This window comes from Pseudoalteromonas sp. MBR-15 (genome assembly GCF_053628915.1).
The window spans coordinates 1-57,167 of the sequence record NZ_JBRJHH010000016.1 but is presented as its reverse complement, the minus strand read 5'-3'; the positions used below and the strand labels follow the sequence as shown (position 1 = coordinate 57,167).

Annotated in this window: 56 protein-coding genes (1 of these 56 running past the window's edge); 23 read left to right on the top strand and 33 right to left on the bottom strand. The window is 42.0% G+C overall.

Annotation, left to right across the window (positions count from 1 at the left end):
• The 5 genes from ACSSVW_RS18090 to ACSSVW_RS18070 form a co-directional block, all read right to left on the bottom strand.
• Positions 1-237: the 5' portion of an ATP-binding protein gene (locus ACSSVW_RS18090; RefSeq protein ID WP_454179864.1), read on the bottom strand. It extends 1,215 nt beyond the left edge of the window; the window shows 237 of its 1,452 coding nt (coding positions 1-237); the start codon lies at positions 235-237; the stop codon falls past the left edge of the window.
• Positions 238-245: 8 nt separating this feature from the next.
• Entirely contained in the window at positions 246-974 is a 729-nt protein-coding gene (locus tag ACSSVW_RS18085) for a response regulator transcription factor (RefSeq protein WP_421419146.1), read from the bottom strand.
• 59 nt (positions 975-1,033) lie between these two features.
• A complete protein-coding gene (locus tag ACSSVW_RS18080) occupies positions 1,034-1,741 on the bottom strand; it encodes a spondin domain-containing protein (RefSeq protein ID WP_421419147.1) in 708 nt (235 codons plus the stop codon).
• Positions 1,742-1,750: 9 nt separating this feature from the next.
• Entirely contained in the window at positions 1,751-2,452 is a 702-nt protein-coding gene (locus ACSSVW_RS18075) for a spondin domain-containing protein (protein WP_421419148.1), read from the bottom strand.
• Between the two features lie 81 nt (positions 2,453-2,533).
• Positions 2,534-3,049, bottom strand: coding sequence for a TlpA family protein disulfide reductase (locus ACSSVW_RS18070; RefSeq protein WP_421419149.1), 516 nt, complete (start codon positions 3,047-3,049; stop codon positions 2,534-2,536).
• Between the two features lie 82 nt (positions 3,050-3,131).
• On the opposite strand from ACSSVW_RS18070, the gene ACSSVW_RS18065 reads away from it, so the two are divergent.
• Together ACSSVW_RS18065 and ACSSVW_RS18060 are read left to right on the top strand one after the other, a co-directional pair.
• Complete coding sequence (locus tag ACSSVW_RS18065; RefSeq protein WP_036974384.1) at positions 3,132-3,503, top strand: DUF4870 domain-containing protein; 372 nt, start codon at positions 3,132-3,134, stop codon at positions 3,501-3,503.
• A 62-nt stretch (positions 3,504-3,565) separates the two neighbouring features.
• A complete protein-coding gene (locus ACSSVW_RS18060; protein WP_421419150.1) occupies positions 3,566-4,000 on the top strand; it encodes a YqaA family protein in 435 nt (144 codons plus the stop codon).
• Here the strand turns inward: ACSSVW_RS18060 and folX are convergent.
• Genes folX through folM form a run of 3 tightly spaced genes read right to left on the bottom strand, consistent with a single transcriptional unit; the run spans position 3,997 to position 5,651 of the window.
• On the bottom strand, positions 3,997-4,356 hold the full coding sequence (gene folX, locus ACSSVW_RS18055) for a dihydroneopterin triphosphate 2'-epimerase (protein ID WP_036974387.1): 360 nt from the start codon (positions 4,354-4,356) through the stop codon (positions 3,997-3,999). The two genes, ACSSVW_RS18060 and folX, sit on opposite strands and share 4 nt — an antisense overlap.
• Positions 4,357-4,358: 2 nt before the next feature.
• The gene (gene folE, locus ACSSVW_RS18050; RefSeq protein WP_036974389.1) at positions 4,359-4,913 is read right to left on the bottom strand and encodes a GTP cyclohydrolase I FolE; all 555 of its coding nucleotides are present in this window, start codon (positions 4,911-4,913) and stop codon (positions 4,359-4,361) included.
• A gap of 18 nt (positions 4,914-4,931) precedes the next feature.
• Positions 4,932-5,651: a dihydromonapterin reductase gene (gene folM / locus ACSSVW_RS18045; RefSeq protein ID WP_036974391.1), complete on the bottom strand. Its 720-nt coding sequence runs from the start codon at positions 5,649-5,651 to the stop codon at positions 4,932-4,934.
• 315 nt (positions 5,652-5,966) lie between these two features.
• Between folM and ACSSVW_RS18040 the strand changes: the two genes are divergently transcribed.
• The gene (locus tag ACSSVW_RS18040) at positions 5,967-6,761 is read left to right on the top strand and encodes a TSUP family transporter (protein ID WP_421419151.1); all 795 of its coding nucleotides are present in this window, start codon (positions 5,967-5,969) and stop codon (positions 6,759-6,761) included.
• On the opposite strand, the gene nadE is transcribed toward ACSSVW_RS18040, so the two are convergent.
• The 3 genes from nadE to ACSSVW_RS18025 all read right to left on the bottom strand — a co-directional run bounded on the left by nadE (position 6,758) and on the right by ACSSVW_RS18025 (position 11,669).
• Positions 6,758-7,594, bottom strand: a complete 837-nt coding sequence (nadE, locus tag ACSSVW_RS18035) for an ammonia-dependent NAD(+) synthetase (RefSeq protein ID WP_036974395.1) — start codon at positions 7,592-7,594, stop codon at positions 6,758-6,760. The two genes, ACSSVW_RS18040 and nadE, sit on opposite strands and share 4 nt — an antisense overlap.
• A gap of 69 nt (positions 7,595-7,663) precedes the next feature.
• On the bottom strand, positions 7,664-8,290 hold the full coding sequence (locus tag ACSSVW_RS18030; RefSeq protein WP_065978876.1) for a YceH family protein: 627 nt from the start codon (positions 8,288-8,290) through the stop codon (positions 7,664-7,666).
• Between the two features lie 4 nt (positions 8,291-8,294).
• The gene (locus ACSSVW_RS18025) at positions 8,295-11,669 is read right to left on the bottom strand and encodes a response regulator (RefSeq protein ID WP_454179863.1); all 3,375 of its coding nucleotides are present in this window, start codon (positions 11,667-11,669) and stop codon (positions 8,295-8,297) included.
• A 175-nt stretch (positions 11,670-11,844) separates the two neighbouring features.
• Here ACSSVW_RS18025 and ACSSVW_RS18020 point away from each other — a divergent pair, with 175 nt between their 5' ends.
• Entirely contained in the window at positions 11,845-14,127 is a 2,283-nt protein-coding gene (locus ACSSVW_RS18020) for a penicillin acylase family protein (protein ID WP_454179861.1), read from the top strand.
• Here ACSSVW_RS18020 and ACSSVW_RS18015 read toward each other — a convergent pair.
• Entirely contained in the window at positions 14,120-15,220 is a 1,101-nt protein-coding gene (locus tag ACSSVW_RS18015) for a GGDEF domain-containing protein (RefSeq protein WP_454179860.1), read from the bottom strand. The two genes, ACSSVW_RS18020 and ACSSVW_RS18015, sit on opposite strands and share 8 nt — an antisense overlap.
• Positions 15,221-15,480: 260 nt before the next feature.
• Between ACSSVW_RS18015 and ACSSVW_RS18010 the strand changes: the two genes are divergently transcribed.
• Together ACSSVW_RS18010 and ACSSVW_RS18005 are read left to right on the top strand one after the other, a co-directional pair.
• Positions 15,481-17,013, top strand: a complete 1,533-nt coding sequence (locus ACSSVW_RS18010; protein WP_036974402.1) for a carbon-nitrogen hydrolase family protein — start codon at positions 15,481-15,483, stop codon at positions 17,011-17,013.
• Positions 17,013-17,330: a DMT family transporter gene (locus tag ACSSVW_RS18005; RefSeq protein ID WP_036974404.1), complete on the top strand. Its 318-nt coding sequence runs from the start codon at positions 17,013-17,015 to the stop codon at positions 17,328-17,330. The genes ACSSVW_RS18010 and ACSSVW_RS18005 overlap by 1 nt, the downstream gene beginning before the upstream one ends.
• A gap of 22 nt (positions 17,331-17,352) precedes the next feature.
• Here ACSSVW_RS18005 and ACSSVW_RS18000 read toward each other — a convergent pair whose 3' ends face one another.
• On the bottom strand, positions 17,353-18,228 hold the full coding sequence (locus tag ACSSVW_RS18000; RefSeq protein WP_454179858.1) for a multidrug transporter: 876 nt from the start codon (positions 18,226-18,228) through the stop codon (positions 17,353-17,355).
• 174 nt (positions 18,229-18,402) lie between these two features.
• On the opposite strand from ACSSVW_RS18000, the gene ACSSVW_RS17995 reads away from it, so the two are divergent.
• Complete coding sequence (locus ACSSVW_RS17995) at positions 18,403-18,786, top strand: MAPEG family protein (RefSeq protein WP_454179857.1); 384 nt, start codon at positions 18,403-18,405, stop codon at positions 18,784-18,786.
• A 60-nt stretch (positions 18,787-18,846) separates the two neighbouring features.
• Here the strand turns inward: ACSSVW_RS17995 and ACSSVW_RS17990 are convergent, their stop codons facing one another.
• The 3 genes from ACSSVW_RS17990 to ACSSVW_RS17980 form a co-directional block, all read right to left on the bottom strand.
• On the bottom strand, positions 18,847-20,052 hold the full coding sequence (locus tag ACSSVW_RS17990) for a M56 family metallopeptidase (RefSeq protein WP_036974406.1): 1,206 nt from the start codon (positions 20,050-20,052) through the stop codon (positions 18,847-18,849).
• Between the two features lie 9 nt (positions 20,053-20,061).
• Positions 20,062-20,436, bottom strand: a complete 375-nt coding sequence (locus tag ACSSVW_RS17985; RefSeq protein ID WP_036974407.1) for a BlaI/MecI/CopY family transcriptional regulator — start codon at positions 20,434-20,436, stop codon at positions 20,062-20,064.
• A 69-nt stretch (positions 20,437-20,505) separates the two neighbouring features.
• Entirely contained in the window at positions 20,506-21,192 is a 687-nt protein-coding gene (locus ACSSVW_RS17980) for a pseudouridine synthase (RefSeq protein WP_421419785.1), read from the bottom strand.
• A gap of 80 nt (positions 21,193-21,272) precedes the next feature.
• Between ACSSVW_RS17980 and ACSSVW_RS17975 the strand changes: the two genes are divergently transcribed.
• Positions 21,273-21,578: a DUF6482 family protein gene (locus ACSSVW_RS17975; RefSeq protein WP_036974408.1), complete on the top strand. Its 306-nt coding sequence runs from the start codon at positions 21,273-21,275 to the stop codon at positions 21,576-21,578.
• A gap of 45 nt (positions 21,579-21,623) precedes the next feature.
• Positions 21,624-22,031, top strand: a complete 408-nt coding sequence (locus ACSSVW_RS17970; protein WP_065978881.1) for a GNAT family N-acetyltransferase — start codon at positions 21,624-21,626, stop codon at positions 22,029-22,031.
• A gap of 163 nt (positions 22,032-22,194) precedes the next feature.
• Here ACSSVW_RS17970 and ACSSVW_RS17965 read toward each other — a convergent pair whose 3' ends face one another.
• The 8 genes from ACSSVW_RS17965 to lptM all read right to left on the bottom strand — a co-directional run bounded on the left by ACSSVW_RS17965 (position 22,195) and on the right by lptM (position 28,355).
• Positions 22,195-22,554: a HopJ type III effector protein gene (locus ACSSVW_RS17965; protein ID WP_074989623.1), complete on the bottom strand. Its 360-nt coding sequence runs from the start codon at positions 22,552-22,554 to the stop codon at positions 22,195-22,197.
• Positions 22,555-22,563: 9 nt separating this feature from the next.
• Positions 22,564-23,676, bottom strand: coding sequence for a retropepsin-like aspartic protease family protein (locus ACSSVW_RS17960; protein ID WP_454179856.1), 1,113 nt, complete (start codon positions 23,674-23,676; stop codon positions 22,564-22,566).
• A gap of 68 nt (positions 23,677-23,744) precedes the next feature.
• A complete protein-coding gene (locus ACSSVW_RS17955) occupies positions 23,745-24,455 on the bottom strand; it encodes an HAD-IA family hydrolase (RefSeq protein WP_036974411.1) in 711 nt (236 codons plus the stop codon).
• 10 nt (positions 24,456-24,465) lie between these two features.
• On the bottom strand, positions 24,466-25,419 hold the full coding sequence (locus ACSSVW_RS17950) for a tyrosine recombinase XerC (RefSeq protein ID WP_065978885.1): 954 nt from the start codon (positions 25,417-25,419) through the stop codon (positions 24,466-24,468).
• The gene (locus tag ACSSVW_RS17945; RefSeq protein WP_036974415.1) at positions 25,416-26,027 is read right to left on the bottom strand and encodes a DUF484 family protein; all 612 of its coding nucleotides are present in this window, start codon (positions 26,025-26,027) and stop codon (positions 25,416-25,418) included. The genes ACSSVW_RS17950 and ACSSVW_RS17945 overlap by 4 nt, the downstream gene beginning before the upstream one ends.
• Complete coding sequence (gene dapF, locus ACSSVW_RS17940; protein WP_036974416.1) at positions 26,024-26,854, bottom strand: diaminopimelate epimerase; 831 nt, start codon at positions 26,852-26,854, stop codon at positions 26,024-26,026. The genes ACSSVW_RS17945 and dapF overlap by 4 nt, the downstream gene beginning before the upstream one ends.
• Positions 26,855-26,918: 64 nt before the next feature.
• Positions 26,919-28,172 (bottom strand): diaminopimelate decarboxylase, encoded by a 1,254-nt coding sequence (lysA, locus tag ACSSVW_RS17935; RefSeq protein WP_065978886.1) that lies wholly within the window; start codon positions 28,170-28,172, stop codon positions 26,919-26,921.
• Positions 28,173-28,355 (bottom strand): LPS translocon maturation chaperone LptM, encoded by a 183-nt coding sequence (gene lptM / locus ACSSVW_RS17930; protein ID WP_036974419.1) that lies wholly within the window; start codon positions 28,353-28,355, stop codon positions 28,173-28,175.
• Positions 28,356-28,503: 148 nt separating this feature from the next.
• On the opposite strand from lptM, the gene cyaY reads away from it, so the two are divergent.
• From cyaY to add, 8 genes are all read left to right on the top strand, one after another.
• A complete protein-coding gene (gene cyaY / locus ACSSVW_RS17925; protein ID WP_036974421.1) occupies positions 28,504-28,827 on the top strand; it encodes an iron donor protein CyaY in 324 nt (107 codons plus the stop codon).
• Positions 28,824-29,480 carry an alpha/beta hydrolase gene (locus ACSSVW_RS17920; RefSeq protein WP_075594389.1) on the top strand — a complete coding sequence of 219 codons (657 nt, stop codon included), beginning with the start codon at positions 28,824-28,826 and terminating at the stop codon, positions 29,478-29,480. Before cyaY ends, ACSSVW_RS17920 begins: the two co-directional genes overlap by 4 nt.
• Positions 29,481-29,503: 23 nt before the next feature.
• The gene (locus ACSSVW_RS17915; protein ID WP_036974464.1) at positions 29,504-30,388 is read left to right on the top strand and encodes a DUF2914 domain-containing protein; all 885 of its coding nucleotides are present in this window, start codon (positions 29,504-29,506) and stop codon (positions 30,386-30,388) included.
• A 29-nt stretch (positions 30,389-30,417) separates the two neighbouring features.
• Positions 30,418-31,356 (top strand): hydroxymethylbilane synthase, encoded by a 939-nt coding sequence (hemC, locus tag ACSSVW_RS17910; RefSeq protein ID WP_036974425.1) that lies wholly within the window; start codon positions 30,418-30,420, stop codon positions 31,354-31,356.
• Between the two features lies 1 nt (position 31,357).
• Positions 31,358-33,178: a uroporphyrinogen-III synthase gene (locus ACSSVW_RS17905; protein ID WP_074989626.1), complete on the top strand. Its 1,821-nt coding sequence runs from the start codon at positions 31,358-31,360 to the stop codon at positions 33,176-33,178.
• Entirely contained in the window at positions 33,175-34,284 is a 1,110-nt protein-coding gene (locus tag ACSSVW_RS17900; protein ID WP_065978890.1) for a heme biosynthesis HemY N-terminal domain-containing protein, read from the top strand. Before ACSSVW_RS17905 ends, ACSSVW_RS17900 begins: the two co-directional genes overlap by 4 nt.
• Positions 34,285-34,314: 30 nt before the next feature.
• The gene (locus tag ACSSVW_RS17895; RefSeq protein WP_036974432.1) at positions 34,315-37,011 is read left to right on the top strand and encodes a CHASE domain-containing protein; all 2,697 of its coding nucleotides are present in this window, start codon (positions 34,315-34,317) and stop codon (positions 37,009-37,011) included.
• A gap of 102 nt (positions 37,012-37,113) precedes the next feature.
• Positions 37,114-38,115: an adenosine deaminase gene (gene add, locus ACSSVW_RS17890; RefSeq protein WP_065978891.1), complete on the top strand. Its 1,002-nt coding sequence runs from the start codon at positions 37,114-37,116 to the stop codon at positions 38,113-38,115.
• Between the two features lie 23 nt (positions 38,116-38,138).
• Here the strand turns inward: add and ACSSVW_RS17885 are convergent, their stop codons facing one another.
• The 4 genes from ACSSVW_RS17885 to ACSSVW_RS17870 all read right to left on the bottom strand — a co-directional run bounded on the left by ACSSVW_RS17885 (position 38,139) and on the right by ACSSVW_RS17870 (position 41,338).
• Positions 38,139-38,555 carry a CBS domain-containing protein gene (locus ACSSVW_RS17885; protein WP_036974436.1) on the bottom strand — a complete coding sequence of 139 codons (417 nt, stop codon included), beginning with the start codon at positions 38,553-38,555 and terminating at the stop codon, positions 38,139-38,141.
• 145 nt (positions 38,556-38,700) lie between these two features.
• Positions 38,701-39,414, bottom strand: coding sequence for an NAD(P)H-flavin reductase (fre, locus tag ACSSVW_RS17880; protein WP_075594385.1), 714 nt, complete (start codon positions 39,412-39,414; stop codon positions 38,701-38,703).
• Between the two features lie 87 nt (positions 39,415-39,501).
• Complete coding sequence (gene ubiD, locus ACSSVW_RS17875) at positions 39,502-40,968, bottom strand: 4-hydroxy-3-polyprenylbenzoate decarboxylase (RefSeq protein WP_036974440.1); 1,467 nt, start codon at positions 40,966-40,968, stop codon at positions 39,502-39,504.
• A gap of 85 nt (positions 40,969-41,053) precedes the next feature.
• A complete protein-coding gene (locus ACSSVW_RS17870; RefSeq protein WP_227006855.1) occupies positions 41,054-41,338 on the bottom strand; it encodes an MliC family protein in 285 nt (94 codons plus the stop codon).
• Between the two features lie 155 nt (positions 41,339-41,493).
• Between ACSSVW_RS17870 and ACSSVW_RS17865 the strand changes: the two genes are divergently transcribed.
• Together ACSSVW_RS17865 and ACSSVW_RS17860 are read left to right on the top strand one after the other, a co-directional pair.
• The gene (locus ACSSVW_RS17865; RefSeq protein WP_454179852.1) at positions 41,494-42,399 is read left to right on the top strand and encodes a DUF808 domain-containing protein; all 906 of its coding nucleotides are present in this window, start codon (positions 41,494-41,496) and stop codon (positions 42,397-42,399) included.
• Positions 42,400-42,509: 110 nt separating this feature from the next.
• Complete coding sequence (locus ACSSVW_RS17860; RefSeq protein ID WP_454179851.1) at positions 42,510-44,468, top strand: alpha/beta hydrolase family protein; 1,959 nt, start codon at positions 42,510-42,512, stop codon at positions 44,466-44,468.
• A 280-nt stretch (positions 44,469-44,748) separates the two neighbouring features.
• Here ACSSVW_RS17860 and ACSSVW_RS17855 read toward each other — a convergent pair whose 3' ends face one another.
• On the bottom strand, positions 44,749-45,705 hold the full coding sequence (locus ACSSVW_RS17855; protein WP_196857509.1) for a tetratricopeptide repeat protein: 957 nt from the start codon (positions 45,703-45,705) through the stop codon (positions 44,749-44,751).
• 181 nt (positions 45,706-45,886) lie between these two features.
• Here ACSSVW_RS17855 and dbpA point away from each other — a divergent pair, with 181 nt between their 5' ends.
• Entirely contained in the window at positions 45,887-47,275 is a 1,389-nt protein-coding gene (dbpA, locus tag ACSSVW_RS17850) for an ATP-dependent RNA helicase DbpA (protein ID WP_036974444.1), read from the top strand.
• 2 nt (positions 47,276-47,277) lie between these two features.
• Here dbpA and ACSSVW_RS17845 read toward each other — a convergent pair whose 3' ends face one another.
• On the bottom strand, positions 47,278-47,859 hold the full coding sequence (locus ACSSVW_RS17845; RefSeq protein WP_454179850.1) for a DNA-J related domain-containing protein: 582 nt from the start codon (positions 47,857-47,859) through the stop codon (positions 47,278-47,280).
• Between the two features lie 160 nt (positions 47,860-48,019).
• Between ACSSVW_RS17845 and ACSSVW_RS17840 the strand changes: the two genes are divergently transcribed.
• On the top strand, positions 48,020-50,854 hold the full coding sequence (locus tag ACSSVW_RS17840) for a tetratricopeptide repeat protein (protein WP_196857511.1): 2,835 nt from the start codon (positions 48,020-48,022) through the stop codon (positions 50,852-50,854).
• Here the strand turns inward: ACSSVW_RS17840 and ACSSVW_RS17835 are convergent.
• The 3 genes from ACSSVW_RS17835 to trxA all read right to left on the bottom strand — a co-directional run bounded on the left by ACSSVW_RS17835 (position 50,827) and on the right by trxA (position 54,141).
• Positions 50,827-52,077 carry a methyl-accepting chemotaxis protein gene (locus tag ACSSVW_RS17835; RefSeq protein ID WP_196857512.1) on the bottom strand — a complete coding sequence of 417 codons (1,251 nt, stop codon included), beginning with the start codon at positions 52,075-52,077 and terminating at the stop codon, positions 50,827-50,829. The genes ACSSVW_RS17840 and ACSSVW_RS17835 overlap by 28 nt on opposite strands.
• A gap of 296 nt (positions 52,078-52,373) precedes the next feature.
• Positions 52,374-53,633, bottom strand: a complete 1,260-nt coding sequence (rho, locus tag ACSSVW_RS17830; protein WP_083633683.1) for a transcription termination factor Rho — start codon at positions 53,631-53,633, stop codon at positions 52,374-52,376.
• A 181-nt stretch (positions 53,634-53,814) separates the two neighbouring features.
• Complete coding sequence (trxA, locus tag ACSSVW_RS17825) at positions 53,815-54,141, bottom strand: thioredoxin TrxA (RefSeq protein WP_036974472.1); 327 nt, start codon at positions 54,139-54,141, stop codon at positions 53,815-53,817.
• 90 nt (positions 54,142-54,231) lie between these two features.
• Between trxA and rhlB the strand changes: the two genes are divergently transcribed.
• Complete coding sequence (gene rhlB / locus ACSSVW_RS17820) at positions 54,232-55,509, top strand: ATP-dependent RNA helicase RhlB (RefSeq protein ID WP_036974450.1); 1,278 nt, start codon at positions 54,232-54,234, stop codon at positions 55,507-55,509.
• A gap of 45 nt (positions 55,510-55,554) precedes the next feature.
• Complete coding sequence (gppA, locus tag ACSSVW_RS17815) at positions 55,555-57,048, top strand: guanosine-5'-triphosphate,3'-diphosphate diphosphatase (protein WP_036974452.1); 1,494 nt, start codon at positions 55,555-55,557, stop codon at positions 57,046-57,048.
• Positions 57,049-57,167 lie beyond the last annotated feature (119 nt).

Genomic DNA, 57,167 nt, shown 5'->3' with positions numbered 1-57,167 from the left:
AGCCGGGCCGAGGATCATCAAGGTATGAAATAAGTTCTCCAAAGCTTTATAGTCATAGACACCTTGTTTAATTAATGGATTGTCATTCACTAGGTGCTCAGCTAACTGTAAATGCAGGTTTTGTTGTGCATGATCTTGGGCGCTTTGCTCCAGCTGTTTACTCCAGTTGAATACCAGTGCACACAACAGGCTAAAAATAAATATGAACGACCATGCGAGCTTTTGATATAAGGTCATCGAGTGCATTAATTGGCACTCAACTGACGAGGGTTTAGTTTATAGCCAACACCCCAGACGGTTTCTATAAATGGTGTTTGATGGTATTGCTCAAATTTACTCCGCAGACGGTTGATATGTGAGTTCACTGTATGCTCATAACCACTGTGTTGATAACCCCACACTTGGTCGAGTAATTGTTGTCGGCTAAATACGTGGTTCGGGTGCTTGGCAAAATACACCAGTAAATCAAACTCGGTGGCGGTTAAGTTAATTGCTTGGTTAGCTAAAAATGCTTGGTGGCTGGCAAATTCTATGTGCAGTTTGCCTAGTTGTATTATGGGTTGTTTCTCAGTTTGCTCGTTACTTGATTGTGCCATAAGAAGCTGTGCGCGATGGCGTAGTTGGGTTTTTATACGTGCCTGTAACTCTCTGGCGAAAAAAGGTTTGCAAATATAATCATCTGCTCCCATTTCTAACCCTATTACTCTATCCATATCGCTGCTAAGTGCGGTCAGTAAAATGACAGCGATTGTTGGATAATGCTCCTTAATTTTTCGACATAAACTTAACCCATCCATCTGCGGCAAGTTTATATCTAGTAATACGAGCCCATAGGGATGACAGGCAAGCTTTTTAATCGCTGATTCAGCACTACATGTCTCGTCTATGTGTAAGTTTAAGCTCTGTAACTGGGTTGTTATTAGGTGTCGTATAGTTCGGTCATCTTCAACAATTAATACTTTTTCTGGGCGCATAGTCATATCCAAATCGCTAAGGCACCTCCCTATGCCCTTAGCGTAAGTGGGTGCTATTATTATTGCGTCCGCGTTATGATTATCTGAGCAACAGGGTTATCAAATTTATGTTGGCTCGTCAGTACTGAGTCTGTTAAACCATCATCTTGACTTACAACACCTGGGTGCATGGCTACACTGTTTATATCGTCTCGGTTTTCGTTGTATCCTTCACCTGAGTCAGCAGGACCAGGGATCGTACCACTTGCTTCTGAGTTGGCCTCAGTGCCAGCATCATAAGCAAGACTATTGCGAGAAAGCGATTCATTAACAGCTAACGAAGACACGTCTATAGCATTAAGACCGGTAAAAGCGTCATTTGTATTCACTAACATTGTCGCTAAGCTAATTTTTAATGATTCAAGCTGCTCCGAGGTGAATGTAAGAGTGAGTTGTTCTCCTGGAGGAAGAGGGTTTTCTGCACTCTGAGCGTGTGTTGCAAAATCAACGGTTAATAGTTGGCTGTTATCACCGCCCTCGGCCATTCTTTCTAATGCCTCTGAAGCAGAGTTTCCTATTTGCCATAGCATACCCTCTGTGTGAGCGATAAGGGCAACAGGAGAAAAAGGTTGTGCGGCGGTTAAATTGGTTATTGTCACAGTAAATTCGTAGCTTGTCGGAGTGACAACCACGGGAGGTTTTACTTCCACATCATTGTTATCTGAATCACTGCATGCTGCGAGGCTTACACCCAGCGCGAGTATAATTAAGCTTTTTGAAAAGCGCATAACGGCCTCCTACTTCACGGTTACAGTTAACATCGCAACAGGGTTAAGCCATCTATGTACTGTATTATTAAGATCACTCATACCTGCTTCGAGGTCGTCATCACCTAAGATACCAGGATGAATGTGTACCATGGTATTGTTTTCGCTGCTTGTTACACCACTTCCTCCGCTACCAGCATTACCGCCAGGCGCAGCGGGAATACCCAAAACACCTAATGCACCAGAACCTTCAACAACACGTTCATCATTTGCTTCTGTACCCGCATCATAAGCGTTTAAATACACGGTGTAAGTCCCTGCTTGCGATGGAATCATCCAGCTGTCTAAGCCGACAAAACCATCATTGGTGGGGAGTAACATCGCAGTTAGCGATAAGTAATTGTTGCCATCGCTGGTGGTTAATGTCGTCATAGTGGAGCTGGTAGGTGCTAATAAGCCTTCTGCAGGATTCACAACCATGTCACTACTTGCAGCAGTCGCTTCATTAATTAAAGGCTCTAAATTTCCGCCTTCAGCCATTGTTTGTAATGCCGTTGAGGCAGGCATTGCTACGTTAAATAACTTATGTTCACTGTTGTGGGCTGCAATGAGCACTGGGGTAAAATGTAACCCTTGGGTGAGGTTGGTCAGTTTAATGTCCAGTTCAGCCGCTTGGCCTAAAAAACTAGTCAAAGCGCTGGCTGCTAACATTGATAAAGGTAAAGCTTTCATTGTTCTTTCCTGTTTTTGATGATTTAAAAACAGTATCAAAGCGCAATATCAAGAAAGCCTCACGAAGTTATCACTTTTTTATCACAGCAAATTAAGTAGCCGTTCAAGGGCGTATACATCTTCGCCATTTTCTTCTTGAATCAGTCGGTTATCTTCATCGAGTAGCAATAGGCGAGGAATCCCTTTGTTTGCATAGGCATTATAAATTGTGCGATTTTCATCACTGATAAGCGGATAGTTAAGATGGTAGTCACGTTTAAACTGTGCCAACGACGTGGAATTTTCTTCACGGCCAATCGCAATAATTTGCAGTTCAGAATTATTGACCCATGGACTTGCTTGTAATTGCTCAATAGTACGCTGAGAATCAGCGCACCAGGTGGCAAATAAAATAATTAGTTTTTTCTTATTCTTAAGTTGTACGATATAGTTTTCAATATCAGTAAATTGGCTATGTTTAAATGATTCGCCTGGTTTAATAAACGTGACGTAATCGTTTTGAGGTAACGCTGGTGTCGTAGCTTGCTTTGCTCCGTTTGAAGAACAAGCGGTTGCTAGAAAACTACAGAGTATCAGTGTTATGCGTGTTTTTTTCATTTGCATCGTGAGCGTTTAATTTTTAATCTGCCCTCATAATATAGGCAAATGAAAAACGAAAACAATACAACAAGGAGATAAAATGGAAGATAATCAAAAAGTTGAATTAGTGGAATGTAATAAAGAGCAACGCACTTGGGCGATGTTATGCCACTTAAGCTCGTTTGCAGGGCTATTGATCCCCTTTGGTTCCGTGATTGGTCCGCTTATAGTGTGGCTTGCTAAAAAGGATGAAATGCCATTAGTCGCCGAGCATGGCCGTAAATCACTTAATTTTCAATTAACCATGATGATCGCCTATATCGTGAGTTTTTTACTTATCTTTGTAGTGATTGGCGTGATTTTACTGCCTGTGATTGCGGTGTTTGCTTTTATCATGGTGGTGGTCAGTGCTATTAAGGCCAATGATGGTAAAGACGTTAACTACCCGTTGAGTATTGAATTTATAAAATAATGGGATTGCAATATACTGTTAAAGCTCAGTAACCGTGCTGAGCTTGTCTTTTTTGGTGTGCAATGGCCTATTTATCACTTTTTTTTACTGCTTTTATTTCAGCCACCTTATTACCGAGTTCCTCAGAATTAGTCATGACAGCGATGGTAGCCAAAGGCAACTACGTTTTATGGATACTGTGGCTTAGTGCCACCTTAGGCAATGTGTTAGGGAGCTGTGTAAACTATTGGTTAGGAACACAAGTTTTGCGTTTTAAAAGCCGTAAATGGTTTCCGGTGTCTGAAAAATCAATTAAAAAAGCAGAAACGCAATTTAACAAGTACGGCATATACAGTTTGTTGTTTGCATGGCTGCCTGTTGTGGGCGACCCTCTGACAGTGGTTGGGGGAATATTTAGAGTTAAATTTTCTGTGTTTTTGATATTAGTTGCCCTTGGCAAAGGCGCACGTTATTTAGCCGTGCTTGCCTTTGCGGTTGGGCTAGAAGGGTTGCTTTAGTCTTTTTGCCAGTCAAGTGTGAGTGACACAGAGTCAGCAAAACGAAGAGCATGAGGTTTATCAACGCGCACTTTAGCGTAATGAACGCTCTGGTGCTCATGGCAAATTGCCAGTATCTCTGCAACGAGTTTTTCTAAGAGTAAAAAATGCCCTTGCTCCACAAGGCTGATCACCTCTTTAGTGATGGTTTTATAGTTGAGCGCTTTATCAACGGCATCTGTTTCACATGCTTGGTCAGCTGGGTAGTGAATTTCTAAGTTGATCACCACATCCTGCTTTTTTTCCCGCTCGTCTGGGTTAAAACCAATAAAGGTTCTCAGTCTTAAATTCGTTACATTAATAATTGCATTGGCCATAATTACCCTCTAACTAGTTGTAAAAACTCGTTACGGGTTTTTGGATCAGCCCTAAAGTTGCCAAGCATCACTGAGGTGCGCATGCTTGAGTTTTGTTTTTCAACGCCTCGCATCATCATGCACATGTGTTTCGCTTCAACAATCACCCCCACGCCTTTTGCTCCAGTGACTTCTTCAACTGCTTTCGCTATTTGATGAGTAAGTTGCTCTTGGATTTGAAAGCGACGCGCAAACATATCAACAATACGTGCAAACTTTGATAAACCAAGTACTTTACCATTTGGAATATAAGCAATGTGGCAACGACCAACAAAGGGTAGCAAGTGATGCTCACACATTGAGTAAAGTTCAATATCTTGAATTAATACCATGTCATCAGCATCTGAGGTAAACACCGCGTTGTTGGTAATTTCATCTAACGTTTGACGATAGCCTTTTGTTAAATATTCCATCGCCTTTGCGGCACGCTTAGGTGTATCTAGTAAGCCTTCGCGTTGAGGGTCTTCGCCTACAGCGCTAATAATGCCTTGGTAACTCTTTTTTAAATCATCGTGCATAGGTTTCTCAATAATTCGTTATTTTAAATGTCTGCCACCATCAACGGGCATCGAACGGCCTGTGATGTAATGACTGTTAAGTAGTAGCTCTACACTGTTAATAATTTCGGCGCAGCCGGGCTCAATACCCATCAACGATTTTTTCAATGTTTTGGCTTTGTATTCGTCGCTATCGTGTTCATTAAAAATGATGAGTGAAGGGGCGATAGCATTGACCTTGATTGCTGGGGCAAATTTTGCAGCAAATGACTTTGTTAGGTTATCAAGCGCGGCTTTACTCGCAGAATAAGCAAGGTGTTTAGGACTGCCTTTTTCAACTACGTAATCAGTAAGATGAATAATATCGGCAGGGTGTCCTGTGTTTTTTTGATAATTAAGTAATAAGTCTGCCGAAGCGAGATTTATTAAATAGGGGGCTTTCGCGTGAATGCGCATCATGTTGTCGAACAGGGCAGCATAATCGTGATTATTTGCTTCGCAGTCCCAGCTTGAAGCGTTGTGAATAATTGCTTTAAGCTGGTTTGTGTGACTTTTTAATTGTTCAATAAAGTGCGCAATTGCTTCGTCGTTATTAAAATCTGCATGAATGCAGGTTGCCCCTTTTCCAGCAAGTGTATCAATCGCTTCATGACGTGTGCGATAAGTGACAATGATTGCTTGCCCTTGTGCTAAAAAGTGCTCTGCTAAGGCAAGTCCTATACGCTGACCTGCACCAGTAATTAAAATGGGCGATGACATAAATTAATATAAATCCTTAGACTTTTTAATGCGATAAGGTATGCATTAAGAGTACGTTACTGTAACAACTATAAACCAAATTACAGAACTATTTCATCTTTACTGCAATCATGTAAGCAAAACTTTTACGTATCTAATCTCTATATAGATCATTTGCTGAACTTCAAGAGTCAGGCATAATAATCGCACTCGAGATTCTTCTAGCTGCTTATGTTTGCTTTTTTAAGGTCATGGCATTGGTTACGGTTTATGCCATGGCTGTTCATTATCAGTGTGTACTGTTCCTTATTATTTTCTCAAGGAGCCACCGGGCTAATGGGTCACTTTATGGCGCAATTGAGTATTGCCGCCACGATGGCTCTCGGATCCTTTGTTGCCGGAGGTACGGCATTAGGGGGTGGGGCGGTGGCGTTTCCTGTGATGACCAAAGTATTAGCAATAGAGCCTGCAACAGCTAAAGTTTTCTCTCTAGCGATTCAAAGTTTTGGTATGACAGCCGCGGCTTTAACAATTATTTTTGGTCGTATTGCCTATTACAAGTACGTGGTGTTGATTGCTGCGCCTTTGGCAATTGTGGGCGCTATTTTTAGCTTACTGTTTATTGCAGATTACGTGCCTCGCTTAGTCGTGAAAGGTGTATTTAGTTCACTACTGTTGTGTTTTGCGCTCACATTAGCGTGGCGTATTTACCGACGAGCCCAGCATATTTGCAGTCAAACTGATATTACCGTGAATAAAGCGCGAGTGGCGCTGGTGGCTGTTATTGGTGGCATTGCATCGGGGTTAGTTGGTTCAGGGGCTGATATTGCCATATTTGCACTCCTCGTCATTGCATACAATGCGAATATTCAACGTGCGACAGCAACCACGGTGATTATAATGGCGTTGACTTCGGTGGTGGCCAGTTGTGTAAACTATTTCTTTCTTAACGAAGTTACTGCGCAGATTGAAGCGTATTTATTAGCCGCGATCCCTGTGGTTGTGCTTGGTGCGCCATTGGGGGCGTATGTGTGTGCGCGGGTCAAAAGCGGGCAATTAATAGGCTTTTTATTGCTGTTAATTGCCCTTGAAGTGTCATTTACGGTTTATGAGCTGTTAAATGCAGTTTAAAGCGCGTCGTAAACAGTGGGGATAGCTTGGCGTTTGTGCTGTGTACGCAGGTAAATCGCCGTTAGTTTTTGCTCTACTTCACTGCTCACATCTTTCCCTTCTAAAAAGTCATCAATTTGCTCATACGTTAAGCCGAGTGCCTCTTCGTCGGTTAAACCTGGGCGGTCACATTCTAGGTCGGCTGTTGGTGCTTTGTGCACGAGCAGTGCTGGGGCACCTAAGTGCTCAGCAAGCGCTCTAACTTGACGTTTCGACAGACCAAACAATGGCGCAAGGTCGCATGCACCATCACCAAATTTAGTGTAAAACCCTGTGATATTTTCAGCACTGTGATCTGTGCCTACAACGAGGCCTTGGCAAAAACCAGCAATTTCGTATTGCGCGACCATACGTTGGCGAGCTTTAACGTTACCTTTAATGAAATCGATTTTTGCTTGTTCAGGCAATTCACCCCCAGCGCCGATGACAGCCGCCATAGCTTGCTCATGCATGCCATCCACAGCGGCTTTAATATTAACGGTCATGCGCTTGCTGGGTTGAATAAAGTCAACGGCCATTTGCGCTTCGTCTTCATCGGCTTGAATACCGTACGGTAAGCGCACAGCAATAAATTGATACTCGTTGGTGTTATGCTCTTGGTTCAATTCATTCACGGCTAATTGACATAAACGGCCACAGGTTGAAGAGTCCACACCGCCACTAATACCTAATACTAGCGAGCGCGAGTGCGCAGCAAGCAGTCGGCTTTTAAGAAAGTTGACGCGTCGAGTGATCTCCGCTTTTACGTCAATCGTGGGTTGGACTTTCATTTCTGCCAGAATATCGGCACGCATGGTAGAGCTCCTATTTATGTTATTTTTGGCGTTGAATCTAGGGGTATTATGTTACGGGTCTGCTTTTTATTAAAGCCCTAAATGTGCTTTTATAGTGTCTATATGTCGCTTAAGTTCGTCGATCTCAGCCCGTAATTGCTCAACTTCATCGACACGATCGTGTTCAGGCTCTGCTGAATGCGTTATTTCATGTACACTTTGTGGATCAACAAATAGATGTTGATAACGGCTTTCGCGTTTACCGGGCTCACGCGCTAAGCGAGTAACATACTCTTGCTCAATTAGAGAGTTTAAAGCGCTTTCGACCTCATTGACGCTTGCAAACTCAGCAAGGCGATTACTGCGCGTTCTTAATTCGCCCGGCGTCTGTGCGCCGCGCAGTAATAACAAGCAAATAATGGCGCGTTGCTGTTCGGTAAATTGCAAGCTGCCGAATTCAGTATTACAAAAACGGTGCGCGTACTTATTCACGCGACCCGACAGCCCCTCATCAACAGTGACAAGGCGTAATGCAATTAACTCATCAAGCGTGTCTTGCACATCGGCTTCAGTAAGAGAGAGCACAGGCTCCCGATTTGACTTTTGATTACAGGCATTGGTTAATGAATTTAAAGACAGTGGATAATGCTCGGGTGTTGTACTTTGTTTTTCGAGTAAACAGCCAATAACGCGTTGTTGATTAGGAGATAATTGCATTGTATTACTCTCTTTCTTGGTGGGTGTCTAACCACACGGATAGTTTTTTATTAAGTGAATCAAAGTTTAGCGGCTTGGTTAAATAATCATTCATACCGGCGTTTAAACAGCGCTCTTTATCGCCTTGCATCGCATTAGCTGTAAGCGCAACAATACTAACTTCGCGATGTGCTGTGCCTGCATCGCCGTTACGAATTGCCCGTGTCGCTTGGTAACCGTCCATTTCAGGCATTTGACAATCCATTAAAATTAATTCGTAGGGCATATGTTCTCGGTTTGCTATTTTTGCAATTGCCTCAAGACCATTTTCGGCAATGTCAAAGCTAATACCGGCTTGTTTTAGCAGCGCGCCTGCAACCATCTGATTTACTTTATTATCTTCAACTAACAGTATTTGCGATGCCGAATTTACAGTGTACGTTGCTACTTTTTTTACTAAGGTTTCTTTATTGATTTGTTGCTGCTCGATATATTTATCGTTAGCAAGAGAGTTAAACAAATCAGAGGGCGTTAATGGCTTAAAGATAATACTCTCAACTTTCAGTGTTTGTCTTGTTTGTTTTTCTGTCAGACTCATCGGGGCCATTAAAATGCGTTTACAGCGGGTTGCATTAAAATGTGTTTTAAAGGCCTGTTTTTCGGCTGCATTTGCTTGCATATACAGTTGATAATCAACAAAAATGGCGTCGCAACGTTGACCATTTTGTTGTTTGGCGCGATTTAATAAACTGGCCATGTCGTTTATTTCTTCGACTTCTGCGCCCCATAATTGCAGCTGCTTTTTGGCAATATTACTGCTTAGAGTACAGCTGTCGGCAATTAATATCTGTTTTTTATCAATGATATGGCTAGGCTCGAGGGACTGTTTTTTATAATCTAATTTAACCTTAATGGAAAAGTTAAAGGTGCTGCCTTCGCCATAAGAACTAACCACATTGACATCACCCTGCATCAACTTACACAGCTGCTTTACAATAGCAAGACCCAAGCCCGTGCCACCGTATCGGCGCGTGGTTGAAGCATCGGCTTGGGTAAATGAATCAAATAATGTGGCTTGTTTTTCAGGTTTAATACCAACCCCAGAATCAACGACAGAGCAATCTAAATACATCGCATCGTCAATCGGTTTGACCGTCGCAATGACGATTATTTCGCCATCTTTTGTAAATTTAATGGCATTTCCGAGTAGGTTATTAATAATTTGTCGAATACGATTAGGATCGCTAACAATAAATTCATGGGTAATTTGGGTGGCATCAAGCACAAGCTTGGTGTTATTTTGCTCTGCTTTAATCGCAAATGACTCAACGGTGTCACCCAGTAGTTTTGATACATTAAAGCTAATATTTTCAATATCTAATTTGCCTGCTTCAATTTTCGAGAAATCTAAAATATCGTTGATAATATGCAATAACGACTCAGCAGATGATTGTGCTAATTGAATATGATGATTTTGTTGGCTATCTAACTTGGTTTGCTTGATGATATTAAGCATCCCAATTACGCCATTCATGGGCGTGCGTATCTCATGACTCATACTGGCTAAAAACTCACTTTTAGCTTTAACAGCCTGTTCTGCGGCTTCTTTCGCTTGCACCAGTTGTTGCTCAGTTTCTATACGACGTTGGCTTGCATGCAGACTACCAATCAGAGCAGCCACGGCAATTAAAAAGCTTTCTTCGTTTTTACTCCATTGCTGGCGACTATGGCATTTTTCAGCACATACCACCCCCATGGTTTTACTGCCAGTGGGAATAATCACCGTAAGCAGAGAGCGAATATCAAACTTATCAAGGTAATCCGTGTATAAGTCTTTAGTAAAGGGGTGTTGTTGAGCATCGCTGGCGTTAATGACGGCATTATTGTTAATGGCATCAAAATAGTTTTGCACCTCAATCTGCTGCAAACTGATGGGGTCACTAAATTGTGGGTTGCTCTGATCATGAATAGCAAAAGTGTTGAGTGACTGCCTATCGTCGCTAAACAACCAAATGCTTGCACGGTCGACATTGAGCGCATGGCAAATTGCTTGCACAATTACATGCTTAGACAAGTTTAAGTTGCCAGTCAGGACTGCATCATTCACGGTTAAAGATGCTAAAATTTCGTTGTGTAGTGCTATTTTCTGGTTTTCAAGTTCGATTAGTTTGCGCGCATCTATATCTTGAATTGAGCCAAATAGCTTGATGCATCGACCATTCTTATGCTCAGCCTCACAGTGAACTAAAACCCAAACCGCATCACCTTTTGCATTAATAATTTGAATTTGTGTTTCAAAGCTCTTGCCATGTTTAAGCGCCTGCTCGTAAAGGTGGCGAATTTTGTCGCGGCTAAAGCCCGCTTTAAAACCGTTAAAATTGGTAGGCCATTCAGGTTGTTTATTTATCGGATAGTTAAATATTTGCTTGGTCATATCTGACCAATACATGCTTTTGGTTTCAAGATTAAAAGACCACGCGCCGATTTTGGCAAGGCTGCTCATGGTTTCAAGCATTCGTTCGCTTTTGTATTGTCGTTCTAGCATTTTTAAGAAAAATAGCGATGCGCTAGCAAATAACGCACAAACCAAAATTATGGCTATCCTAAGTGGCCATATTGTTGAACTAGGAGGGCTCCAACCTGCTTTAGGCGCCGCATACATGCGCCATTCGCCACCCGGAAATGTAATACTGAAACTGAGTGGCGTGTTTTCTAAAATATGCTTTTGACCATAAAAGAATTCACCGTGTTGGCCTTTGCCGTTTCGCCCTTGTAGTGCTATGTCGTAATGATTACCTAATGAGACCAAGCCAGAGTTGGTATAGATCTTATTAATATCAAGCACCACCGAGAGTAAGCCCCAAAATTTATGGTCAGGTGGCATAAAAACAGGCATTCGGGCGACTAATGCGTGGCCACCTTGCACCAATTCTAATGGGCCCGCCATGACAATGGTATTCTCGTCACGTGCTTTAATGGCATCATCGCGCTGTGCTGCATTCTCTAAAAAGTTAAGGCCAATCGACTTTTCGTTACCTTCTAGCGGGTAGCCCATACGAATAACCATATCGGGCGCGCCACCAATATTTCTAAGCTCTGAAGAGGTCTCAAATAGAGGGGCTGCAATTTGTGCAAAGCGTGTTTGATCAAGGTTGGGCTCGGCAGCAACCGCGACAGCAAGGCCACGAACAAGCTGGATATTTGAAATGAGGATTGATTCAAGTTCAGCACGGTAGGCGCTTAATTTAGCCAGTTCTTGAGAGCGAAAGGCGTCTTTTCCGCGGTTGTAATTAATGTGATCTAATACAAAACCAATGAATACAATTAGCGCGAGCGAAAACCAGAAAGCGAGCCTGAGTTTTCTTAGCTTTTTATTGTCGTTTTCAGTCGCTAGCGGCATAAGTCTTATTGCGTATTATACTATCTTCCTACTATAGACAATTTCTGTCGTAATTAACAATGGACAATTGAGCTGTCCACGTTAAATTTAATTATTTGTATCGTAACACTATTTTTTCACAAAGCACGGGTTACTATACCCATGTATTTGTTACTTTCGCGCAAGGAATTTGGGCATGTTTAAGATAATCAAATGGTTACTAATAAGCTTACTTATAGTGGGGCTACTCGCTACGGGGATCACTTATGGTGTGTTGAATTTAAGTTTACCTGCTTTAGATGGTCGGGGAACCAGCTCGGCAATTACCCACTCAGTAAAAATTGAGCGCGATAAGCTGGGGCAAGCCGTAATTCATGCTCAAAACCGTTTAGATGCCGCTTATGCACTTGGCTTTGCGCATGGGCAAGATCGCTTTTTTCAAATGGATTTATTGCGTCGAAACGCAGCAGGGGAACTGAGTGAGCTATTTGGAAAAGCAGCTCTAGGCCTTGATAAAAAAATGCGTTTTCATCAATTGCGACAACGCAGCCAAATTATGCTCGCACAATTACCGGATAAAGATCAGGCTTTATTAAAAGCCTATACAGCGGGAGTCAATGAAGGGCATGCACAAGTTGGTTTCGACAGTTTTGAGTATATTTTAACGGGCGCAGAGGCCAAGCCTTGGCAAAGTGAAGACAGTTTACTGATTATTTTTAGTATGTACTTAGATTTGCAAACGGCAACCTTTGAGCGTGATAAAACACTGATTGAAATTGAACAACGGTACGGTAATGCAATGGTTGAATTTATAACTCAACCGAGTCCTTATCAAGCCGCGCTAGATAACAGTAAATTAGCCCCATATTCAGGCAAGATTCCCGCATTAAATGAGCCGCTGTGGGCGATGACTCACATTGATGAAAACCAAGAAGTAGGCAGTAATAACTGGGCAGTAACAGGCGATTTAACCGCCACAGGGTCGGCCATGTTATCGGATGATATGCATTTGTCGTTTGCTGTGCCAATCATTTGGTATCGCGCGCAATTGAATTACCCATTAAAGGGAGAAATGCAGCAAATTACAGGGGTGTCATTACCGGGAGCGCCTGCTATTGTTGTGGGCACTAATAATAAAATCGCTTGGGGGTTTACCAATGGGTACCTCGACACTGCTGACTGGATTGCACTGGATGGAAAAGAAAAAACATGGCAAATCGACGAACCCATACTCTTAAATGATGGCAGCACTGAGCATTATGCATTAACGATGAGTGAATATGGCCCTGTGACAGAGATTAACGGTAAGCCATACGCCTTAAGCTGGGTTGCCCATCATGATTATGCTGTAAACATGGCGCTTTTAAAGCTTGAGCAAGCGCGCAATGTCGATGACGCTTTAGCGCTTGCAGAGTATGTTGGTATTCCGGTGCAAAACCTCATGGTGGTTGATGATAAGGGCAGTGCGGCATGGAAAAATATGGGGGCTATTCCAGCACGTAAAGTGCCTCATCAGCTTGCGGTATCGGAGCAAGATTACTCACCCAAATGGCATGATAATGAAACTGATCGCCCCTTTGTTAAAAACCCTGAGAGTGGTCGCCTTTGGACGGGTAATTCACGTGTTGTTTCTGCAGCAGACCATGCGCGGTTTGGTAATGGAGCGTATGCGATGGGGGCTCGTTCAGCGCAAATTCGCGATCGCTTATTTGAAAAACAACAGTTTAACGAACAAGACTTTTATGACTTACAACACGATAACGAAGCGCGCTTTTTAAAAGATTGGCATAATTTACTTGTTAATCAATTAACTGCTGCCGGTGATAAATATACTGTTTACTTAACAGCGCTTAACAACTGGCAAGCCTGTGCTTGTAGCGATTCAATAGGCTATACCTTAGTGAAACGTTATCGAGACGAAGTTATTAATAGCCTATTTAGTCCTCTTGAAAACACACTTAAGTTAGACGGCGGTAGCTTGAAATATGTAAAGCGTGATTTAGAGCCTGCGCTTTGGCAACTGATTGAGGAAAAACCGGCACACTGGTTAAATCCAAAGTACAGCGATTGGCAGCAGCAAATGTTGGCCGCATTCGATCACACCGTCGCTAAATTAACGAAGCAGTATGGCAATAATTTACATAGTTGGGAGTGGGGAAAAGTGAATCAATTGGTGATTGAACACCCATTCGCTAAGCAGATCCCAGTGCTTAAAAAGCTGTTGAATATGCCAACGGCTCCGGGGTTTGGCGATACTTTTATGCCCGCAGTACAAGGTCGAAGTTTTGGCGCATCACAACGCTTTATCGTACAGCCAGGTTATCTAGAAAATGCGATTATGGCGATTCCTGGAGGTCAGTCAGGTCATCCTTTATCGGAGTTTTACCGTGCAGGGTTTAATGATTATGTGTCTAGCGAGTTGACGCCACTGTTGCCGCAAAATATCGTACACAGTATTACGATTAACGCGGTTAACTAACGGCGTCAATGTTATTAAATACGCTACTTTGTCCGGTCGCGATGGTGGTTTTATTTCGCCCTGAGTGCTTGCTTTTATACAATGCGGCATCTGCTTGTTGCAGCATGCACTCAAGCGGCGCTAACGGTTGCCATTCAATAAGGCCAAAACTCATCGTGACGGTTAATTCAGGAAAGTCTTGATGCGGTTCAATGGCTGCAATTTGCTGGCGTAATGCTTCGACTTTGGCAAAGGCTTGTTGTTGATTGGTGTGCCCTAGTAGTAACAAAAATTCTTCTCCTCCCCAGCGTACCGCAATATCATTTTCAGTTAAAAAAGCACGAATAGCGGCAGAAATATTCAACAATATGGTGTCGCCTTTATCATGGCCGTAGCTGTCATTTATATTTTTAAAGTGATCAATATCAGCCATAACCAAGCAGAGGGTATCAGCGTTCTCAATGCTTTTTTTATGGGCTGCTAGGATGAGTTTTTTTGCAAAACGACGGTTATACAATTTTGTAAGTGGGTCACGAGAGGCCATTTCTGTCAGCTCTATTCGCTGTGATATCGTTATTTCTCTAATCAAGCCAATGCCATATACCATGGGTAATCCAGCTATAATGATGTTGATCACATTGATATGAGGAATGAGTTCAGGGTAGGAAAAGGTATAGGTTACTTCGGCAAAAAAGACGTATAACAAAGCAAAGGTGATGATCATTAAAAAGCTATAAATAGCAGCGCGTTTTAACGGCAATTGATAGTCGATCATTAAAATACAAGAAATTGTCCATAAATAAAATTGAAACCCTGCGCTGAGTCCCAGTGTTGCACATACCACCACTGCATGAATGAGCACTTCGAGGCAAAATACTCTCAGCGCTAATGAGGTTAATCCTTGGTTTATAAGAAAGATGCCACCGCCCCAAGCACAAACACTTAATACGTTTACTATGGCAAGCGTATTGGCTCCAATGTGGGCAAAGGCTGGTATTAATAAGGCATGAACTGCTAACGCAAAATAAGCAATTCTAGAAATGATGAGAAACTTTACATGTTCAATTTCTTCTAATCCAGACTGCGTAGGTTGTTTAAGTAGATGTTTTATCAAACCAACCTCATAGATACAGACAGGGAGAATGTAAGTATAGATGATAATTTCAGCAGTGATCAGCTATTCTAGGTTATTCACATAGATAACAGTAAAAAAGTTCACAATTTGGGCGCAGGATTAAACACGTGTTCACCTGATATTTGCTAAGCTTAGGGTTTAGCATAACAAGCAAAAGATGCAGACTAGAATCAATTAGTTGAGAGAATAGTATGCACATTGCCGCTTGGTTTGTCCTCTCGTGCCTAAAAGGAGTATGTATGCCGGCAGAAAAAACGCATTTAGCGATCTGTAATTTAACGAAAGAGCAGTATCCACAAATAAAAACTTTAATGGATCAAGCCTATCCTGGGTTGGGGGGCGCGTGGCCAAGCCATACGATTTTCAGACTGATTGATCAATTTCCTGAAGGTCAAATAGGGATTGTGGATGATGGCGTTTTAGTAGGGATAGCACTGAGTGTGCAAGTTGATTATGCGCGTTTTTCTAACCCCCATACTTATGAAGATATTGTTGATGGTCATGACCGTGTCTTTAGTGATCCAGAAGGCGATGCGTTATACGGATTAGATGTGGTTATTTCATCGACCCACCGAGGTATGCGACTCGGTCGTCGTTTATATGACGCACGCAAAGAGCTTTGTCGTCAGTATAACTTACGCGCTATTTTAGCGGGCGGGCGTATTCCACGTTATTACAATCACAGCAGTGATATGTCGCCAATGGAATACATTGAGAAAGTTGATCACAAAGAATTATATGATCCGATTCTCAGTTTCCAGCTTTCGAATGATTTTCAGGTAAAGCGACTGCTAAAAAAATACCTACCTGAAGACCAAGAGTCAGTGGGCTACGCTACGTTGTTAGAGTGGAATAACATTATGTTTGAACCCACTGATACTGTGCTTGAATCAACTAAATCTATAGTGCGTGTAGGGGCTGTACAATGGCAAATGCGCTGTGTTGACTCGGTAGAAGAACTGCTAAAACAAGTTGAATATTTTGTGGATACAGTGTCTGACTATAAAAGCGACTTTATTTTATTTCCAGAGTTCTTTAATGCGCCAATAATGGGCTTAACTGAGCAAAGCAATCAAACAGAAGCGATCCGTTACTTAGCTGAGTACACCGAAACTTTTCGCGATGCGATGTCACGTATGGCAGTTGAATACAATGCCAATATTATTACCGGTTCAATGCCACTGGCAGAGGGCGATAAGATTTATAATGTCAGCTACTTGTGTCATCGAAGCGGTAAAATTGATGAGCAGCGTAAAATACATATTACGCCTCATGAACAAAACGACTGGGTTATTCAAGGCGGCGATAAAATTGCGGTATTCGAAACCGACGCGGGGCGTGTGGGGATCCAAATTTGTTATGACGTTGAATTTCCAGAGTTGTCGCGTATTTTAGCAAAACAAGGCCTAGATATTTTATTTGTGCCTTTTTGGACAGACACTAAAAACAGTTATTTACGTGTGCGCCATTGTGCACAAGCGCGTGCTATTGAAAATGAGTGCTACGTGGTTATTGCTGGCTCTGTTGGTAATTTACCTGAAGTTGAAAGCCTTGATGTACAGTATTCACAATCGGCAGTATTAACGCCGTCAGATTTTTCATTTCCACACGATGCGACATTAAACGAAGCAACCCCAAATACCGAAATGCTGTTATTCAGTGATTTAGACATGGATAAGTTGAAGATTCTTCACAGTGAAGGAACCGTGCGTAACTTAAAAGACCGTCGTGAAGACTTGTACGATGTGATACTGAAAAAGAGAGACGACTAATGGCGTGGCTATACTTAATTGTGGCGGGGTTATTAGAAATAGGCTGGCCTGTTGGGCTTAAAATGTCGCAAGATCAAGAAAGCCGCTGGTTAGGTATTTCGATTGCCGTGGCGTTTATGGTCGCCAGCGGATTCATGTTATGGCTTGCACAAAAACAAATACCCATGGGGACATCTTATGCAGTATGGACAGGCATTGGTGCTGCAGGTACTTTTTTAGTGGGTATTTTGTTTTACGGCGATGCAGCCACATTTGGTCGCATCGCGGGTGTATTACTGATTATAAGTGGTGTGATCACGCTTAAAATCAGTCATTAAAAAAGCGGCTATTGCCGCTCTTTTAAGGAAGCATAACGAGTATAGCCGCGAGCGCAATTAACACGAGCCCTGCCGTGTCTTGGCGTTTTAGCGGCTGTTTAAGCCACAGTATTGATACCATTATGGTAAAGAACACCTCAATTTGCCCTAGCGTTTTCACATACGCAACATGCTGTAAACTCATGGCACTAAACCACCCTATAGACCCCAAACAACTACACACACTGACGGCAGTTGTCGTGCCTTTGTGTTGCCACATTTTTGTAAAGGTGTCGCGTTCTTTTAGCGCGATATAAAAACATAACATAACAGTTTGCAGACTAATAATAAGTACTAAAACCCATGCTGCAGAATGCGGAAAACTCAGTCCTGAGTTAAGACTTGCTTCGCGGATCCAAGATGATGAAAGCGCAAATGAAGTACCACAAGCCAATCCCAATAACGCGGTACCTAAGTTGAAGTGTTTGACATTGGCAATCCCACTGAGCAGTAAGACGGCAATGGCACCAATAAATACACCAAACCAACCTAATAAAGACAGCGCAGAACCAAAGAACATCACCCCTAAAATGGCGGCCATTAAAGCCTCACTTTTAGCAAGCCCTGCTCCAACAGCAAAGTTGTTCATTTTAAACAGTTTAACCATTAATCCGGTTGCGACAATTTGTACAACACTTGCACCAACAATATAACCAATAAAAGCAGGGTTGAAGTCGGGGAGTGCGGTTGCTTGATAACGATAAAGGCTCAATAAATACAGCGCTGCAATAGGACTTGCAACAATAAAACGTGCCAAAGTGACCCCAGCTACACTGACATGTGCGCTGAGTTTACTTTGTAATGCATTTCGCCACGACTGCATAAAGGCGGCAAAAATGGTTAAGAAAATCCAAGTCATATTGAAAATAAATTAATGGGGAGAGGCTGTTAGAGTAACAAAGCCGTGTTATAAGAGCATTAGCTTATCGATTAACTTGAGAAAAAATCAGCTGTGTTAGACGGTGTCGTTAAAGGTAGCGGCTTTTTTCTGTTTACGTTAGGGTAGGTGTATACAACAGAATAGGGAAGCGTTATGACAACATTAATACTGTGTGCACTCATTGCTGTATTATTACCTTATTTAGCGAAAGCGCCCGTCGCATTTGCACAAAATAAGCTTGCGGGATACGACAATAAACACCCAAGAGAGCAGCAGAGCAAACTAACAGGATTTGGCGCTCGCGCGTTGGCTGCACACCAAAACAGTTTTGAATCTTTGATTGTTTTTGGTGTTGCTTTAGCGGTCGTTATGAGTACTAACAATGTGTATCACGTTACCGAAACATTGGCTATTATGCATGTTGTTTCCCGTGTTATGTACTGCATTTTTTACTATATAAACCAAGATATTCTGCGTTCATTGGTTTGGCTCGTTGGTTATGTTTGTGCCGTGGCGATGCTTGCAGTCTGTTTATAAAAACCACAAAGCAAGCGGCTTAAAAAAGGCGCTTGCTTTAGGGTCTTTGGTGCTCGTTAATTACTTAGAGCTCACTTTAATTTTCTCAATTAAATCCTTCGCTTTAACGTTTTCATCCAAAGCAAAGTCGAGCTGCACGAGGACATTTTTATAGCCTGATTCAGTTGGCGCGTATTGCCATTTTTTTAGTGCGCGCTTAGCCTCTCGGTTAAATACATCTTCAGGCTCAGCACTCACAACACTGATATTGCTGGTGGCCCCGCTGGGTGAAATGTCGTATTTCAATACAACTGAACCGCTTATTCCTTGCTCTACTGCCTGCACTGGATAGATAGGCTCTACACGCATCACAGCTTGGTAGTCTTTTTCTTTCTCTGCATTCACAGGCTGTTTTGCAATTGCAAAGCTACTAAGCATACCGGCCGCAAAAATAACAAGCGCTGTTTTTGCAATAAACGAGCTATTATCGAGTTGTTTAATTTGGTTGAGTCTTTGTAACATGGTGTTTTTATCTCCGTATTGTGAGTAAGCCATGAGTCCCACGGTGCTAAAGCTTGCACAATGAACTAATGCCTTGCTGTATAGAATTCGCTGTTCCGTTGATTTATCTTTTAGTACGTGTTCATCGCATGAAAGCTCTTGCAATCGACGCAGGCTTGCATAGCCCAACCAGGCGAGTGGGTTAAACCAAATTAACAAGGTGCCCATGAGCGCCAACGCGTTAATTAAATTATCTTTACGATGAATATGGACACACTCATGCTCCAAAATAAGGGCTAAAGCATGCTGGTCGTAATTAATGTTGTAATTAGATGGCAGGACTAATTTGGTTTTTATCAGCCCAATGACTAAGGGTGAACTGACTTTTTCACTTTGATAAAAACGTAATCCTTTATAGTTGTCATTAGGGGTCGCTATTGGCTTTAATTTTAAGCGAGTGAGAAACTGATAATGAAAGTACACGGCACAGAGCATAAGTGTAATTGTTATTAGGCTATAAATAGCGAACCAGCTCAGTGATAGCTGTGGCGTCACTGGATTAGATGGGGTAATGGTAAACTGACTAATGAACTGATTGTGTATTGGTTTTAAATGATCAGGCAAATTTGCCAACATTAAACACGCAGGGAGTAATGCCCATAACGCATAAACAAGGCGAGCAGATACGTGGCTGAGGAGCTTTCGCTCAAGAAGGATAAGAAATAAAATAGCGCAAGAGATAAAGAGTTGCTGCTCTAATAGCCAATTAAAAAACGTTTCGAACATGACATCACCTTACTTTTGCTGCTTTTCCCAATCATTAATGACTTTTTTAAGCTCATCAATGTCGTTTTGAGAAAGTTGTTCAGACTTTGCAAAGCCGCTAACCAGCGGGGCTATACGGCCATTAAAGAATCGTTCAACAAAGCTTTGGCTTTCTTTTAGTGTGTACTCTTCACGCGCAATGCAAGGCGTGTAGTTATACAGTCGCCCTTGTTTTTCAAAGCTGAGTGCGCCTTTTTTAACTAAGCGGCTGAGTAAGGTTTTTATGGTTTTTTCGTGCCACTCTTTATCGTCACTCAAACGCTCAATAACTTGGCTGGCTGTCGCAGGATAATCGAGCCACACGGCATCTAATACTTCGAATTCTGCTTTTGAAAGTTCAATCATTTTATTGCCTACAGGTGTAATCTTTAATTAAAGATTACACCTGTAGTCAAATAATGCAAACTTTATTTGTTAGATGATGTCTGTTTTTTCGATACGGGTTGTTTGCCCTTCTGCAAGGCCGAGCTGTTCGATAGATAAATTGGCAATTTCAATTCTATAAAGATCAATAACCTTGTAGCCACAATAGTGCGCCATTTTGCGAATTTGACGGTTAAGCCCTTGCCTTAAGGTAATCATAAACTGCTGCTCATTTACTTGCGTTACTTCACACGGAAGAGTGATGTGTTTATCGACAGGCACGCCATGTGCCATTGTTTGGCAGAAGCTGTGATTTAACGGTTTATCGACCGTGACCAGATAGCGTTTTGGCTGATGAAAGTCTGGGTGGATTAATTGGTTACAAAACTCACCATCATTGGTCAGTATTAACAGTCCGCGGGAGTCTTTATCTAAGCGGCCAATGGGGTAAACGCGGGTTTCGTTCGGTAAAAAATGGATAAGGCTCTGTGCATCGCTACGATTGAGTTTGCAATCAATGCCTACGGGTTTATGGTATGCAAAATAAACCATTGGTGCTTTTCCTGTGATCGTCTGTCCTTCAACAATCACTTCATCTTCGTCGTTTACATGGTCAATATGATTTGCAGCTTGGCCATTAACCCTTACAACGCCTTGGTCAATTAAGCGTGAGGCTTGTTTACGAGAGCATATGCCAGCATGAGCAATATATTTAGCAAGCCGTACTTTTTCTACCATGGATGATTTTTGCACAATTAATTTGATCACAGTATACCAAATTCACGTATAGATAACTCTATACACAAAGAGGATTTCACATGGCGATTAAGTTATCTGAACTTGCAGCGCACCAACCACTGCAAAAAGTTATTGTGCACTCATTGGAAATGGCACTTTATCAAGTGTCTGTGGTTATCAATAATGTGGAGTACTATGTTACTGACGAGAAAGGCGAGTTTATCCGTGATTTGAGCCCGCTGCATATTCAAAAGCGACTTGATCATTTGAGCTATGGTGAGATGGTGTTACGTCATACCAGTGCGTACGATGAAATGTGTGGCCAGCCAGAAAAACTTGCAAGCAACATGCTAGAAGTCCCATACGGAAAAAATCATTTATACTGAATACGTTAAATGCTTATACTGAGTCATAACATTTATAGGTATGCTATGTATCAATTAAAAAGTGATGACTCGGTAGAGCTAAACGATGAGCTAAGGGCGCATGTTGTTGCATTTAATAAGCAGCACTTTAATGCTGAACGTGTGCCGTTAGGTTTTAAATACGTGAATAAAAAGTGTGATACTGTTGCGGGTATTCATGGTTATGTATTTGGTAACTGGCTGCTGATAAGTTGGCTGTGGTGCGACGACTTTACACGAGGTAAAGGGCTTGCAACGCGTTTGCTCCATGAGTTAGAAACCAAAGCTATTGCGCTTGGGGCAACGGTCGCTCAACTCGATACGCTTGATTTCCAAGCTAAACCTTTCTACGAAAAAAACGGCTACCAAGTGGTGTACCAAATGGCAAATTACCCACTCAACGGCTGCCGTTATTTTATGGAAAAAAAGCTGTAGTTATACCAATCCGCAAAAATACTTAATCATTTTGAGTGATCAAACCAGTCGCTACCTGCGTTAAAAATTTCTGATTTAGAACAACTAAATAACTAAATTTTTGCCTTGTTATCAACGCGGTTTTATTGCCTCAAAATAGACCACTTAATTAAGCGGAATGGTATTATTTTGCTTTTAGTACATTTTCTTCGCTAAAGGTGATCCCCAAAAACGGCGTAGTCTCAGGTGCGAGCATAAACGTGCGTATATTCATGTGATCTTGGCCGTCAGGGTGTTTAACAACATCTTCACGGTAAAACGCGCCAAAACAATCGAGGGTGTTTTGTTTGCTGAGTTGATTTAGTTTGGCAAACGCGAAGATTTTACATGATCCATTATTCTCATTGGCTGAACTAATTAGTCCGTGATTATTGAAACCACTGGGCGTAAAGTCATAATGACGATCAATTACCGCCATTGTATCGGTAAACTCGATTAAATGGGGGGTTTCAGCTAATTTTTGTAAGAAGTCATTGAGTGTCATGTTTCGTCCTTAATAAATAGTCTTTGTTAACTCTAACTCATCCAGTTGCTGATTGATATTAAACTTAAATTTCTCTAAAAAGTTCATACCAAGTAGGCCGAAGCCCGTGTGATTGTTGATAACCAAAATATCAAAATCATCAACTTTTTGCTGGCCTATGCGAAACGATTGTACTCGATAGCGTTGTGCTTCAATGAGCCCATTCGCCGTATTTACGTGTAAGGTGTCAATATAGCGGGCCGGTTCGCTGAGTGTATTCAATAGCGCTTGGTCAATAACGGTAAAGCTTGCTCCCGTATCAATCATGAGCGTGGCCTCAATCTCATTATTAATAACGCTACTAACAAGGTAATGCGCCCCTCGGGGAGTTAATTTCACTTTCTCAACGCCTGCCAAAGCATGCTGTATTTTTTGCTTAAGTTGATCGGATTGTGTTTTAAAAGCATGGTTATCAGGTAACTGCTCTAAACTTATTTGACTCGCCACATAGTCACCTAAGTGGTAGTAAGCCAATGCATGAATATATAAGTAGTAGGCATGATAGGGCGCGTATTCTAACCATTGCTGGCTGTGTTCGAGCAATTGCTGCCAATGTTGTGTGTTAATTAAGTGATTGCTGTGTAAAGTAGTGAGCTCTTCTATTTGCTGAGTGAGGTCACTGTGCGGATTACTGTCTAATTGATCACTTAGCGCCATCAAATTAACAATACCCTGTTGTACATAACCTTGATTAATTAACCGTTTTGCATCGAGCTTTAACATGGCGGCATCGTATGGATGACTGTTTAAAAAGGCGCTTAGAAATTGCTCGCTGATATGCTCGTGCTGCTCTAGCAGCCATGTTTCAACGGTTTGTTGCCATGCATGTTTAAGTTGCTGTGCGTATTGCGGTGAATTGTCCTTGAGCTGCGTGTATGCGGCAACAGCCTTATCGAATTGTTGTTTATTAAACAATGTGATGGCGTGCTCAAATAGCTTAGGTTGAACAGCGCTATTAACCTGAGTTGCTGTAAATTGCTGTTTATCTGCTATCACCGCGGTCTCTTGACGACTGAGCTGCCAAAAAAAGTAGCCATTAATGCTTAATGAGCACAGTAGTAAAAGTTTCAGCAGAGTATTCATTTATTTTGCCTAAAAATCTCAACGATTAGAGGGTTACTTTAGCAACAACCGAGACCGTGTAAAAATAGTTACTCTTTAATTAAGTGATTTAATGCAAAAATATCTTCAATTTCAATATCCGCCAGCCCTTTGTATTGATAATTAGTCGCTTGATTATTTAACCAAACACTCTGACAGCCCGCATTATTAGCGCCTTGTACGTCAGTGTCTAAGCTATCACCAATATGCAAAATTTCACTGTGAGCGACATTTAATAACTGCGCTGCGTTATTAAATAAAGCAGCGTGAGGCTTTGCTTTACCATGTGGGCCTGCTTGAAGCACTAACTCAAACACCCCATTTAGATTAAACTTTTCAACCTCGACATTGCCATTAGTAATCGCGATTAAGCGAAAATGCCTGCCAAGCTTTTCAAGTAATTCAAGCACATCATCAGCAACGGTTATTTGGCTACGAGCATCTGCAAAGGCCTGATATGCTTGTTCGGCATGGTGCTTGGCAAGGTCGTGTTCAAAGCCAAGATCCTGCATTGCATATAACAGGGCTGCTTGTCGCCAACGAGTGACATCGTCAACCAAGGTTGCGTCTTGTTTTAATGCATTATCGCGACATGTCAGCCAGTAGTTCATACTGTCGGCAGGCCATTGCTCAATATTTGCTAAGTAGTCAGCTTGGGCTTGTAAGGCTGATTTTATGATTGGATGATTGTTGTATAAGGTGTCATCTAAATCAAAACTTAGAACAGAAACGGGCGATAAGGCACGATTAAATCGGATCATAATTACAGGGTTACTCGGGTGTTGAGCGCTTTTTAGCGCGTGGGTGGGTGTTGTCGTATACTTTGGCTAAATGTTGAAAATCAAGGTGTGTATAAACTTGAGTCGCAGACAAACTAGTGTGTCCCAATAACTCTTGTACAGCACGCAGGTCACCCGACGATTCTAAAATATGTGATGCAAATGAATGACGTAACTTGTGCGGATGTACTTGTGAGCTGATACCTTGCTTGATCCCCCACTCTTGCATGCGCAACCGTACATGACGTATTGAAATACGTTTCTTTTGGCTGCTGACGAATATGGCTATTTCATCAGGGTGTGCAAATTGTGGGCGAATTTTTAGCCATGCTTTTAACGCACTTAACGCTTTACTCCCCACGGGCAGTAAACGCTCTTTGTTGCCCTTACCCCGTACTAAAATTTCGCCTTCTCGGGGATTGATATCTTGTATGTTGGCACCAACTAACTCGCTAATACGCAAGCCCGATGAGTACATTAACTCCATCATCGCTTTATCACGAATAGCGAGAGGATCGTCATCGGGTAATTCTAGCAATTTTGCCATTTGATCAACGTCTAAATTTTTCGGCAAGGGTTTTGAGAATTTAGGCCCTTTAATAGCTTCAGCAGGGTTATGGTAATGTGCCTGATTGGCAATGTTCTTTGCTTTTAAAAATTTATACAAGCTGCGAATACAGCTGAGCTTTAAACTAATGGTGCGGCCACTTAACTGTTTACTGCGCAGCTGCATACTGTAGCGGCGAATATGCTCACCTTGAACCGTAAACCAGTTCTCACTGAGCTTACTAAAATATAAAGCGGCAAAGCCGAGCTGGCTGGTGTATTGGTTTATGGTGTGTACCGAATATTGTTTTTCGTAACGTAAGTAGTCAGCAAAAAGCTGGATGGGCGTACGCCATGCATCGCTTAATTCATTAAGGTCTGGCGTTGTTACGTCGCTCATGCAAGTTCCAATAACCGTAGCTGTAATGAGCGAACGAACTCAAGCACAAAAAAACTGTCTTTAGCGGGTTCAAAGTGGTTAACATCATCACTGCCAAACGCCAAAATAGCGACAGGGTGGTTGCTATTTCCAATCAAATACAAGGCAGTCGATTGGGTTGATTCTGAAAATAATAAATCGCGTTCTTGCTGATTCACTCGTCCTAAGTAGATGCCGTCATTTTGTAAACGGTGAGCAATTAAATCATCGTATTTTTTTTCATACTTTACTAACTGACATTCATTGATTAGCGGGTTTGTGCAAATAATATTGCGCAGATTATTTGCCAGCGTTTTGAAGTCGTAGTTAGTCCACAGTTGGCGATGGCATTCGCTAAACAAACGATGAATCAATTCATTTTCTTTTGCTTGTGCAACTAACTGCTCAATTTTATTTTTTAATAAGGTGTTGTGTTCACGCAACTGACGCTGCTGAATGTGCACTAATGATGTCGCAGCAGCCGTTTGCTGTTGCAACTCAAGTGTCGCAAGAACATCTGGATTATTTATTAAAAAGTCGGGATGTGCTTTTAAATACTCAGCTACATGTTGTTCTGTTAGTTTACTCATAATGCCACTTGTCCGTCGAATACATGCTCTGCAGGGCCTGTCATTCTTACTGGATGACCTTCACCTTGCCAGCGCACTTGTAAGCTTCCTCCTGGTAAGTCAACTTGTACAGTGCTTGCCAGTTTACTTTGTATTTGACCAATCACCACCGCTGCGCACGCCCCTGTACCACAGGCTAATGTTTCATTTACGCCTCGCTCCCACACTCTTAGTTTTATGTGGTCTTGTGAAATAACCTGCATAAATCCTACATTTGCGCGCTGTGGAAAGCGTTCATGGTTTTCAAGTAGTGGGCCTAAGGTTGCGACTTCTGCGGTTTGAATGTCGTCGACTTCTAACACGCAGTGCGGATTCCCCATCGACACGGCACCGCTAAAAATGGTGTGCTCTTCAGTGCGAATAATGTAAGTTAACTCGCGTTTACTTGCCTTGAGAGGAATTTTGTTTGGCTCAAAGACTGGGTGGCCCATGTTTACGGTTACTTGACCATCTTTTTCTATGTATAAGGTTAAGTTTCCCGACTTGGTTGATACGGTAATTTTATGTTTGTTGGTCAAGCCTTTCATGCGCACAAAACGCGCAAAACAGCGAGCACCATTGCCACATTGTTCCACTTCGTTGCCGTCAGCATTAAAAATACGATAGTGAAAATCTAAATCAGGAGAGTAAGGGGCTTCAACCATAAGTAATTGATCGAAGCCGATACCAAAGTGGCGATCTGCCAGTTTCTTTATTTGATCACGTGACAAGAAAACATTCTGCGTGATGTTATCAATAACAACAAAGTCGTTACCTAGGCCGTGCATTTTTGAGAAATTAACTAACATAGCGCTCTAATTCGGATTTGCTCTGAGCTAATCATGCCACAGAGCAGGGCGGTTATAAAAACGTTTATGGTAAAATTTTCTCACCTTGCCAAAGGCTTTCTAAGGTTTCACGTTGGCGGATTAAGTGGCTTTGCTTGCCATCGACCATGATCTCAGCGACGCGTGGACGTGAGTTGTAATTTGAGCTCATGGTAAAGCCGTATGCACCAGCACTGCGTTGCGCCAGTAGGTCACCAGCATGTAGCGCAAGCTCACGGTCTTTTCCTAAAAAGTCACCCGTTTCACACACTGGGCCAACAATGTCGTAGTTTTGACGTGGCGTGCCATCTTCGCGCGGTTCGACAGGCACAATTTTTTGCCATGCTTGGTAAAGAGATGGGCGCAGCATATCGTTCATACCGGCATCAACAATGGCAAAATATTTGTCTTGATTTTGTTTAATAAACTCAACTTTGGTCACTAAAATACCCGCATTAGCTGCAATGGCTCGACCGGGCTCAAAAATAAGCTCTAAGTCTTGATAATTAGCTAAGCGAGATGTGATTTTATCAACGTATTCACTTGGGTGAGGCGGTGTTTCACCATTATAAGGCACGCCTAATCCTCCACCAATATCTAGGTGGGTAAGTGTGATATTCACGGCTTTTAATTCTTCGATTAAGGTCAGCACTTTTTCCAGAGCCGCTAAGAAAGGCTTAATTTCTGTAAGCTGTGAGCCAATGTGACAGTCAACCCCAGTAATGTTTAAGCCTGGAAGCGATGCTGCATATTGATAAACGCTGACCGCTGTTTGAATATCAATGCCAAATTTATTTTCTTTTAAACCGGTTGAGATATACGGGTGTGTTTTGGCATCGATATCCGGGTTCACGCGAATCGAGATAGGTGCAACACGGTTTAGTGAAGTTGCTACTTCTGATATACGGTCTAGCTCAGCAACCGACTCAACGTTAAAACACTTGATCCCCAATTCAAGCGCGTAGGCAATTTCGTCAGCAGTTTTTGCAACGCCAGAAAATACCACTTTACTGGCATCGCCACCGGCTGCAATAACGCGAGCTAACTCGCCTTTAGAAACAATGTCAAAACCAGAGCCTAAGCGCGCTAAAATATTTAATACAGCAATGTTTGAATTCGCTTTAACGGCGTAACAGACTAAACTTTTGTGTGATTTAGCTGCCTCGGCGAAAGCGAGATAATGGCGCTCAAAGGTTTTACGTGAATAGATATAGCAGGGCGTACCGTATTGGTCGGCAAGCTCTTTGACAGCGATGTCTTCAGCGAACAGCTGATTATTATTGTAGTTAAAAAAGTCCATCTATTGGTCCTGTTTTTGCTCTGGTTGTTCGGATGGATCAGCCTGTGGCTGAGATTCTGCTGGCTTTGCAGTATCATCTGGAAGATAAAGCGCACCGCTTTGTCCACAGCCCACCAGAGTGAGCATAAGTAGGGCACTAAGAGGTAAAATTGTTTTAAATTTTTGGCTATGAGTCTCTTTCATTAGATTAATACGGTTGCTGGCTTTATAATCGCAGAGTAACAGAATATTTAAAAAATGCAGCTATTCGCGGATGAATTTATTCCTGTTACACTTGATGTACACAATCTGCCTCCAGATCTAGGCTTAAAGCCCGTTAAAGGACACTAAAATGACTGATCATGAATACCACACACTAGCCGATGCGTTGATGCTAACAATTGAAGAGCAAATCGATGAATGTGATGCTGATTTAGACTACGAGTCTGCATCAGGTATTTTAGAAATCATCTTCCCAGATCGCAGCAAAATAGTGATCAATAAACAAGCGCCATTGCACCAAGTGTGGGTGGCAACTAAATTCAATGGTCATCACTTTGAATTGCGAGACGATAAGTGGATTGATAATCGTTCTGGTGCTGAGTTCTGGCAATTTATGTGCGATGCGGCTACGCGCCAAGCGGGTCAACCAATCGAGTGGCGTTCTGAGTTATGAGTTTAGGGTTTGTAGAATACCCCGCGCAAGGTGAGCATAAGGCAACCGTTATTTGGTTGCATGGCTTGGGTGACTCGGGGGAAGGGTTTGCCCCTGTTGCTCCGCAGTTAGCGATACCGAAAGAGCTCGGTGTGCGGTTTGTGTTTCCTCATGCGCCAGTGCAACCGGTCACCATTAATGGGGGCATGGCGATGCGCTCATGGTACGACATTAAATCGATGGATTTAGATAAGCGTGCCGACGAACAAGGCGTACGAGAGTCTGCTGCTAAAGTGGCTGAGCTCATTGATCAAGAAATAGCGAAAGGCATCCCCGCGAGTAAAATTATTTTAGCAGGGTTTTCGCAAGGGGGAGTCGTGTCACTGCATTTGGCTCCACGTCTTGATTATAAGTTAGCAGGTGTCATGGCGTTATCAACGTATATGTGCGCACCCGATAAGTTGGCTGACGAAGCTAAGCAACAGGCGTTAAATATATTTATGGCGCATGGGCGTATGGATGATGTTGTACCGCATAGCGCGGGCAGGCAAGCATTTGACGTACTGAGCGCAAATAACATGGAAGTTAGCTGGCAAGACTATCCGATGGCACATCAGGTGTGTGGTGAAGAACTGATGGCTATTCGAGCGTGGTTAATTGCTCGCTTAAGTTAATTTTTGGTTGTGAAGAGGCCAACATGACAAACAAACTTGTAATAACAGCAAATATGAATTCGGCGGAGCCTGCAAGCACATCACCCACAGCGGTAACGTACCAATGGCATTGGCGACGTATTTTTATGTTCAGTGGCGTGATTTTAGTGGCCCTGGCGACTGTAATATACAGCTTCGTAGGTGCTGTGAGTGCTGAGCAAAGTGAACAAGATGAGCCGCACACTGAGTTGACTACCGCTGTATTACAAGCTCCTGATAATAATCTTGCAGCAGAGCACGTTAACGAGAACACAGAGGACAGTGCAGAGCAGCCCGATGTGAATACCCCTGACCTTGTGCCTAATAGTGTGGCCAATGAGCCAGAAACTGAGTCTCTCAAGCCCAAAACACACGTACAATCACTTGACACCGTTACTTCGCAAGACACTCAATTACCGGCTAAAACGACCACAGACAGTGAAGCGAAGCCTGAAAATAACGATGAACAGCAGCTCGCTTTAGCACCTAATAATAAAGTGCAGCAGTTTTCACAATCAGCTCATGTTGCCAGCGTGGCCATTGGCGCTAAAATAGATACAGATAAAGTAAGCCGTGCGGTATTAACCACCGATGTTGTTGATCGAGAACCAGTCAATGTTCTAAAAAACGATGTAAGATTAGCGGACATTACGCATAGTTTGAGCTTCTTTAGTGAGCTTAGAAATATGCAAGGGCAAACGGTTCGTCATCAATGGTATTACCAAGATGAGCAGCTAGCCTCTATTGAATTAGCAGTAAGCAGTCCGCGTTATCGCACTTACTCGACAAAAAATATTATGCCAGAACAGCTTGGTGAGTGGCGTGTTGAAGTCGTTGACGCACAAGGCACTTTACTTGCACAAAAAGAATTTAGAATTTTAGCTGATTAAGTTCAGCCAGATAAATAATTGGATTTTTCATGACACAGACAATCAAACGCGTTCGAATTGCCACTCGTAAAAGTGCGCTAGCGCTATGGCAAGCAGAATTTGTAAAAGCCCAACTTGAACACTTTCATGACGATGTGACAGTTGAACTCGTTCCAATGTCAACGCAAGGCGATATTATTCTTGATACCCCTTTGGCTAAAATTGGCGGTAAAGGCTTATTTGTAAAAGAACTTGAGCAAGCGATGCTTGACGGCCGCGCTGATATTGCTGTTCATTCAATGAAAGATGTACCGGTTGAGTTCCCTGAAGGGTTAGCGTTGCATACGATTTGTGAGCGTGAAGACCCACGAGACGCATTTGTATCAAACAACTTTAAGAGTTTAGATGCGTTACCACAGGGTGCAATCGTCGGTACGTCAAGTTTACGCCGTCAATGTCAAATTCGAGAAGCGCGACCAGACTTAGATATCCGTGATTTACGCGGTAATGTGAATACTCGCCTAGCGAAACTCGATGATGGCCAATACGATGCAATTATCCTTGCCGCTGCAGGTTTAATTCGCCTTGAAATGCCAGAACGAATCACTGCGTTCATCGAGCCAGAAGTCTCTTTACCTGCAAATGGTCAAGGTGCAGTTGGTATCGAATGCCGTATTGATGACGAAGTAACTAAAGCGTTACTGGCTCCGCTTGAGCATACAGAAACGCGTATTCGTGTTAATGCCGAACGCGCTATGAATCGCCGCTTAGAAGGCGGTTGTCAGGTGCCAATTGGTGCTTTTGCACTCGTGAATGATGATCACGTTTATTTGCGTGGTTTAGTTGGCGCGGTTGATGGTAGTCAAATGCTGCGCGACGACGTTACAGGCCCAGTAGCTGATGCTGAGAAGTTAGGCATTGAACTCGCTGAAAAGTTATTGGCGCAAGGTGCAGACAAAATTTTAGCTGACGTATACAGAGACGCGTAATATGCATATTTTGATAACTCGTCCAGAAGGAAAAGGCACTGAGCTTGCACTTGAGCTTCAGCAGGCGGGTTATCAAACGACCCTGTGCCCAGTATTGACGCTTGATTATCTTACGCCAAGTAGTCAAGCACTCGCGCCGCTTGAAAATGCCGACAAAATTATTTTTATCTCACAAGATGCCGTTCACGCATTATTAAAGCTTACCCCCACAATTAACAAAACTGCGCAGCTTTATGCGGTTGGCCAACAGACGGCAGATGCGATACATGAGGCATTTGGGCGACGCGCAGCAGTTCCTAAAAAACACGACTCCGAGGGCTTACTTGCACTTAAAACACTGCAAGATGTAGAGCTTAGCAATATTGTTTTAGTGAAAGGAGAAGGTGGGCGTACCACAATAGCAAAAACATTAAAACAACGTGGTGCTGTGTTAAATCAACTTGTTGTTTATAAGCGACGTGCCATAGAAAGCGAATCAGGTAAGTGGATGGACCACTGGCAAACAGCGGGTGTAGAGGGTATAGTCATTACAAGTAATGCGGCTGTTGATGCCATTTTTAATGGCTTAAATGAGTCACAGTTGGCATGGTTGAAGGGGTGTCAGTTTTATGTTGCTAGTGAACGTATCGCTGAATACCTACAACAAAAAAATGTCATTAGAACACATATACATATTGCTGCAGGGGCTAGTGATAGCGCTATGTTCGCCTGCATTAATCAGCAAGGTAGCAAAATGAGTGAATCAGATCTAAAACAGTCAGCCAAACCTGCTGCGGCTGAACCAGCAAAAAAGGCAGCAGCGGCTAAGCCTGCATCAAACCAAGTGGTTCAGCATAAAAAAGGGATAAGTAAAACCGGTAGTTTGGCACTGTTGATTTCACTTCTCGTTGCTTCAGCGGTCGGTTATGAGTTTTACCATAAACTGAATAGCGATCAGCAGTCTACTCTGGCATTTAACGAGCTGACAACTGAAAACCAACGTCTACAGCAACAACTCGATGCCATCAAGAATGCTCAGCAAACTCTGCAACAAGCTTTGTATAATAGCGAGCAAAAAGTCGCGGATACGTTGCGTGATAATGCCGAACAAACTCAGCAACAACTGCAAGCCGCTTTAAAGCGTGCTGAGCAACAAAGCTATACGTTAAACCCACAAGAAGTGACCAGTCTGCAGCGTATGGCTGAGTTTAAGTTGTGGGCTGAGCATGACTTTCGGGGAGCGGCTGCTGTTTTATCACGATTAGACAGCTTATTAGCAGAGCATCCTGGTACGGGGGCTATTCGCCAAGCAATTCATCAGGACTTACAAACTTTGAACGGCATTGACCCAGTGGCTGTTGAAGCGATTTATTTAAAGCTGCATGGCATCAATCAAAAAGTCGATGAGTTGGTATTTAACGCGATTTCATTACCTGAAGAAGTCAGCCAGGACGATCCTAATCAATTAAGTGAAAATGTCAGCGAATGGCGTCAGAATCTTGCAAAGTCGTGGCTGCAATTCAAAGATTTTTTTGTCACGGTTCGTACGCGAGAAGACATGGTTGTGGCGCCGTTTTTAAGTGAGCAAGAGCGTCATTTAGTTAAACAGCGTTTAAGGCTCTATTTAGCACAAGCTCAGGATGCGATTTTAACCAAGCAAAGTAGTGTGTACTTTACAGCGGTTGAAGCGGCACATGCGCTTGTTAAAGACTACTTTAAGCAAGATGATGCCGTGACTAAAGCTGCATTAAAGAGTTTAACTGAGCTTTCTAAAGAGCAACTCGATTTTAATCCTAACGTGTCATTGCAAAGTACGGAGCAGGTGAAGGAGTGGGCACAATGATCCGCTTTTTATTGCTGATAATTGCGATTGCAGTCTGTTTAGGCATTGCTCCTTTTTTTATAGATCAAAAAGGCTATGTACTGATTGCGTTCAATAAAACGACCATCGAGGGCACTATATGGGGGGTTGCAGCCCTTATTGTGCTGGGGTGTGGTATTGCTTACTTAGGGTATAAGTTGGTGCGTTATTTATGGTCGTTATATAGCCATACACGGCATCGTTTTTTTGCCCGCAGTGAAGAGCGCAAACAAGCGGCTATTGAACAAGGCGTATGGAGTTTGATTAATAACGACTACGCAGAGCTTGAATTAGCACTGGATAACAACAGTGTCGCAGAGCCGTGGACCGATATACGTTATGCACTGCTTGCCAAAGCTGCACTGGCGAATAATAACAGTGAAAAAGCGATTAGCTATCTTGATAAAATCAACCAAGCAAATCAATTAAAAGTGGCTAATTTATGGCTTGCTAGCGGTGAATGCAGCACGATCTTTGCGGAATTAAAAACGTTAGCCGAGCGCAAAAAAGCAACAAACCTAGAGCTCAAAATGTATGCTCAGGTATTAGTTCAAGAGCAGAAATGGTCTGCGCTTGATGACTTTATGCCACGATTACTGCGTAAAAAAGTGCTCACAGAAAAAGAATGGCAACAGGTGTTTGACCGTTATTTTGCAGCGCAGGCTGACACCTCGTTAACCGAGCGTTTTGAGCAACTGACAAAGAACTTAAAACCAATGGCAGAAGTAAGTTACTTAAAAGCCATGGCGCGCGCAGGAAAACTAAATAAAATAGAGCTAAGCTTAATTAAAATGATTAAAAAGCCTCTGCAACATAAAGACTTAGCTCGTATTCTTCGCACTAGTGCAGCAGGTGATGCGCTAAAACTGCAGGCCAGTTTGCAAGATGTATTGAAGAAAGACACCGAAAATACCGACCTTCTTCTTGCGCTTGCGTGTTTAGCCAATGCGCATGGCGAATACGATTTAGCTGCACGTGTGTTTGATAAAGCACTGAACGCAACGAATCGTGACGACTACTTACAGCAAGCCGTATTGAGTTACAGTAAGAGTGGGCAACCAGACAAAGCATTGGTTCTGTATCAATAATTTTATGACTGCCAGTTAAGGAGTGATGGCTTGAAAAATGCGTTTACGTTAACAATAAGTATCGCTCTAGCCTACTTTTTTACGGGGTATTTAAGCAATTCTTTACTGGCAATCGACGGCTATGCTGTTGCAGCTTGGCCTCCATCGGGTATTGCTCTTGCCAGTATTTTACTCAGCCGAAACCGAGCACTCCCTGGGGTTTTGCTGGGTGCATTTCTGGTTAACTTAATTCATTTAGATAACGTATCCGACATTTTGCATTGGCAGATAATGCTGCAAGCAATCGGTGTAACCCTTGCCTCAACTTTTCAAGCTTGGCTTGCGTATTACATTATTATCCATTTAGTAAAAAATCCACTCGAACTTTCTTCGCTAAGACAAAGCGTACAAGGGCTGATTATTGGCGGTCCATTGTGTAGCTTAATAGCTGCCTCTGCAGGCACCGCATTATTGGTTATCAATGATGTGATCCCCCATTATATGGCGTTAAACAATTTTGTTGCTTGGTGGATTGGTGACAGCATTGGTGTACTGATTTTTACTCCATTGGTACTGGCTGCGTTTAGTTACAATCACATTCAACAACGTGTTCAAATTATTGTGCCGTCTCTGGTGATTTACATGATTATTTGTGTCAGCTTTTATGGCGCATCAAGTGTAAAAAAAGCTAAGGACGAGCAACGTCAACAGACTAAAGTAAGTGCCATTAAGACTAATTTAGAACACCGTGTTGGTGAAATACAGTCTCATCTAGCGTTACTGGCGACATTTTTTGCTAGCAGCGATGACGTTGATTTTAGAGAGTTTAAGCGCTTTACCTCTCGACAATTGCAAGATAGCACCGAAATAGCGGCATTTGAGTGGGCACCCAAAGTCATTCACTCACAGTTGAGTAATTACGAAAACTTACTGCGCGATGAGTTAGGTGACGACTATTACGTAAAAGAAAAAAATACTGAAGGTGAATGGCAAGCTGTCAGCAAACGCGATATTTATTTTCCAGTGCAGTACATTCATCCCTTGATTGGAAATGAAGCAGTGAAAGGCTTTGACTTGGCCTCAAGTGCGGTCCGTTTTGAGGCGCTGACCAATTCGCGCTTGAGTAAAAGTGTCACCGTCAGTGAACCTATTTCGCTCATGCAAGGGGGTGGGAATGAACGGGGAGTGCTGTTTTTCAACCCTGTGTATGCGGATTTACACCACCAGGTTGGTTTTAAAGGTTATGTTGTGGCTGTCGTTAACTTAGAGGTTTTGGCACAAACGCTTAACTACAACCAAAACACCGATATTGATGCCAGTTTTTATGATATGACGGATGGAGATAATCCCACCGAAATATTCAGTCCGCAGCGGGTTGGTACAAAGGTAATAGCGCATTTTAATTTCATTGTTGGTGAGCGTGTTTGGCAAGTAAAGCTGTGGGAGCCGGTTAAGCAATCCTCATGGCTTGTGTATTGGTTTGCGCAAATAGTGGGCATGTTATTCGTATGGTTGCTGATTACGTTTTTAATCTCGGTGACGGGCACGAATATTCAAATTCGTCAGCAAGTGGCAAAACAGACACAAAGCTTACGAGAAGAAAAATTAAAAGCCGATAAAGCCAGTCAAATTAAAAGTGAGTTCTTGGCTAATATGAGCCATGAAATCCGCACCCCAATCAATGGTATCAAAGGGTTACATTATTTGGCGTTACAAGAGCAAGATTGGCAGCAAGCCCGTGCTTATATCGAACAAGCAGATGGTGCGCTAAACGTGTTACTGCGCGTTCTTAATGATGTGCTAGATTTTTCGAAAATCGAAGCTGGGCGATTAGAGCTGCACCAAGAACCTGTCGATATTAATAGCTTAATTAATGAGATCAGTAATTTAATGCAGTTTGAACTGAACTCACGCTCACTTAATTTTGTGGTTGATTACGACCGAAGTGAATCATTAGTGATTCAAACAGATGCTATTCGGTTGAAACAAATTCTGCTTAATTTACTTAATAATGCCGTTAAGTTCACCCCTGAAGGCGAGATCACGTTACGAATTTGGCAAGAAAATAAGATGACTTATTTTAGCGTCATTGATACGGGCATTGGAATTAAAAAAGAGGTGCAGGAGCAGCTATTTCAACCATTCTCTCAAGCCGATAGTTCGACATCTCGCCGCTTTGGCGGTACGGGACTCGGTTTAAGCATTTGTAAAAAGCTTATTGATTTAATGGGCGGAGACATAAGCCTAACGAGTGTTGAAGGGCAAGGCTCTACCTTTACATTCACAGTGCCGTTTGAGTCGCCTTTAGAGGCTGTCATCCACACGGATGACGTGCTATCAGAAATTGACATTTCGGCGATTTCATTTGCGAATGTGGCTATTTTATTAGTGGAAGATAACCCGCTTAACCAGCATGTGGCATGCGCTATTTTAAAAACAAAAGGCTGCCTTCCCGATGTTGCCAAAGACGGTCACGAAGCAATTAAGATGATTAGCGAAAAGAGTTATGATTTAGTACTCATGGATATTCAGATGCCGAATATGGATGGCTTGCAAGCAACGCAAGTTATTCGTAATGAATTATTAATAAATGACCTGCCAATTATCGGCTTATCAGCGAATGCGCATGATGATGATTTGAAAAAAGGGTTGGCCAGTGGCATGGATGGATATTTAACGAAACCCATTGATGCCGATAAACTCTTTAAAACCTTGTGGTATCACTTACAAAATAAATCAGTGAATTAATGCAGACAATTGACCTCAATAAAGTAAATAAAATCATCTAAACTTGAAATATCAACGCGGGTACGTATGATCCGCGAAAACTGACTGAACTGAGTGCCAATTATGATCAACAACACACTTCCTTTGCTTGATATTCATCGCCACCTTGATGGTAATGTTCGACCACAGACAATTTTAGACTTGGGTCGACAGTTTAATCTTGCGCTACCGGCAGACCATATTGACGCACTTATTCCGCACGTACAGGTGATTGACCCTGAACCTAATTTAGTGGCGTTTTTACAAAAGCTTGATTGGGGTGTAAAAGTGCTGGGAGATTACGATGCGTGTCGTCGTATCGCAGTCGAAAATGTTGAAGATGCATTAGCACAAAAGCTTGATTATGTTGAGCTGCGTTTTAGCCCTTATTACATGGCGCAAAGCCAAGGCTTACATCCACAAGGTGTTGTGGAAGCGGTTGTTGATGGTGTTAAAAGTGCTTGCCAAGGTGCCCCGATTAAAGTGAATTTGATTGGTATTATGTCACGTACGTACGGGACTGAAATTTGCCAACAAGAACTTGATGCACTGCTTGCATTTAAAAACGATCTTGTGGCGGTTGATTTAGCTGGAGATGAAATGGGGTTTCCCGGAGAGTTGTTTGTTAACCATTTTAAGCAAGTACACGATGCTTATTTGGCCGCGACGATTCATGCTGGTGAAGCGCGAGGCAGTGACAGTATTTGGCAGGCAATAAATCAGCTGGGTGCGACGCGTATTGGGCATGGCGTAAAAGCCATTGAAGATCCAAAACTTATGGACTATTTACGCGATAACCGCATCGGAATTGAATCTTGTTTAACCAGTAATATTCAAACCAGCACAGTGGCTGAATTGGCAAGTCATCCTTTAAAAACATTTTTAGATCACGGTATTTTGGCGTCAATTAATACGGATGATCCCGCCGTGGAAGGCATTGAAATTGAACATGAGTATCGTGTCGCTGCGCCCGCTGCGGGCTTAACCCAAACAGACATAGAAAAAGCACAAGCGAATGCGCTTGAAATTGCTTATTTGAGTAATGCCGATAAAGCCGCTTTAAGAGAGTTAGCTGCAAACCGCTAATGAGCAGCAGCTAGCTACAAAACTTATACTTGATGCTCTTGGCACGAGACATAGTTCTCATAAAGTGCTTTGAGCACATCGCCACGGCTGATCATGCCAACCACTTTGTTACCTTCAACAACTGGGTAGTTTTTGGGTTTGCCGGTCTTCATGCCGTCGGCAAGCTCAATGATATTTTGATCAATACTCACGGTGACGACATCTGTTCGCATTAGCTGTTTCACCTTTACCACACCATCGCAGAAATAACTGTTTTGCATTAGTGGTTGTAGTAATTCTTGCTCAGAAATAAAGCCAACCAAAGCTTTATTATCATCAAACACCGGCGCGCCTAATAGTTTAAACTTTTGCAGCTCGCTAATGGCGGTGGTCATTTCGGTTTCGGGTGTAATATGTGGCAACTTACGTTGCATAAAATCTTGTACTTTTGTATTTAGCATTTGGGTCTCTCCCCATCATTATTCTACATAAAGTATGGTCAAGGAAATGCAGTTTGTGAAATCGTTATACGGATTTAAGTGTGAGTTAAAATAAATAAAAAAGGCACCCAGTAAACTGGGTGCCTTCATAGCAAGAAAGGATCACTTACTTTATAAATGCAAATGCATCTGCGTACATGTTTTCACGAACTGCACCATGTGCAATAAAGTCATCACGCACAATGCCAATCATGTCAAAACGGCCAGCCATATATATATCGTATGGCTCAAGAGACACTATATCAGCCATGACCGCTTTGTGAACAAAGCCTGTTTTGCCAGACCAACTTGCAGGGGCATTTTCAACAACGGGAATGTATTGAAAGTGAGGGTTACTCTCAGCCCAAGCTTGCATTTCGTCATGGGCATAAAGAGCCGATTCTTCACGCACACCCCAGTAAAACAACACGGGGCGATCACAGCCTATTTCAGCTAGGTGATCAGCCATCGATTTTGCATACGAAAAGCCCGTACCGCCCGCTAATAAAATGATAGGGCGTTCGCCTTCAGTGCGAAGTTGCGACACACCTAAACCAACTTCAACGTTAACCTGTTGTTGTTCTGTATGAGCGTGACGTAAGTGTTCAAGTGCCTGCATTGCATATGAATCCGCACCTGATGCGCCTATGTGTAATTCAATTTGCTCAGTTTGCGATGGGCGACTAGCAATTGAAAAGGCACGCTTATCTTTTTCGCCTAATACAAGTTGCATATATTGGCCTGCCTCGAATGACACAGGTTGCTGTGGTTTCAAAATGACCTTATGTACGTGGTCTGTAAGCGGGCTGATCGCAACAACGTCAGCGAGTAATGTTTGCATAGTTTACCTTTATAAAGCAGAGACGCATAACCGATTGCGAGTGCGCTCACAACCGTTAATTTTTGAGCAGTTTATCACAGACACAGCTTAGAGAATATCTAAGCTGTCCCATATTTCATCAACACGATCTTTAATTTTTGGGTCCATTACAATGGGCTCACCCCATTCCCGATCGGTTTCTCCAGGCCATTTATTTGTCGCATCCATTCCCATTTTTGAGCCTAGGCCAGAGACGGGTGATGCAAAGTCTAAATAGTCAATCGGTGTATTTTCAATCAGTGTGGTATCACGGGCAGGATCCATGCGTGTGGTTATCGCCCAGATCACGTCATTCCAATCACGTGCATTTACATCGTCATCACAGACAATGACAAACTTTGTATACATGAACTGGCGAAGAAATGACCACACACCCATCATTACGCGTTTTGCGTGGCCTGGGTATTGTTTTTTCATGGTCACGACAGCCATACGATATGAACAGCCTTCTGGGGGCAAATAGAAGTCGACAATTTCTGGAAATTGCTTTTGTAAAATAGGCACAAAGACTTCGTTTAATGCCACGCCTAATACCGCGGGTTCATCAGGTGGGCGACCTGTATAAGTACTATGGTAGATTGGATTTTCACGATGCGTGATGTGCGTCACTGTCATAACAGGAAACTCATCTACCTCATTGTAATAGCCTGTATGGTCACCGTAGGGGCCCTCTGGGGCTGTTTCACCCGGCATAATATAGCCTTCTAAGATAAACTCAGCTGTTGCAGGCACTTGCAAGTCATTGGAAATAGATTTAACCACTTCGGTTTTACTACCGCGTAACAGGCCTGCGAATGCGTATTCACTGAGTGTATCTGGTACAGGTGTTACCGCGCCAAGAATAGTGGCAGGGTCTGCGCCAAGGGCTACCGACACTGGGTATGGCTCGTTCGGGTGTTCTTTGCACCACTCACGGAAATCAAGCGCGCCACCACGGTGAGATAACCAGCGCATAATGATTTTATTCTTACCTAATAATTGCTGACGGTAGATACCTAGGTTTTGGCGCTTTTTATAAGGTCCTTTGGTGACCGTCAGACCCCATGTGATAAGTGGTGCTGCATCACCCGGCCAACAGTGTTGAATAGGCAGTTTTGTTAAATCAACGTCATCGCCTTCAAGAATCACTTGTTGGCACGCTGCTTTTTTAACTTCCTTAGCTGGCATATTTAACACTTGTTTAAATACGGGGATTTGACCTAGCGCCTCTTTAATTCCTTTTGGTGGCTCAGGCTCTTTTAAAAAGGCCAGTAACTTACCGACTTCGCGCAGTTCACTCACATCATTTTGCCCCATACCCATCGCAACACGCTTGGGTGTTCCGAATAAGTTGGCAAGTACAGGAATTGAGTGGCCTTTTGGATTTTCGAATAATAGGGCAGGGCCTTCAGCACGTAAGGTGCGATCGGCTATTTCGGTCATTTCTAGGTAGGGATCAATCTCTTGTTTGATCCGCTTTAGTTCACCCTTTTGTTCTAATAACTCGATAAATTCGCGAAGATCTTTGTATTTCATTTTGGTCGCTTAAACGCTGAAAAAACTGTCGCTATTATACTCAAAATCAATCTTTAAGCTAATTTAGCAGGGAGAATTCGCTGTTTTATTGGGCGAGAGCACAGTGGTATTTTTTACCTCTCAAAATGAGCATAGCCTCAGGACCTTTAGACCAAAAAAGTACGGTGTCATTACTGTACTTTACACCCGAGGCGCTGACTTGTCGGCTTAGTAAAAAAGACTCTTGTTGAAATGAAAGTGTTGCTTGCTCTTCATTGATGTCGGTAATACTCGCGATTTCTTCATCGCACTTATAATTGTTTGGCGCACTTTGCTCGGCACAAGCACACAAGGTGACTAAAGCGAGCCCTAAAGTAAGTGGCTTAATCATGGAAACACCCCTGTTTTAATGAATCTACCCAAACCATTGGAAATGTGTTTCTTCAGATGGTGTGGATTTATAAGCCTAACAAAGAAAAATTAACCGTTGGTGAAAATACCAGGATAAGTTATGTTGTTATTGAAATTAATGGGCAAGGAGCTGCTATGGCTGGGACTAACTTATTAACCTTACTTGATGATATTACAACGCTTTTAGATGATATTGCGACGATGAGTAAAGTCGCAACTAAAAAAACAGCAGGGGTATTGGGTGACGACCTAGCACTCAATGCGCAACAAGTAACTGGGGTCACGGCTGATCGAGAATTACCCGTAGTCTGGGCTGTTGCAAAGGGATCGTTTATCAATAAAGCGATACTGGTGCCTGCCGCATTATTGATTAGTGTGTGGTTACCTTGGCTTATCACGCCGCTTTTAATGATAGGTGGCTTATTTTTGTGTTTTGAAGGTGCTGAAAAAATTATTGAAAAGCTGTTTGATCACACAAAAGCTGAAGATGAATCTGTCATCGAACATCAAGACTTGCACGAATACGAAAAACAGAAAGTGAAAGGGGCTATTCGCACGGACTTTATCCTCTCAGCCGAAATTATTGTTATAACCTTGGGCACTGTTGCTGGTGCAACACTGGTTAATCAAGCATTGGTGTTAACGGTTATTGCAATCATTATGACTATCGGCGTTTATGGTCTCGTTGCAGGCATTGTAAAACTTGATGATGCCGGTTTGTATTTGCTGCAAAAAGCCCAGCAAACAGGCGGGAAATTTAAACAGTTATTAGGCACCTTTTTAGTCGCGGCAGCCCCTCAGTTGATGCGTTTTTTAGCGTTCGCAGGTACAGTTGCAATGTTTTTGGTTGGTGGTGGCATACTCGTTCACGGCATACCTGTGTTACATCACGCTCAGCAAGGCGTGAGTGAGTTTGCACTTACTTATCTTGGTAAAACAGGGGAAGTTGTTACACCGATTTTATTCGATGGTTTGCTTGGCGTCGCTGCGGGGATTGTGGTGGTGCTAGTGGTTGAGTTGTGGCACAAAGTTCGTCAGTAAAAAGAAGTATATTAGACCATTATTGTTAATTTTTTGTAGCTTGAATAGGGGCTTTGTTTTATTCTTACTAAGTTATAAAAATAAAAATAAATAGTTAAATGGAGTTAATCATGTCTCGATACCTCGCTATTATACTGGGGATGGCATTATCTTTAATGTCGTTTATCAGCTTAGCTAAACCTGTAAAACTTTCAGTAGAAGACTTCAGCAAAGGCAGTGAGTTTAGCCGCGTTACTATCTCACCAGATGGCAGCTATATTGCTGCAATTAAAAAGCATGAAGGTAAGAATTCACTTATATTTGTCGATGTAACAAAGTTTGCTGTGACCCATGCAGTGACTTTTCCTGATAACGCACAAGTCGGTGAATACCATTGGGTTAATAACGAACGCGTTATTCTAGAAAAAGAATATTTAAAAGGCTGGCAAGATACCCCTATTTATTACGGTGAATTATTTGCCGTAAATGTTGATGGTAGCCGTGGTAAATATGTTATTGGTTATCATGGCGAGCAGCAAACAGGCTCCCGCTTAAAAAAACAAACTCCGGTGCAAGGTACTTCATATCTCTTAGATCCATTACTGAATGATGATAAAAAAGTCTTAGTTGTGACTTATCCTTGGACAGCGAGTAATGAACCAACCACCGTTGTTTATGAAGTGGATGTTTATCGTGGGTTACGTACTTTGATAACCCGTTCTCCAGCACCTATGGGGCGCTTTTTAACAGATCATGATGGTAATGTACGTGTTGCAGTATCTAGTGATGATTACCTAAATGCTACCCTACATATTAGAGAAGCTGATGGTGGCTTTTGGAAAGAGTTTGACTTAAAAGGTGTTAACTACACAGATATTACACTTAAGGCGTTTGATAAGTCAGGGGAATCTGTCTATGCCACAGCATCAAAAGGTGGAGAAGCAGAAAGCCTAATTAAAATTAACCTTAAAACTAAAGAAGTAACGAAAATCTTTCAAGATAAATATGTTTCTCCTTCACATATTTGGGTTGATGAAGTTAGCAAAGAGTTATTTGCGATAGAGGTTGAAGCTGACTACCCGAGCTATGCGTTTGTTGATAATAACGCAGCAAAATCACAACGCCTTAAAGACATGTTGGCAGCGTTACCTGGGAGCCAAGTACAACTGATTAGTAGTACTAAAGATGGTATAAAAAATATTATTTTTGCTTCCAGTGATATAAACCCCGGCCAATATTACCTATACGATGCGAGCAGTAATAAGTTACAAGTATTATTCTCTGCTCGTAGTTGGATCAATCAAGATGATATGGCGCAAACTACACCACTACGTTTTAAAAGTCGTGATGGCTTGACCATACTAGCTTATCTGACGGTGCCAAATGGCATGGCTGAAAAGAACTTACCGCTGGTAGTATTGCCGCATGGTGGTCCAATAGCACGCGATTATTGGGGTTATGATCCTGAAGTACAAATGTTAGCGAATAAGGGTATTGCTGTACTTAAGGTTAACTTTCGTGGGTCTGAAGGATTTGGGATGAATTTCCAGGAAGCTGGCTATCGTCAGTGGGGGCAAAATGTTCAGTACGATATTATTGATGGTATAAATTTGCTTATTGCTGATGGTACTGTTGCTAAAGATAACATCTGTATTATGGGAACTAGTTTTGGTGGCTACTCAGCATTACAAAGCGCCGTTTTAGAGCCCGATATGTTCAAATGTGTGATTGGCTTAATGGGGGTTTATGATTTACCACTAATGTATGAAGAAGGTGATACACAAGAGCGCAGAAGTGGGATTAATTACTTAAAAACTGTGATTGGTACAGATGAAGTACAGCTAAGAGCGTTTTCACCTGTTTACAATATAGATAAGCTAAAAGCGCCGGTACTTATTGTTCATGGTGGTGAGGATGAACGTGCACCTATTGAACAAGCAGAATCTTTAGAGGCCGCACTAAAAAAAGCAAAGCACCCTTATGAAATCACCATTATTGATGATGAAGGTCATGGTTTTTATAAAGAGGAGCACCGTACTCTTTACTACAAAAAGGTATTGGCGTTCTTAGATAAACATTTAAAACTATAAATAAAAAGTGCCGGCGAGAAACCTCGCCGGCAAGAAATTAGCACGGGAACGTAAGCGTGCTAATGTGCAGGGTGTTCCTTTAAGCTATATAAACCCAAAGGTGTTTGTCTTCTGGCACTCATAGAACCCCTAAAATAAAGCAGGAGAGTTATTTTGCTCTTTCTATCTATACTTCATTATGTACTAATTAAAATATGCTATAACGTAACCTTTTTGATGTAAATAACCAATGCGTTTGTTATTCATTGGTTTACTTTATTGGATGTTATAAAAAGTGGATTTAATTTGTGTTTAAATTACTGCAGTCGTAGCTTAGGCATAATTCAGCAAGTTCAATTTTAGCTTTGAGGTTGCCTTGTTGTGTGGCTTTATTGAGCCAATAGGCCGCTTTTTCTAGACTTTTTTGAGTGCCTTGACCATCGCGATACATTTGCCCTAAGTTAAGTTGCCCCCACGAATAACCCCCCTCTGCAGAAAGCGTAAAACTGTCTAGCGCTTCTGTGTAAAGCCCATCTTTAAAATAAGTGATACCTTCTTGATTGTGCTTATCAAGCTTTACGCCGGTATATAAGGGTTTCGGCTTTGGTGGGTGCATTACAAAGCCTCCGAATAAGCTATAAAGCTCAGGGCGCATGATTTTGTAAATGCTGTTGTCTTCATAAAATTGCTGTATTTGTTCTTTGCGAAAGGTCATGGTTTTACTTGAGAAATAATTATCTTGGACCAACATGCTTGTGCGCATAGCAATTTCAATGTCTTTATTATATTTGTAGGTGTAATTACCGACACGAAAGGTCATGTTGTCATTATCAAATTCAACCAGTTGTGCCACTTTTAAATTATTAATCCGTTTTGGGGTGTCGGTAAATTTGTCAGCGTGGACAAAATACGTGTCGAACAGTTTTGGCTTATTTATATAACTAACTTCGTTCGTAGTTTGTTGATGAACACCAAGCACAGTTTGAATTAAAAAATAGCCTAAAAGTAACACGCCGGCAAAGTACTTAATAATCGAGAGCATTTCTAAAGTAGGAAGTGCGTACCAAGACACGGGAGTCATATAGCCACAATCATCACACTGGCGCTGATAACTGATTGATAGTGGGATAACTGGCAAAATAGTAAAACGCAGTATCTTGCTGTGATTGGTTAATGAATAATGCTCGCTTTGACAGTGGGGGCATGTTTTAGGTTGTTTGTAAAAAACATCAGCAGCAGCAGTATTAAAAAGTAGCATAGTGTCTTCCTTGGTAATAACTACAAACTAGAACAAATGCAGCAAGTTATAAAGATGCAAACTGTAACCAAATATGAATTTCAGTATGAAAGGCTTTTCACTTAGAGAATAAACCCATTCTCTGCTATGATCCTCTGAATCTTCGAGGATATCCCTCCACTATCAAGTTTGGAATGTTACTGTGACTGCTACTGCTTTTTCATCGTTGGCTTTGCCGCAAGAGTTAATCGATAATTTATCGACCTTAGGTTATTCACAAATGACGCCAGTGCAAGCGCAAAGTTTGCCGGTCATTTTGCAAGGAAAAGATATTATTGCCCAAGCTAAAACTGGCTCAGGGAAGACCGCTGCATTCAGTTTAGGCGTGCTGGCTAAATTAAATGTTAAACGTTTTCGAATCCAATCATTAATTCTCTGCCCAACGCGTGAATTAGCTGAGCAGGTTGCAGAAGAAGTCCGTAAGTTAGCGCGTAGTATTCACAATATTAAAGTACTTACTTTGTGTGGTGGCGTATCAATTGGACCGCAAATTGGTTCGCTTGAACATGGTGCACATATTATCGTAGGTACACCAGGGCGGGTCGATGACCATATTCGTAAAGGAACATTGCGCTTAGATGATGTTGAAACTTTAGTGCTTGATGAAGCCGATCAAATGCTCGACATGGGTTTTCAAGATACCTTAGATGCGATTGTTGAATGCATTCCAGCCCAGCGTCAAACATTATTGTTTAGTGCGACGTATCCGAAATCAATAGCAGCAATTGCAGAGCGTGTATTGAGCAATCCTGAGACGATCAAAGTTGAAGAAGAGCAGGCAAAGAGCACAATAAAACAGTACTTTTACAAACTTGATAATAACAAGCAGCGCTTTAATACTTTAAAACTTTTACTGTTAAAGTTTCAGCCAGAAAGTTGTGTGGTGTTCTGCAACACGAAAGTTGAGACTCAGCAAATTTGTGATGACCTTTTTGCTGAAGGATTTAGTGCCGTCGCATTACATGGTGATTTAGAACAGCGAGAACGAGAACGTACATTAATTCGTTTTTCTAATAAAAGCGCCTCAATTTTGGTCGCGACGGATGTTGCTGCACGCGGGCTTGATATTAATGATATGGATATGGTGGTGAATTACCACTTAGCACATGACCCTCAAACACATGTGCATCGTGTGGGCCGCACCGGGCGTGCAGGTAAAAAAGGGATTGCCTGTTCAATTTATGGTGAAGCTGAGCAGTTTAAAGTGGCACAAATAGGTGATCACTATGAAAAAGATTTTGAACCAGAGCCTATTCCGCCGTTTAGTTTATTAGAAAAGCCAGCTTATAAGCCTACAATGGCAACGCTTATGATTGATGCAGGTAAAAAGCAGAAAATTCGTGCGGGTGATATTTTAGGGGCGCTAACGGGTAAAGAAGGGGTCGCGGGACACCAAGTTGGTAAAATAAATGTACTTGATAATGTTGCCTTTATTGCTGTTGAGCGTGCTGCTGTTAAGCCTGCTCTGCGTAAATTAACAGAAGGTAATATTAAAAAGCGTAAAATACGAGCTCGTCGATTAACGCGCTAAAATTAATGTGAGCAATTCGCCTTGAGTTGCTCATATTCTTGCCGTATTTTTTTGAACTTGGTAGCAGAACCTTGTCGATCAGGGTGATACTTTAAGGCGAGTTGTCGCCACCGTTTTTGCAGCTCTCTATATGAATAATCTGCAGGGAGTTGCCAGTGTTGTATGATCGGGTAAAGTTGCTCAGCTGATACTTGAGTAAGACAGAAGCGATTGTGTGTGCTAAAACGTTGCCAAAATTGGTCAAGTAATGCATCAATGACGTCTCGTGACGTGTCATAGTTTTGCCAATCTAAATAATATGCTCTTAGCGGATCGTCTTTTTCTGGACGGTCTGTAGGGCATGTATCTATAAGCTCTATATGAAGCGATGCAATCTCTAATCGCTGGGTCGGGGCTAGCTGTGCTTGTAACTGATACAATCCGTTCATAATTAGAAAATTACGTTTAAAGAGGTCTTTTTGCGGGTCTTCATCGAGTTGCTTAAGATAATTCGTCTCTCCCAGCGCGCTGGCTAGCGTATGCACCTTCCAAGTAGACTGTCGTAGAAGAAGGTAAAAAATCTCATCAATCAGTGGGTTAACCATTGTTCGTAGGCCAATGTTTAGTGTAATCTTAAAGTATATACGCTAACACAGCTGCGTTATTGAAACTACGATCATGTTTTAGGTTTAAAGGAATGCATTTGGCGATGCTTTAGCGAGTTCTGCTAATGCACGCTTGGTTGATTTTTAGGGATATAAACATATGTACATCACATTGCGCCTCAGCTTGCTTTATTCAACGCTCGCGTGTGTCTGTTTGTTTTTTACGTCTCCTAGTTTTTCATCTCACTCATTGTTTGAGCAGTTTACGCAATCACAGCAATGGGATGAGAAAAAACAACTTTCAATAAAGCTGCTAGCCGCACCTAATATCACATCCGATGAAAAATTAGAGGTTTATCTACAGTTAGCTGACTTTGCACTAGAGAAAGATAATTTCTCTGCTGCAGTGGAACACTATCAACTGGCTGCAACATCAACCTCTTTTGAAGAGCATCCACAACGTTATTTTCAAGCTCTTAAAATGCAAGGTGTGACCTATTATTATCAAGGGTTAATGCAGCAAGCCGTGAGTGCGTATATGCGAGCCTTGAGTGTTGCAAGAAATATGGAGCAGCCAATTTCTGAAGCTAATCTTTTGAGTAATATTGGTCTTGCTTACTTCAATATGTTTAATATGAATCAAGCGCTTGATTATTATAAACAAGCGAAAACGATTTACGATAAATATGGAACAGCACAAGATAAAGCTGATATTTTGCACAATATAGCGGGTATTTATATCCGTTTGTCTAGCTACGATATTGCACTGGATATGTATCGAGAAGCACTGGCTATTTTTCAAAAGCTTAATGATGAAGATGGTATCGCTCAATCTTATGGCAATATGGGAGTGGCTTACTCAGAGCTTGGTGAGTATCAACTGTCATTGCATTACTACCAGCGTGCTTTGCGCCATTACCAAGAAACGAATGATGCATACTACCTGTCCTCTCGACACGGTAACATTGCTAACGTGTACTTGCGAACGGGCGATCTTGAGATGGCCTTAAGTCACACGGAAAAAGCGATAAAATTCGCAAAGCAAATTGATAATAAGGGGCTCGAGTTAGCGGGGTTATTATCACAAGCGAAAATCGAGCTGTTACAAGGGAAGTTACCTGAAGCAGAAGTCACGCTTAACACATCTGTTAGTATGGCGAAAGAGTATAAAGATGAGCTCAGAGTACTCGATGGTTTGGGTATGCATGCATTGATAAAAGCGGGTCAAGGAGACTTTGAAAGTGCAGTGTCATACTTTGATAGCTTTGTTCGCAAAATGAATGCATCTAAAAATGAACAGCTTTTAAAATCATTGGGTAAACTACAAAGCCAAATTCAAGCCAGTCAGTTAAATCAAGAAATTGTCGATCTTAAGCAACATCAGCATGTGCAAGAGCTTGAAATGTCTAAACAACGCCAGCTAACGATCATGCTGTTCATTTTGTTTGTAATGATTGTTGTGACAGGAATTACTATTTACCGACGCAAGATTGAAAAAGAGGCGAAGGAGCAACTCTCTTTAATGGTGGCTAAGCGCACCCAAGAACTTGAAGAAATTGCAGAGCAGTTGCGTAGTGCAAATGATATCAAAAGTCAGTTTCTTGCCAATATTAGCCATGAAATCCGCACTCCACTGACTGCTATTCTTGGTCAAACCGATCATTTAATGAATGGTCTTTATAAGCCTGAGAAGTTGAATGAAGAACTTGCGGTTATTCAAAAACAAAGTGATCACTTAAAAGAGCTTATTAATGATGTACTTGATATTAGTAAGATTGAGGCGAATAAACTTGAGTTGAACTTAGAAGAGGGCAACTTAGTGGAATTACTGACAGATGTGCATTCTATGCTGAGCGGTCAGGCGAAAGAGAAAGGATTAAAATTTGCGTTTCAAAATCAACTTGGTGAGCAGTTTTTCAGCTACTTAGATTTTACGCGTGTAAAACAGATATTAATAAACTTATGCGCGAATGCCATCAAGTTTACTCAGCAAGGAGAAGTTGAGTTACATGTATCGCGCGTCGAGCAAGGCATTGTGTTTCGCATTAGAGATACCGGCATTGGCATGAATGCTGAGCAATTGAAACTAATTTTTGATTGCTTTAGTCAGGGTGATAACAGTATTAGTCGTCGTTTTGGTGGTACTGGGCTTGGACTTAGCTTGTCGCAGCAATTGGCGATGATGATGGGCGGGTACATCAGTGTTGAGAGCGAGGCGAATAAAGGCAGTGAGTTCTCTTTTTACTTACCCTGTAAAGAACTTGAGCCTGCGGCGTATATTGATGACAATCAAGCGATTACACACTCAGCTTCTAAAGGATTGTCAGGCAAAGTATTACTTGCCGAAGATCACCCAGATAACAGACGCTTAATTTGCCGTTATTTAGAATCTATGGGGCTAGAAGTCATTACAGCAGAAAATGGTGAGCAGGCTGTTGAGCAATGTTTAAAAGAGTTCCCAGATGTGGTGTTACTCGATATTCAAATGCCAGTACTTGATGGTTTAAGCGCATTGAAGCTATTACAAAAATGTGGCTTTACTCAACCTGTATACGCATTAACTGCGAATGCGATTAGCCACCAAATTGAAGGTTATTTAGAAGCGGGTTTTACTGGGTATCTTGCTAAGCCAATCGATAAAAAAGTGTTTTACACGCAGCTTGCAAAGCATTGTAAAAGTACCTCTCAACTAGCTAATTCAATGCCCGATACGCGTGATCTTGTCACTAGCTTTATCAATAGTTTTGCCTACGAAGCGGACTTGATTCAGCAGCATTTCTCAGCGGATGATTTAATGAGCTTACAACAAGATGCTCATCGAATTGGAGGGGCTGCAAAAATGTTTGCCTTAGATGATATTGCACACAGTGCTTTAGCACTCGAGCTGGCCATAAAAAACAAGACAGCGTTTGAAATTAATCACTTAGTAACGCAACTACTCGAGCTTATGCACTGCACACGTTTAGCTCAAAATAGCTCAATATCACCATCTTGAGCTTGTTTTATTTCTTCGTCATTGATGAATCGTGAGCGGTCTACTCGCTTTTTTAAATCAATGCTAGGGTAGGTCACTTTAAACATCGACAACTTATTATCTATTGAATGTGCGAGATTAACGAGATCCTTACTTGAAACGGCTTGAATTTGCGTGCTGGATAATGCATCTGAGTTAATTTCAACCATAGAGTCAATACTTGCTTGTGCTTCATCAGACATTTGGCTTTGCAGTGCAACTTGTGCGTGAATACTTTCTGATAAAGCATCGATGGCTAACATCGCTTGTTCTATTTTATTTGTTTCACGTGTTGATTCGTCAGATAGCTTAACGGTGTGCTCTGTTTCTTTTAATGCCTTTTGCATCAACTGATTCGCTTGCTCAGTATTATGCTGAATTTTAGCAACCATATTTCGAACTTCTTGTGTTGATTTGCTTGTGCGTGCAGCTAAGTTTCGAACCTCATCAGCCACTACTGCAAACCCTCTTCCTTGCTCGCCTGCTCGGGCTGCTTCAATGGCGGCATTAAGAGCCAATAAGTTAGTTTGTTCGGCAATACTATTAATGACCTCAATCACAGAACCTATTGCGTCGCTATCTTGCTTGAGCAAAACAATTTGTTGGCTTGTTTGATTAATATTATCGGCGAGTTTTAATAAACTTGATTGACTCTTATCAGTGTCTAAACGGGTTTGTTTTACGGAATTCGTGGCATTAGAAACCGCATGATAAATTTGCTCTAAACTTCGATCGAGCTCTCTTGATACGTCAATGGTACGCTTTATTGTAATGGCGAGATCGACACCGTGAGCATCTTGAATCGTGGCTTTTTGGGTCATAGAGGCATAAGTGTCTCTTAGTGCATCCGCCATAGGGAGCAATCGCGCAGAAGAACAATAAATCTCTCCGAGCAAGTGCTCTACTGTGGTTAAACTTTCATTTAATGCATGGCATGCTTGCGGTAAATTAGGGTTATTTTCATCAAAACGAAAGGAGAAGTTAATACCTTGCTCTGCGGTCATATTCGTCGCAAAGTCATTTAAGAAGTCCAGCTGCTGCTTGTCTGTCGAATAGAGACTATAAATCATTACTGCCCACGGTCCACAGATAAAGAGACTGAGTATAAGTAGAGCCGAAGTAGAGAAATCAAACACAGCAAAACTAGCAATACACCCCAGTAAGCTTGTTAAAAACAGAGCGATTGCTATTTTAATGCGCGTCATTGAGTGTTCCTAAGCATTTCATCTCATTATTTATAGAACAGCTTTCAATGAAATTCCATTTATATTATGAACTTATATTAACCTGAAATAACACTTACCCACGTGGCTAAGTGACAGTGGTTGTTATCAGTGATAGATATTTCTTATTTAGAACAACAAAATAACAAAAGAGTAGGCAGGGGTATTACTTGCTTCAAATAGAGTATTGAATGCAGCGAATGGTATCAAAGGGGCTTCTTTTGGGCAAAAAAAATGCCTGTTTAATACAGGCATTTACTTAAAACATTCAAATGTGATTATTGACGTTTCATTGAATCGAAAAACTCGTCATTGGTTTTGCTCATTGACAGTTTATCAATTAAAAATTCCATCGCATCAATTTCTGACATGTCATGTACGATCTTACGTAAGATCCACATTTTTTGTAGCTCATCAGGTTTAGTCAGCAACTCTTCGCGACGTGTACCAGAGCGGTTAAAGTCAATGGCAGGGAATACACGTCTTTCAGCAATCTTACGATTTAAGTGTAATTCCATATTACCAGTGCCCTTAAACTCTTCGTAGATAACTTCGTCCATTTTCGAACCAGTATCAATAAGCGCTGTCGCGATGATTGTCAGGCTTCCGCCTTCTTCAACGTTACGTGCCGCACCGAAGAAACGCTTAGGCTTATGTAATGCGTTTGCATCAACACCACCGGTTAGTACTTTACCCGATGAAGGAATTACCGTGTTGTATGCACGAGCAAGGCGTGTAATTGAGTCAAGTAAGATAACCACGTCTTTTCTGTGCTCTACAAGGCGTTTTGCTTTCTCGATTACCATTTCAGCAACCTGAACGTGACGGCTTGCAGGCTCATCGAATGTTGAAGCAATCACTTCACCTTTTACAAGGCGCTGCATTTCGGTTACTTCTTCAGGACGTTCATCGATAAGTAATACCATCAGCTCACAGTCTGGTTGGTTATAACTGATCGATTGGGCGATATTTTGCAGAAGCATCGTTTTACCTGCTTTCGGTGGTGCAACGATAAGTGCGCGCTGACCTTTACCAATTGGCGAGGCTAAATCGAGTACACGCGCTGTGATGTCTTCTGTACTACCATTACCGCGCTCCATACGTAAACGTTCATTTGCGTGGAGTGGAGTAAGGTTTTCAAAAAGGATTTTAGTGCGTGAGTTTTCAGGTTTATCGAAGTTTACTTCATTTACTTTCAGTAAAGCGAAGTAACGTTCACCATCTTTCGGTGGACGAATCAAACCGGAAATAGAGTCACCAGTACGCATGCTGAATCGACGGATTTGACTCGGAGATACATAAATATCGTCAGGACCGGCTAAGTAAGATGCTTCAGATGATCTCAAGAAACCAAAACCATCTTGTAAGATTTCTAATACACCGCCGCCATAAATGTTCTCACCGCTTTTTGCGTGTGCTTTAAGAATGGCGAAAATAATGTCTTGTTTTCTTAAACGGGCTACGTTTTCGAGCCCCATGGACTCAGCTAAGTTTACAAGCTCTTTGATAGACTTGTCTTTTAATTCGCGTAAATGCATATTGGTGGGTTCTTTATTACAATTGTCATACTCAAAATCGTCGTTTGATACATGAGTGAGGTTTGTTGGTATAACTAAGGATTAGTTGGCTTTATAAACTAGCAGGTCACTAGCAAGGCGTCCAGTCTTTAAACAAAATAAAGCTAAAAAAAGGGCAAAAAGCCCTTTTTTTATTATTTCATTAGATGTTGTTTTCTAAAAACTCAACTAATTGAGTCTTAGAAAGGGCACCTACTTTAGTGGCTGCAACTTGACCATCTTTGAAAAGAAGAAGTGTAGGGATACCACGAATACCAAATTTAGGTGGTGTGCCTGCATTTTGGTCAATATTCAGTTTTGCAACGGTAACACGACCATCAAAATCGCCTGCTACTTCGTCAAGAATTGGGGCGATCATCTTACAAGGTCCGCACCATTCTGCCCAAAAATCAACAAGTACAGGTTTGTCTGATTGAAGTACGTCAGCTTCAAAGCTATCGTCAGTTAATTGAATAATTTTCTCGCTCATTGCGATCTCCGATAAGTTAGGCGAAATATTTAATGCGTATTTAAACACTCTTGTTTCTTATTGCAAGTTTAAACGTTATGCTTAAACGCTATGACTAAGACACATTTGACCGATAAAAAGTTTTCAGACTTTGCTATCGCACCGGAAGTGGTTGCCGGTTTAACCGAAAATGGGTTTGAATATTGCACACCCATACAAGCTAAATGCCTACCTTTTATTTGTGAGGGCCGTGATATTGCGGGTCAAGCACAAACAGGTACGGGCAAAACGTTGGCGTTTTTAACGGCCACGTGCCATCGGTTATTACAATCTAGCAAAGCACCTAGTAAACATCCAAGAGCCCTGATCATGGCCCCTACGCGGGAGCTGGCGATTCAGATACACAAAGATGCAAAAATTTTAGCGCCACATTGTAATCTTAACTTAGGATTAGTATATGGTGGCGAAGATTATGAAAAACAACGTGCACAACTAGAAAAAGGCGTTGATATTTTAATTGGGACGACTGGACGCCTTATCGACCTTTATAAGCAGGGCTGTTATACCCTGAACGAAATTGAGGTTGTTGTGCTTGATGAAGCGGATCGCATGTTTGATTTAGGCTTCATTAAAGACATTCGTTATATGTTCAGACGTATGCCGGAAGCATCTGAGCGTTTAAATTTATTGTTTTCAGCGACCTTATCGTATCGTGTACAGGAATTAGCATTTGAACATATGACTAATCCTGAGCATGTACAAATTGAACCGGATGTGAAAACAGGTAAGCGCATTCAGGAAGAGCTCTTTCATCCATCACAAGATGATAAAATTAAGTTGTTGTTAACCTTAATTGAAGAAGAATGGCCTGAAAAAGCCATTGTGTTTGCAAATACCAAACACAGTTGTGAAAACGTGTATGCGTGGATGAAGGCGGATGGGCATCGCGTTGGGTTATTGACTGGTGATGTTAACCAGAAAAAACGTCAGTCAATTCTGGCGCAATTTACCAAAGGTGATTTAGACTTTTTAGTTGCGACCGATGTTGCAGCGCGTGGTTTACATATTCCAGAAGTAAGTCACGTATTTAATTTTGATTTGCCAGATGATTGTGAAGACTATGTACACCGAATTGGACGTACAGGACGTGCTGGCGCATCAGGCCATGCAATCAGCTTTGCCTGCGAACAGTATGCTTATAATCTTCACGAAATCGAAGAATACATAGAGCACAGCATTCCATTATCACATTATGATAAAAGTGCATTGCTTGATGATTTAACAAAGCCTACTATTCAGAAAAAGCGGAACTATTCAACAGGCCCACGTAATCGTAATAACAACGGACGTCGACCAAATAATAGTTACCAAAAATCACGGTCATCATAACTGGCCGTTGTTTAAGACGTAGTAGTAACTAGAGGTTTTTGAACGGTGGGGCAACTTCAACCGCAAAAAAATGTGTATGCAGTTATCGATTTAGGATCAAACAGCTTCCATATGCTGATTGCCAAATCGATGGCTGGCGGCCTACAAACTATTGGCCGAGTCAAACGCAAAGTAAGGCTAGCAGCAGGACTTGATGAAAACAATGTTCTAAGTACTGAAGCCATGCAACGAGGCTGGGAATGCCTCGCCTTGTTCGCTGAACGTTTACAAGATATACCAAAGAAAAATATCACCATTGTTGCAACCGCAACACTGCGCCTTGCTATTAATGCCGATGTATTTCAACAAAAAGCTGAGAAAATCCTTGGCCATAAAATCAATGTTATAAGTGGCGAGTTAGAAGCAAAGACTATCTATAAAGGGGTTGCTCATACATCTTCATGTGGTGGTCGACAGCTGGTTATTGATATTGGTGGAGCAAGCACTGAGGTTGTCATTGGAAAAGGTTTTGACGCGTTGCATTATAAGAGCCTCAACATGGGGTGTGTCACTTTCCTTGAGCGCTATTTCAAAGATCAAAAGCTTAGTAACAAAAATTTCAATACCGCTATTAAAGCAGCGCGAGATGTTGTTGAAGATATTGTACCTGAATATAAAGCTGCTGGATGGGAGATTGCCAGTGGTGCATCCGGTACAGTTCAAGCCATTCAAGAGATTATGGTTGCGCAAAACCAGGATGAGTTACTAACGCTAGATAAACTGTTAGCAATTAAAGAACAGTCAGTCACGTTTGACACCATTGCTGATCTTGAATTACCTGGTCTTAGTGAAGAGCGTCGTTTAGTGTTTGTATCTGGACTTGCAATTCTTATTGCTTTATTTGAATCGTTAGAAATAAAGCAAATGGGGCTTGCGCGCGGTGCATTGCGTGAAGGTGTGTTATATAGCATGGTGCCTGAGCTACATAATCATGATATTCGCAAACGCACCGTTGATGGTTTAATGAATCGTTACCATGTTGATCAAAAACAAGCGTGCCGAGTAGCGCAACTTGCGGAACAACTGGCAATAAGTGTAATGAACCAATGGCAATCAATGGATAGTAATGCGATTGCACTGTTAAAGACTGTGGCAAAATTGCATGAGATTGGTTTGCTAATCGAATATAAGCTTTACCATAAACATACGGCCTATATATTAGAAAACACAGACATGCCTGGCTTTTCACAGTCAGAGCATAAACTTATTACAGCAGTAGCGAATGGGCACCGGGCTGATCTTGCAAAAAATAGCTTTGCATATCTAGGGTGTAATGAGCAATTAGCTGAATGCCTAACACGTATCATTCGGATCGCAGTGATCTTATCGATGCGTCGCCAAGACGATGTATTACCAGCGCTAGGTCTAAGTGTAGATAAAAATGCGCTTATACTGACATTTGATAGTGATTGGTTAAAATATCACCCACTAATGGCAAGTGAGCTACAACTAGAGTCCAAGTTACAAGCGAAAGTTGGTTGGAAGCTCATAATCAAATAACTAAAAAAGGCCCTTCAGGGCCTTTTTTAGTATTGTTTTTACCCGTTTCGTTCGTATTTTGCACGAACAGTCATTTTTTTCATAAAAACGTAAAAAAACAGTTGATCTGAATTCGGATC

What these genes read in the sequence shown, in the direction of transcription:
- ACSSVW_RS17915 (WP_036974464.1), top strand. Translation starts at nt 29,504, where the DNA reads ATGACAAACAAACTTGTAATAACAGCAAATATGAATTCGGCGGAGCCT.
- ACSSVW_RS18030 (WP_065978876.1), bottom strand. Translation starts at nt 8,290, where the DNA reads ATGCAATTATCTCCTAATCAACAACGCGTTATTGGCTGTTTACTCGAA.
- ACSSVW_RS17990 (WP_036974406.1), bottom strand. Translation starts at nt 20,052, where the DNA reads ATGTTCGAAACGTTTTTTAATTGGCTATTAGAGCAGCAACTCTTTATC.
- ACSSVW_RS18085 (WP_421419146.1), bottom strand. Translation starts at nt 974, where the DNA reads ATGCGCCCAGAAAAAGTATTAATTGTTGAAGATGACCGAACTATACGA.
- ACSSVW_RS17920 (WP_075594389.1), top strand. Translation starts at nt 28,824, where the DNA reads ATGAGTTTAGGGTTTGTAGAATACCCCGCGCAAGGTGAGCATAAGGCA.
- folX (WP_036974387.1), bottom strand. Translation starts at nt 4,356, where the DNA reads ATGGCCAATGCAATTATTAATGTAACGAATTTAAGACTGAGAACCTTT.
- lptM (WP_036974419.1), bottom strand. Translation starts at nt 28,355, where the DNA reads ATGAAAGAGACTCATAGCCAAAAATTTAAAACAATTTTACCTCTTAGT.
- ACSSVW_RS18075 (WP_421419148.1), bottom strand. Translation starts at nt 2,452, where the DNA reads ATGAAAGCTTTACCTTTATCAATGTTAGCAGCCAGCGCTTTGACTAGT.
- trxA (WP_036974472.1), bottom strand. Translation starts at nt 54,141, where the DNA reads ATGAGCGAGAAAATTATTCAATTAACTGACGATAGCTTTGAAGCTGAC.
- dapF (WP_036974416.1), bottom strand. Translation starts at nt 26,854, where the DNA reads ATGTTAGTTAATTTCTCAAAAATGCACGGCCTAGGTAACGACTTTGTT.
- ACSSVW_RS17840 (WP_196857511.1), top strand. Translation starts at nt 48,020, where the DNA reads ATGTACATCACATTGCGCCTCAGCTTGCTTTATTCAACGCTCGCGTGT.
- ACSSVW_RS17965 (WP_074989623.1), bottom strand. Translation starts at nt 22,554, where the DNA reads ATGACACTCAATGACTTCTTACAAAAATTAGCTGAAACCCCCCATTTA.
- ACSSVW_RS17975 (WP_036974408.1), top strand. Translation starts at nt 21,273, where the DNA reads ATGGCGATTAAGTTATCTGAACTTGCAGCGCACCAACCACTGCAAAAA.
- folM (WP_036974391.1), bottom strand. Translation starts at nt 5,651, where the DNA reads ATGTCATCGCCCATTTTAATTACTGGTGCAGGTCAGCGTATAGGACTT.
- ACSSVW_RS17985 (WP_036974407.1), bottom strand. Translation starts at nt 20,436, where the DNA reads ATGATTGAACTTTCAAAAGCAGAATTCGAAGTATTAGATGCCGTGTGG.
- ACSSVW_RS18040 (WP_421419151.1), top strand. Translation starts at nt 5,967, where the DNA reads ATGGGTCACTTTATGGCGCAATTGAGTATTGCCGCCACGATGGCTCTC.
- ACSSVW_RS17870 (WP_227006855.1), bottom strand. Translation starts at nt 41,338, where the DNA reads ATGATTAAGCCACTTACTTTAGGGCTCGCTTTAGTCACCTTGTGTGCT.
- ACSSVW_RS17865 (WP_454179852.1), top strand. Translation starts at nt 41,494, where the DNA reads ATGGCTGGGACTAACTTATTAACCTTACTTGATGATATTACAACGCTT.
- hemC (WP_036974425.1), top strand. Translation starts at nt 30,418, where the DNA reads ATGACACAGACAATCAAACGCGTTCGAATTGCCACTCGTAAAAGTGCG.
- ACSSVW_RS18025 (WP_454179863.1), bottom strand. Translation starts at nt 11,669, where the DNA reads ATGCCGCTAGCGACTGAAAACGACAATAAAAAGCTAAGAAAACTCAGG.
- ACSSVW_RS17845 (WP_454179850.1), bottom strand. Translation starts at nt 47,859, where the DNA reads ATGGTTAACCCACTGATTGATGAGATTTTTTACCTTCTTCTACGACAG.
- ACSSVW_RS17835 (WP_196857512.1), bottom strand. Translation starts at nt 52,077, where the DNA reads ATGACGCGCATTAAAATAGCAATCGCTCTGTTTTTAACAAGCTTACTG.
- ACSSVW_RS17970 (WP_065978881.1), top strand. Translation starts at nt 21,624, where the DNA reads ATGTATCAATTAAAAAGTGATGACTCGGTAGAGCTAAACGATGAGCTA.
- ACSSVW_RS18065 (WP_036974384.1), top strand. Translation starts at nt 3,132, where the DNA reads ATGGAAGATAATCAAAAAGTTGAATTAGTGGAATGTAATAAAGAGCAA.
- rho (WP_083633683.1), bottom strand. Translation starts at nt 53,633, where the DNA reads ATGCATTTACGCGAATTAAAAGACAAGTCTATCAAAGAGCTTGTAAAC.
- ACSSVW_RS17995 (WP_454179857.1), top strand. Translation starts at nt 18,403, where the DNA reads ATGACAACATTAATACTGTGTGCACTCATTGCTGTATTATTACCTTAT.
- ACSSVW_RS17905 (WP_074989626.1), top strand. Translation starts at nt 31,358, where the DNA reads ATGCATATTTTGATAACTCGTCCAGAAGGAAAAGGCACTGAGCTTGCA.
- rhlB (WP_036974450.1), top strand. Translation starts at nt 54,232, where the DNA reads ATGACTAAGACACATTTGACCGATAAAAAGTTTTCAGACTTTGCTATC.
- ACSSVW_RS18080 (WP_421419147.1), bottom strand. Translation starts at nt 1,741, where the DNA reads ATGCGCTTTTCAAAAAGCTTAATTATACTCGCGCTGGGTGTAAGCCTC.
- cyaY (WP_036974421.1), top strand. Translation starts at nt 28,504, where the DNA reads ATGACTGATCATGAATACCACACACTAGCCGATGCGTTGATGCTAACA.
- ubiD (WP_036974440.1), bottom strand. Translation starts at nt 40,968, where the DNA reads ATGAAATACAAAGATCTTCGCGAATTTATCGAGTTATTAGAACAAAAG.
- ACSSVW_RS17945 (WP_036974415.1), bottom strand. Translation starts at nt 26,027, where the DNA reads ATGAGTAAACTAACAGAACAACATGTAGCTGAGTATTTAAAAGCACAT.
- fre (WP_075594385.1), bottom strand. Translation starts at nt 39,414, where the DNA reads ATGCAAACATTACTCGCTGACGTTGTTGCGATCAGCCCGCTTACAGAC.
- ACSSVW_RS17960 (WP_454179856.1), bottom strand. Translation starts at nt 23,676, where the DNA reads ATGAATACTCTGCTGAAACTTTTACTACTGTGCTCATTAAGCATTAAT.
- ACSSVW_RS17860 (WP_454179851.1), top strand. Translation starts at nt 42,510, where the DNA reads ATGTCTCGATACCTCGCTATTATACTGGGGATGGCATTATCTTTAATG.
- ACSSVW_RS18060 (WP_421419150.1), top strand. Translation starts at nt 3,566, where the DNA reads ATGGCCTATTTATCACTTTTTTTTACTGCTTTTATTTCAGCCACCTTA.
- ACSSVW_RS18020 (WP_454179861.1), top strand. Translation starts at nt 11,845, where the DNA reads ATGTTTAAGATAATCAAATGGTTACTAATAAGCTTACTTATAGTGGGG.
- ACSSVW_RS17855 (WP_196857509.1), bottom strand. Translation starts at nt 45,705, where the DNA reads ATGCTACTTTTTAATACTGCTGCTGCTGATGTTTTTTACAAACAACCT.
- ACSSVW_RS18005 (WP_036974404.1), top strand. Translation starts at nt 17,013, where the DNA reads ATGGCGTGGCTATACTTAATTGTGGCGGGGTTATTAGAAATAGGCTGG.
- ACSSVW_RS17900 (WP_065978890.1), top strand. Translation starts at nt 33,175, where the DNA reads ATGATCCGCTTTTTATTGCTGATAATTGCGATTGCAGTCTGTTTAGGC.
- ACSSVW_RS17955 (WP_036974411.1), bottom strand. Translation starts at nt 24,455, where the DNA reads ATGATCCGATTTAATCGTGCCTTATCGCCCGTTTCTGTTCTAAGTTTT.
- ACSSVW_RS17885 (WP_036974436.1), bottom strand. Translation starts at nt 38,555, where the DNA reads ATGCTAAATACAAAAGTACAAGATTTTATGCAACGTAAGTTGCCACAT.
- ACSSVW_RS18010 (WP_036974402.1), top strand. Translation starts at nt 15,481, where the DNA reads ATGCCGGCAGAAAAAACGCATTTAGCGATCTGTAATTTAACGAAAGAG.
- add (WP_065978891.1), top strand. Translation starts at nt 37,114, where the DNA reads ATGATCAACAACACACTTCCTTTGCTTGATATTCATCGCCACCTTGAT.
- ACSSVW_RS17980 (WP_421419785.1), bottom strand. Translation starts at nt 21,192, where the DNA reads ATGGTAGAAAAAGTACGGCTTGCTAAATATATTGCTCATGCTGGCATA.
- ACSSVW_RS18070 (WP_421419149.1), bottom strand. Translation starts at nt 3,049, where the DNA reads ATGAAAAAAACACGCATAACACTGATACTCTGTAGTTTTCTAGCAACC.
- folE (WP_036974389.1), bottom strand. Translation starts at nt 4,913, where the DNA reads ATGCACGATGATTTAAAAAAGAGTTACCAAGGCATTATTAGCGCTGTA.
- ACSSVW_RS17950 (WP_065978885.1), bottom strand. Translation starts at nt 25,419, where the DNA reads ATGAGCGACGTAACAACGCCAGACCTTAATGAATTAAGCGATGCATGG.
- ACSSVW_RS18000 (WP_454179858.1), bottom strand. Translation starts at nt 18,228, where the DNA reads ATGACTTGGATTTTCTTAACCATTTTTGCCGCCTTTATGCAGTCGTGG.
- lysA (WP_065978886.1), bottom strand. Translation starts at nt 28,172, where the DNA reads ATGGACTTTTTTAACTACAATAATAATCAGCTGTTCGCTGAAGACATC.
- nadE (WP_036974395.1), bottom strand. Translation starts at nt 7,594, where the DNA reads ATGCGTGCCGATATTCTGGCAGAAATGAAAGTCCAACCCACGATTGAC.